General features: G+C 51.4%; 52 protein-coding genes, 1 tRNA gene and 3 pseudogenes (2 of these 56 cut by a window edge). 31 read left to right on the forward strand and 25 right to left on the reverse strand.

The window, feature by feature from the left end; translation table 11 throughout:
• Positions 1-623, reverse strand: partial view of a sulfite exporter TauE/SafE family protein gene (locus A6301_RS06050; RefSeq protein ID WP_234257348.1) — the 5' portion only. 184 nt of this gene lie to the left of the window's left edge; the window shows 623 of its 807 coding nt (coding positions 1-623); it begins with the start codon at positions 621-623; the stop codon falls past the left edge of the window.
• Positions 624-900: 277 nt separating this feature from the next.
• On the opposite strand from A6301_RS06050, the gene A6301_RS06055 reads away from it, so the two are divergent.
• Together A6301_RS06055 and A6301_RS06060 are read left to right on the forward strand one after the other, a co-directional pair.
• On the forward strand, positions 901-1,464 hold the full coding sequence (locus tag A6301_RS06055; protein ID WP_234257373.1) for a DNA-3-methyladenine glycosylase I: 564 nt from the start codon (positions 901-903) through the stop codon (positions 1,462-1,464).
• Positions 1,461-1,934 (forward strand): N-acetyltransferase, encoded by a 474-nt coding sequence (locus tag A6301_RS06060; RefSeq protein WP_107169308.1) that lies wholly within the window; start codon positions 1,461-1,463, stop codon positions 1,932-1,934. Before A6301_RS06055 ends, A6301_RS06060 begins: the two co-directional genes overlap by 4 nt.
• A 20-nt stretch (positions 1,935-1,954) precedes the next feature.
• Here the strand turns inward: A6301_RS06060 and A6301_RS06065 are convergent, their stop codons facing one another.
• Positions 1,955-3,916 carry a methyl-accepting chemotaxis protein gene (locus A6301_RS06065; protein ID WP_215482566.1) on the reverse strand — a complete coding sequence of 654 codons (1,962 nt, stop codon included), beginning with the start codon at positions 3,914-3,916 and terminating at the stop codon, positions 1,955-1,957.
• 362 nt (positions 3,917-4,278) lie between these two features.
• On the opposite strand from A6301_RS06065, the gene ghrB reads away from it, so the two are divergent.
• From ghrB to A6301_RS06085, 4 genes and pseudogenes are all read left to right on the forward strand, one after another.
• Positions 4,279-5,241: a glyoxylate/hydroxypyruvate reductase GhrB gene (gene ghrB / locus A6301_RS06070; protein ID WP_234257374.1), complete on the forward strand. Its 963-nt coding sequence runs from the start codon at positions 4,279-4,281 to the stop codon at positions 5,239-5,241.
• A 302-nt stretch (positions 5,242-5,543) separates the two neighbouring features.
• Positions 5,544-7,181: a TIGR04028 family ABC transporter substrate-binding protein gene (locus A6301_RS06075; protein ID WP_205540554.1), complete on the forward strand. Its 1,638-nt coding sequence runs from the start codon at positions 5,544-5,546 to the stop codon at positions 7,179-7,181.
• Positions 7,182-7,207: 26 nt separating this feature from the next.
• Positions 7,208-8,152, forward strand: coding sequence for an ABC transporter permease (locus A6301_RS06080; protein ID WP_205540555.1), 945 nt, complete (start codon positions 7,208-7,210; stop codon positions 8,150-8,152).
• Positions 8,149-8,679: pseudogene (locus A6301_RS06085) on the forward strand (ABC transporter permease); the annotation flags it as partial. The gene A6301_RS06080 and the pseudogene A6301_RS06085, both read left to right, overlap by 4 nt.
• A gap of 54 nt (positions 8,680-8,733) precedes the next feature.
• On the opposite strand, the pseudogene A6301_RS22460 reads toward A6301_RS06085, so the two are convergent.
• Positions 8,734-8,890: pseudogene (locus A6301_RS22460) on the reverse strand (Tn3 family transposase); the annotation flags it as partial.
• Between the two features lie 11 nt (positions 8,891-8,901).
• Between A6301_RS22460 and A6301_RS06090 the strand changes: the two are divergent.
• On the forward strand, positions 8,902-9,567 hold the full coding sequence (locus A6301_RS06090) for an aminotransferase class I/II-fold pyridoxal phosphate-dependent enzyme (RefSeq protein ID WP_228030188.1): 666 nt from the start codon (positions 8,902-8,904) through the stop codon (positions 9,565-9,567).
• A 185-nt stretch (positions 9,568-9,752) separates the two neighbouring features.
• Here the strand turns inward: A6301_RS06090 and A6301_RS06095 are convergent, their stop codons facing one another.
• The 3 genes from A6301_RS06095 to A6301_RS06105 all read right to left on the reverse strand — a co-directional run bounded on the left by A6301_RS06095 (position 9,753) and on the right by A6301_RS06105 (position 12,465).
• Positions 9,753-10,526 (reverse strand): SDR family NAD(P)-dependent oxidoreductase, encoded by a 774-nt coding sequence (locus A6301_RS06095; protein WP_004729618.1) that lies wholly within the window; start codon positions 10,524-10,526, stop codon positions 9,753-9,755.
• A 65-nt stretch (positions 10,527-10,591) separates the two neighbouring features.
• Complete coding sequence (locus A6301_RS06100; RefSeq protein WP_103825219.1) at positions 10,592-11,293, reverse strand: DsbA family oxidoreductase; 702 nt, start codon at positions 11,291-11,293, stop codon at positions 10,592-10,594.
• Positions 11,294-11,358: 65 nt separating this feature from the next.
• The gene (locus A6301_RS06105; protein WP_006687059.1) at positions 11,359-12,465 is read right to left on the reverse strand and encodes an alkene reductase; all 1,107 of its coding nucleotides are present in this window, start codon (positions 12,463-12,465) and stop codon (positions 11,359-11,361) included.
• 213 nt (positions 12,466-12,678) lie between these two features.
• On the opposite strand from A6301_RS06105, the gene A6301_RS06110 reads away from it, so the two are divergent.
• Positions 12,679-13,008, forward strand: a complete 330-nt coding sequence (locus tag A6301_RS06110; RefSeq protein ID WP_002431133.1) for a co-chaperone YbbN — start codon at positions 12,679-12,681, stop codon at positions 13,006-13,008.
• Between the two features lie 29 nt (positions 13,009-13,037).
• On the opposite strand, the gene A6301_RS06115 is transcribed toward A6301_RS06110, so the two are convergent.
• The 4 genes from A6301_RS06115 to A6301_RS06130 all read right to left on the reverse strand — a co-directional run bounded on the left by A6301_RS06115 (position 13,038) and on the right by A6301_RS06130 (position 15,432).
• On the reverse strand, positions 13,038-13,376 hold the full coding sequence (locus tag A6301_RS06115; RefSeq protein WP_000888080.1) for a carboxymuconolactone decarboxylase family protein: 339 nt from the start codon (positions 13,374-13,376) through the stop codon (positions 13,038-13,040).
• Positions 13,377-13,380: 4 nt separating this feature from the next.
• Positions 13,381-13,962 (reverse strand): TetR/AcrR family transcriptional regulator, encoded by a 582-nt coding sequence (locus A6301_RS06120; RefSeq protein ID WP_000210409.1) that lies wholly within the window; start codon positions 13,960-13,962, stop codon positions 13,381-13,383.
• Between the two features lie 141 nt (positions 13,963-14,103).
• Positions 14,104-14,661 carry an OsmC family protein gene (locus A6301_RS06125; protein WP_000108589.1) on the reverse strand — a complete coding sequence of 186 codons (558 nt, stop codon included), beginning with the start codon at positions 14,659-14,661 and terminating at the stop codon, positions 14,104-14,106.
• Between the two features lie 186 nt (positions 14,662-14,847).
• Positions 14,848-15,432 carry a recombinase family protein gene (locus tag A6301_RS06130; RefSeq protein WP_012695450.1) on the reverse strand — a complete coding sequence of 195 codons (585 nt, stop codon included), beginning with the start codon at positions 15,430-15,432 and terminating at the stop codon, positions 14,848-14,850.
• A 159-nt stretch (positions 15,433-15,591) separates the two neighbouring features.
• Between A6301_RS06130 and A6301_RS06135 the strand changes: the two genes are divergently transcribed.
• The 5 genes and pseudogenes from A6301_RS06135 (at position 15,592) to A6301_RS06155 (ending at position 22,804) form a co-directional block, all read left to right on the forward strand.
• Positions 15,592-18,576 carry a Tn3 family transposase gene (locus A6301_RS06135; protein WP_234257350.1) on the forward strand — a complete coding sequence of 995 codons (2,985 nt, stop codon included), beginning with the start codon at positions 15,592-15,594 and terminating at the stop codon, positions 18,574-18,576.
• A gap of 32 nt (positions 18,577-18,608) precedes the next feature.
• Positions 18,609-18,944, forward strand: a pseudogene (locus A6301_RS06140) (ABC transporter permease); the annotation flags it as partial.
• The gene (locus tag A6301_RS06145; protein ID WP_234257351.1) at positions 18,941-20,638 is read left to right on the forward strand and encodes an ABC transporter ATP-binding protein; all 1,698 of its coding nucleotides are present in this window, start codon (positions 18,941-18,943) and stop codon (positions 20,636-20,638) included. The pseudogene A6301_RS06140 and the gene A6301_RS06145, both read left to right, overlap by 4 nt.
• A gap of 1 nt (position 20,639) precedes the next feature.
• Positions 20,640-21,674, forward strand: a complete 1,035-nt coding sequence (locus A6301_RS06150) for a putative FMN-dependent luciferase-like monooxygenase (protein ID WP_107169315.1) — start codon at positions 20,640-20,642, stop codon at positions 21,672-21,674.
• Positions 21,671-22,804 (forward strand): alkylhydroperoxidase domain protein, encoded by a 1,134-nt coding sequence (locus A6301_RS06155; protein WP_205540558.1) that lies wholly within the window; start codon positions 21,671-21,673, stop codon positions 22,802-22,804. Before A6301_RS06150 ends, A6301_RS06155 begins: the two co-directional genes overlap by 4 nt.
• Positions 22,805-22,860: 56 nt before the next feature.
• Here the strand turns inward: A6301_RS06155 and A6301_RS06160 are convergent, their stop codons facing one another.
• Positions 22,861-23,370 carry a phenolic acid decarboxylase gene (locus A6301_RS06160; RefSeq protein WP_240352863.1) on the reverse strand — a complete coding sequence of 170 codons (510 nt, stop codon included), beginning with the start codon at positions 23,368-23,370 and terminating at the stop codon, positions 22,861-22,863.
• Positions 23,371-23,472: 102 nt separating this feature from the next.
• Between A6301_RS06160 and A6301_RS06165 the strand changes: the two genes are divergently transcribed.
• Entirely contained in the window at positions 23,473-24,345 is an 873-nt protein-coding gene (locus A6301_RS06165; protein WP_205540559.1) for a LysR family transcriptional regulator, read from the forward strand.
• Between the two features lie 43 nt (positions 24,346-24,388).
• On the opposite strand, the gene A6301_RS06170 is transcribed toward A6301_RS06165, so the two are convergent.
• Together A6301_RS06170 and A6301_RS06175 are read right to left on the reverse strand one after the other, a co-directional pair.
• Entirely contained in the window at positions 24,389-25,012 is a 624-nt protein-coding gene (locus A6301_RS06170) for a LysE family translocator (RefSeq protein ID WP_215482560.1), read from the reverse strand.
• 43 nt (positions 25,013-25,055) lie between these two features.
• Positions 25,056-25,595: a CbrC family protein gene (locus tag A6301_RS06175; RefSeq protein ID WP_205540560.1), complete on the reverse strand. Its 540-nt coding sequence runs from the start codon at positions 25,593-25,595 to the stop codon at positions 25,056-25,058.
• Positions 25,596-25,795: 200 nt separating this feature from the next.
• Here A6301_RS06175 and dsbG point away from each other — a divergent pair, with 200 nt between their 5' ends.
• On the forward strand, positions 25,796-26,551 hold the full coding sequence (dsbG, locus tag A6301_RS06180; protein ID WP_234257352.1) for a thiol:disulfide interchange protein DsbG: 756 nt from the start codon (positions 25,796-25,798) through the stop codon (positions 26,549-26,551).
• 34 nt (positions 26,552-26,585) lie between these two features.
• On the opposite strand, the gene A6301_RS06185 is transcribed toward dsbG, so the two are convergent.
• Positions 26,586-27,491 carry a siderophore-interacting protein gene (locus tag A6301_RS06185; protein ID WP_234257353.1) on the reverse strand — a complete coding sequence of 302 codons (906 nt, stop codon included), beginning with the start codon at positions 27,489-27,491 and terminating at the stop codon, positions 26,586-26,588.
• A 484-nt stretch (positions 27,492-27,975) separates the two neighbouring features.
• Here A6301_RS06185 and A6301_RS06190 point away from each other — a divergent pair, with 484 nt between their 5' ends.
• Positions 27,976-28,578, forward strand: a complete 603-nt coding sequence (locus tag A6301_RS06190) for a RhiA (RefSeq protein WP_107169326.1) — start codon at positions 27,976-27,978, stop codon at positions 28,576-28,578.
• Between the two features lie 68 nt (positions 28,579-28,646).
• A complete protein-coding gene (locus A6301_RS06195) occupies positions 28,647-29,006 on the forward strand; it encodes a hypothetical protein (RefSeq protein WP_107169327.1) in 360 nt (119 codons plus the stop codon).
• A 69-nt stretch (positions 29,007-29,075) separates the two neighbouring features.
• On the opposite strand, the gene A6301_RS06200 is transcribed toward A6301_RS06195, so the two are convergent.
• From A6301_RS06200 to A6301_RS06210, 3 genes are all read right to left on the reverse strand, one after another.
• Positions 29,076-29,465 (reverse strand): Mor transcription activator family protein, encoded by a 390-nt coding sequence (locus A6301_RS06200; protein WP_107169328.1) that lies wholly within the window; start codon positions 29,463-29,465, stop codon positions 29,076-29,078.
• A 473-nt stretch (positions 29,466-29,938) separates the two neighbouring features.
• Positions 29,939-31,291 carry a glutathione-disulfide reductase gene (gorA, locus tag A6301_RS06205; protein ID WP_234257354.1) on the reverse strand — a complete coding sequence of 451 codons (1,353 nt, stop codon included), beginning with the start codon at positions 31,289-31,291 and terminating at the stop codon, positions 29,939-29,941.
• Between the two features lie 128 nt (positions 31,292-31,419).
• Positions 31,420-32,262, reverse strand: a complete 843-nt coding sequence (locus A6301_RS06210; protein WP_107169330.1) for a 23S rRNA (adenine(2030)-N(6))-methyltransferase RlmJ — start codon at positions 32,260-32,262, stop codon at positions 31,420-31,422.
• 306 nt (positions 32,263-32,568) lie between these two features.
• On the opposite strand from A6301_RS06210, the gene A6301_RS06215 reads away from it, so the two are divergent.
• The 6 genes from A6301_RS06215 (at position 32,569) to A6301_RS06240 (ending at position 38,778) form a co-directional block, all read left to right on the forward strand.
• On the forward strand, positions 32,569-32,862 hold the full coding sequence (locus tag A6301_RS06215) for a DUF2623 domain-containing protein (protein WP_107169331.1): 294 nt from the start codon (positions 32,569-32,571) through the stop codon (positions 32,860-32,862).
• 193 nt (positions 32,863-33,055) lie between these two features.
• Positions 33,056-33,385 (forward strand): hypothetical protein, encoded by a 330-nt coding sequence (locus tag A6301_RS06220; protein WP_215482557.1) that lies wholly within the window; start codon positions 33,056-33,058, stop codon positions 33,383-33,385.
• Positions 33,386-33,414: 29 nt separating this feature from the next.
• Positions 33,415-33,738 carry a barstar family protein gene (locus tag A6301_RS06225; RefSeq protein WP_234257375.1) on the forward strand — a complete coding sequence of 108 codons (324 nt, stop codon included), beginning with the start codon at positions 33,415-33,417 and terminating at the stop codon, positions 33,736-33,738.
• A 206-nt stretch (positions 33,739-33,944) separates the two neighbouring features.
• Positions 33,945-35,987, forward strand: a complete 2,043-nt coding sequence (gene prlC, locus A6301_RS06230) for an oligopeptidase A (RefSeq protein ID WP_234257355.1) — start codon at positions 33,945-33,947, stop codon at positions 35,985-35,987.
• Positions 35,984-36,730, forward strand: coding sequence for a 16S rRNA (guanine(1516)-N(2))-methyltransferase RsmJ (gene rsmJ / locus A6301_RS06235; protein WP_215482555.1), 747 nt, complete (start codon positions 35,984-35,986; stop codon positions 36,728-36,730). Before prlC ends, rsmJ begins: the two co-directional genes overlap by 4 nt.
• 152 nt (positions 36,731-36,882) lie before the next feature.
• A complete protein-coding gene (locus A6301_RS06240) occupies positions 36,883-38,778 on the forward strand; it encodes a bifunctional UDP-sugar hydrolase/5'-nucleotidase (RefSeq protein ID WP_234257356.1) in 1,896 nt (631 codons plus the stop codon).
• A gap of 276 nt (positions 38,779-39,054) precedes the next feature.
• Here the strand turns inward: A6301_RS06240 and A6301_RS06245 are convergent, their stop codons facing one another.
• The 3 genes from A6301_RS06245 to uspA all read right to left on the reverse strand — a co-directional run bounded on the left by A6301_RS06245 (position 39,055) and on the right by uspA (position 42,658).
• Positions 39,055-40,368, reverse strand: a complete 1,314-nt coding sequence (locus tag A6301_RS06245; protein WP_205540570.1) for an FAD-binding oxidoreductase — start codon at positions 40,366-40,368, stop codon at positions 39,055-39,057.
• Positions 40,369-40,584: 216 nt separating this feature from the next.
• A complete protein-coding gene (gene gdhA, locus A6301_RS06250) occupies positions 40,585-41,928 on the reverse strand; it encodes an NADP-specific glutamate dehydrogenase (protein ID WP_039474396.1) in 1,344 nt (447 codons plus the stop codon).
• Between the two features lie 292 nt (positions 41,929-42,220).
• Complete coding sequence (gene uspA / locus A6301_RS06255) at positions 42,221-42,658, reverse strand: universal stress protein UspA (protein ID WP_005968210.1); 438 nt, start codon at positions 42,656-42,658, stop codon at positions 42,221-42,223.
• A gap of 559 nt (positions 42,659-43,217) precedes the next feature.
• Here uspA and uspB point away from each other — a divergent pair.
• Positions 43,218-43,553: a universal stress protein UspB gene (uspB, locus tag A6301_RS06260; protein ID WP_107169339.1), complete on the forward strand. Its 336-nt coding sequence runs from the start codon at positions 43,218-43,220 to the stop codon at positions 43,551-43,553.
• A gap of 108 nt (positions 43,554-43,661) precedes the next feature.
• Here uspB and pitA read toward each other — a convergent pair whose 3' ends face one another.
• Complete coding sequence (gene pitA / locus A6301_RS06265) at positions 43,662-45,167, reverse strand: inorganic phosphate transporter PitA (RefSeq protein WP_107169340.1); 1,506 nt, start codon at positions 45,165-45,167, stop codon at positions 43,662-43,664.
• Between the two features lie 268 nt (positions 45,168-45,435).
• Here pitA and A6301_RS06270 point away from each other — a divergent pair, with 268 nt between their 5' ends.
• Together A6301_RS06270 and A6301_RS06275 are read left to right on the forward strand one after the other, a co-directional pair.
• Positions 45,436-46,635 carry an NAD(P)/FAD-dependent oxidoreductase gene (locus A6301_RS06270; protein WP_234257357.1) on the forward strand — a complete coding sequence of 400 codons (1,200 nt, stop codon included), beginning with the start codon at positions 45,436-45,438 and terminating at the stop codon, positions 46,633-46,635.
• A 92-nt stretch (positions 46,636-46,727) separates the two neighbouring features.
• Positions 46,728-48,332 (forward strand): EAL domain-containing protein, encoded by a 1,605-nt coding sequence (locus A6301_RS06275; RefSeq protein ID WP_234257358.1) that lies wholly within the window; start codon positions 46,728-46,730, stop codon positions 48,330-48,332.
• 44 nt (positions 48,333-48,376) lie between these two features.
• On the opposite strand, the gene A6301_RS06280 is transcribed toward A6301_RS06275, so the two are convergent.
• From A6301_RS06280 to ligB, 4 genes are all read right to left on the reverse strand, one after another.
• A complete protein-coding gene (locus A6301_RS06280; protein ID WP_233671780.1) occupies positions 48,377-49,039 on the reverse strand; it encodes an Ail/Lom family outer membrane beta-barrel protein in 663 nt (220 codons plus the stop codon).
• A gap of 238 nt (positions 49,040-49,277) precedes the next feature.
• Positions 49,278-49,354 (reverse strand) — tRNA-Pro (locus A6301_RS06285).
• A gap of 132 nt (positions 49,355-49,486) precedes the next feature.
• Complete coding sequence (gene eptB / locus A6301_RS06290; protein ID WP_234257359.1) at positions 49,487-51,166, reverse strand: kdo(2)-lipid A phosphoethanolamine 7''-transferase; 1,680 nt, start codon at positions 51,164-51,166, stop codon at positions 49,487-49,489.
• A gap of 254 nt (positions 51,167-51,420) precedes the next feature.
• The gene (gene ligB, locus A6301_RS06295; protein WP_234257360.1) at positions 51,421-53,112 is read right to left on the reverse strand and encodes an NAD-dependent DNA ligase LigB; all 1,692 of its coding nucleotides are present in this window, start codon (positions 53,110-53,112) and stop codon (positions 51,421-51,423) included.
• 319 nt (positions 53,113-53,431) lie between these two features.
• Between ligB and gmk the strand changes: the two genes are divergently transcribed.
• The 5 genes in view from gmk to recG are tightly spaced (at most 53 nt apart) and all read left to right on the forward strand, a layout consistent with a single transcriptional unit that may run on beyond the window.
• On the forward strand, positions 53,432-54,055 hold the full coding sequence (gene gmk / locus A6301_RS06300; protein WP_215482550.1) for a guanylate kinase: 624 nt from the start codon (positions 53,432-53,434) through the stop codon (positions 54,053-54,055).
• A gap of 53 nt (positions 54,056-54,108) precedes the next feature.
• Positions 54,109-54,384, forward strand: a complete 276-nt coding sequence (gene rpoZ, locus A6301_RS06305) for a DNA-directed RNA polymerase subunit omega (protein WP_005968230.1) — start codon at positions 54,109-54,111, stop codon at positions 54,382-54,384.
• An 18-nt stretch (positions 54,385-54,402) separates the two neighbouring features.
• The gene (gene spoT / locus A6301_RS06310) at positions 54,403-56,502 is read left to right on the forward strand and encodes a bifunctional GTP diphosphokinase/guanosine-3',5'-bis pyrophosphate 3'-pyrophosphohydrolase (protein WP_137741149.1); all 2,100 of its coding nucleotides are present in this window, start codon (positions 54,403-54,405) and stop codon (positions 56,500-56,502) included.
• Between the two features lie 5 nt (positions 56,503-56,507).
• On the forward strand, positions 56,508-57,200 hold the full coding sequence (trmH, locus tag A6301_RS06315) for a tRNA (guanosine(18)-2'-O)-methyltransferase TrmH (RefSeq protein WP_107169348.1): 693 nt from the start codon (positions 56,508-56,510) through the stop codon (positions 57,198-57,200).
• On the forward strand, positions 57,200-57,671 hold the 5' portion of the coding sequence (recG, locus tag A6301_RS06320) for an ATP-dependent DNA helicase RecG (protein ID WP_234257361.1). The gene runs 1,610 nt beyond the window's last position; only the first 472 of its 2,082 coding nucleotides appear in the window; the start codon lies at positions 57,200-57,202; its stop codon lies beyond the right edge, outside the window. The genes trmH and recG overlap by 1 nt, the downstream gene beginning before the upstream one ends.

Here is a 57,671-nt window from a genome sequence, read left to right on the forward strand (position 1 = left end):
GGCAATCCGGTCGTCGACCAGCCGTTGATCAGGTAGCCCAGCGCACCGGAAACGGCAATCGGTAGCCCAACCGCCGCCGATGTCCCAATCGCCTGCTGAATACGGACGTTGCACCACGTCAGGAACGGCACCGTAAGCGACCCACCGCCAATAGCCACCAGCGCCGAGATGCTGCCGATCGTCAATCCCGCCAGCGAAATCCCTGCCGTACCGGGCAACTGACGCTGCGGTTTAGGCTTGATATTCAGCACCATTTGCAGAGAAACATAGGCCATAAAACAGGAGAAAAAGATCGCCAGCGTCCGCGTCGGCAACAGCGTCGCCAGCCAGGTCGCGGCGAATGTCCCGATCAGAATGGCGGGCGTAATTCTGATAACCACAGGCCAAAGCACCGCCTGATGCTGATGATGAGTACGTAGACTGGAAATCGCCGTGACGACAATCGCCGCCATTGACGTTCCCAACGCCAGGTGCACCAGATGCGTATTATCCACGCCCTGTGCGGCAAACAACGCCGTCAGCACTGGCACCATAATGCCGCCACCACCGATACCTAATAATCCCGCCATGAAACCCACCACGGCACCTAATGCCAGATAGGCTGCTACCCACTCCACTGCCATTCCCTGTACCCCTGTTTCTATTTACGTTTTTCTTATGATCGATAACAGCCTTGAGCGAATAAAATAGCCCTGAGCTGTCGGCAAAACATTATTCACGATTCCACGACGACTTTCCGCCCCATCCGCAAATGACTTTCCCTATCTGCGAGCACGCCCGCAAAATACTGGTTGCATATACAGCATCGTGAATGCCATGATCGCACCACATTGCGGCAGACTGCCTTACAATAAACTGTGCGTCCAAACACCAACGGCACAACCGAATCAGGAGAAAGGAATGCAACGCTGCGGCTGGGTTACACAAGACACCTTATATCAGGATTATCACGATAACGAGTGGGGGAAACCCTGTACTGATAGCCAGAAACTGTTTGAGTTACTGTGTCTGGAGGGCCAGCAGGCGGGTCTTTCCTGGATCACCGTCCTGAAAAAGCGCGAAAACTATCGCCGTTGCTTCCACCAGTTCAATCCTGAGCAGGTGGCGAAAATGACGCAGGATGACGTAGATCGATTAGTACAGGACAGCAGTATTATCCGCCATCGCGGGAAAATCGAGGCGATTATCACCAACGCAAAAGTATGGGTGGCGATGGAAAGCCAAGGAGAGAGCTTTGCGGACTTCATTTGGTCTTTTGTCGAACACCGGCCACACCTCAACCATCCCGCTTCACTCGCAGACGTTCCCGCCAAAACGGACGTTTCAGATGCCATGTCCAAAGCCCTGAAGAAACGCGGCTTCAAATTTATCGGTTCGACTATCTGCTATGCCTTCATGCAGGCGGGCGGATTGGTCAACGACCATGTCATTGACTGTTTTTGTCATCAGGAAAGCGCGTCATGATCCGCCCTTATCGCAGCCTCGATCTTGCGCCGTTGATGCAACTCTGGTTAAAGAGCACTATTCTGGCGCATCCCTTTATCCGTGAAGATTACTGGCGAGAAAGCGCCAGTGCGGTACGCGAGATCTATATTCCCCAGTCACAAACCTGGGTTTATGAAGAACAAGGAAGCCTTATTGGCTTTATCAGCGTACTAGAAGCACGGTTTATCGGCGCGCTGTTTGTGGAACAAGCCTATTATGGAAAGCAGATTGGCACCGCGCTGATCCAACATGTTCAGGCGCAGTACCCCTTACTCAGTCTGGAAGTGTATCAACAGAATACACGCGCTTGCCGGTTCTATCATAAGCAGGGGTTTGTCGCCGTTGAGGAAAACATCAATCAGGAGACACAAGCTACGGCGCTGATCATGCAGTGGGTGAACGAGGGGACAGCAAATGCCGTTCCCTCTAGTTCAATCGGCCACCTCTAAGTCATCGACTCAACGGGGTATCAGAACGTTGTCCAGTTATCGTTCCCATTATCCCGTGACGCGAGCGTCGGCAGGCGAGCCGTTGCTCTATTGCCCGAATTTCCATTGCCGGTGTTAGATCCTTGCAGTCTTGGTACCCCGGCAACATCCGCATCGGATATGCGGAAAACGGACATGAGTTTTGCCAGCTTCGAGGCCTGTTCCTGCAACGAGTTCGCCGCGACGGAGGATTCACTCACCATAGCGGCATTCTGCTGGATGGTGGTATCCATTTCAGCCACTGCACTGCCAATTTGCGCAATACCGCGACTCTGCTCATCCGATGCTGAAGATATTTCCCCCATGATGTCATTCACGCGGCTTACGGAAGCGACAATGTCATCCATCGTTGTTCCCGCTTGAGAAACCAGATCGGTTCCTGCATCCACACGAGAAACCGATTCTGAAATCAGGCTTTCGATCTCTTTTGCCGCCTGTGAACTGCGCTGAGCAAGGCTGCGAACCTCGCTAGCAACAACCGCAAAGCCACGGCCTTGCTCACCGGCCCGCGCCGCTTCCACTGCTGCATTCAATGCCAGAATATTAGTCTGGAAAGCGATACTATTAATGACACTCGTGATATCAGAGATCTTCTTCGAGCTACCGGAGATATCGCTCATGGTGTTAATCACGCGGTTAATAATATCCCCGCCTCGATTCGCATTGGTTGAGGCTTCCCCGGCAATCTGGCTGGCATGTCGGGCATTATCGGCGTTGTTCTTCACCGTAGCCGTTAACTCTTCCATACTGGCTGCCGTTTCTACAATCGCCGCCGATTGCTGCTCGGTGCGTGATGACAAATCATTATTGCCCGATGCAATGTCAGAGGAAGCGCTCTCAACGCTGTACACGCTTTGACGAATATCCGTCATTAAATGACGCAATTTCTCCGTCATCACCATCATGGCCGTCGTTAACTGCCCCAGTTCATCATGCCGTTCCACCGTGACGTTTGCAGAGAGATCGCCGCCTGCAATGCGCTCCGCCAGCTTCAGATTAGTAATAATGGGTCGGGTGATTTGCCGCGTAACGGACCATGCAATCAGCAATCCAAAGACGATGGCAATCGCCCCTAAAATCAGTGTTTGCAGTACAGAGCTATTGATAATGTCATCATTCCTCGCACCGAGCTTTTGCAGAATAGTACCGATATCGCTCGTCATTCTGTCTCCGGTTGCCCGGAATTTGACATCTGTGGTTTTTAACTGCCCCAGTTGTTTGTAATATTGCTCTGCCGTTTGATTATAATTTTCAAATGCTTGCCAAAAAGAATCCACGACGCGACGACGATCGTCACTGACCGATGCTGCCAGCGCAGCATAGGATGCTTTCGATTCGGCATAAGCCTGTTTCTGCACGTTAAACGCAGCTTCGCTGTTCTCTCTTTGTAAGATATAGGTGCTATTAACCAGTTTCAGAAACAGTAGTGAGAGGGTATCTTTCTGCGCCGCCAGCGCATTTTCATCCGCGCCGACCGGGAGATTGGTCATAAATGCCGTTAACGCATCGGAGGCATTCATCTGGCTGATTTTCTTTGCCGTATCAACCACCGCGTTCGCGGCGGCTTTCATGGTATTCAGATCGGTATCATAATCTGTAAAATCCTGGTCAAGTTTATTAAAATCAGATAGATAACCCTCTTCCCACGCTAGTGCTTTCGCTTTTTCCTTTTGCGCCCTAGCCTGCTCAATGTACTTATTCAGGTTTTTAATATGCTCATCTGCAAAGGTGAATGAATACTTGACTCTCGCCATTTTCGACTGATCGAGCTGATGATTCATTTCATTCAAAATAGTCGTTTTAACATACAGTTCATGAATGATAAAAAACCGTATGGCGCCAACACCAGACGCCATCATGACTAACAACAGGACAATACCAAACCCGCCATACAGCTTATGAGAAACCTTAAGATTGCTCATAATTCTGGTAAAAAAATGCATTTCCGCCCCCGTTAACAACATCGTGTCTAAATAACAGCATCATTTCTAAAACATCCCCGCAAATAGCGTTATCGGTTTTTTGCAGTAATGCTTTACAAGAAAATGATTAACAAAAATCACAGTGGAATAATTTTAATCAAACTGTAATAAATCTCATGCGGCCAGTACGTGATTCACGCTGTGAGCGTACTCTGGAGCGGAGGTCACACCATCACTCATGACATAAATCGTGCAAATCCCCCATGAATCACGGTTAACCTTGGGCAAATGCAGGGGCAGTATCACTTGCAGTCTCTTGCCAGCTACGCGATTATTCGATGAGCGATTTCTACGTTAACTTCCTTAATCTGCTGGAGTTTGTCATGAAACCTAGCGTTATCCTGTATAAAACCATTGCTGACGACTTACGCGCTCGTTTGGATCAACACTTCACCGTCACTGAACTTGACGCCTTTCCTTCACTCGATCATCCGGCTCTGGCAACGGCAGAAGGCATCATCGGTTCCGGCGGTAAAGTCGATAAAGATTTCCTGCAACACGCACCGCATTTACGCGCGGCTTCCACCATTTCTGTCGGTTACGACACTTTCAACGTCGATGCGCTAAATGAAAAAGGGGTCATTCTCATGCACACCCCGACCGTGCTGACGGAAACCGTGGCGGATACGGTTCTGGCACTGATACTCGCCAGCGCACGTCGGGTTGTAGAAGTGGCTGAGCGGGTCAAAGCGGGAGAGTGGAAAGGCGGTGTCGGCAGCGACTGGTTTGGCACTGACGTTCACCATAAAACCATCGGTATTCTGGGGATGGGGCGCATCGGTCTGGCCGTCGCGCAGCGTGCTCACTTTGGTTTCAGCATGCCGGTACTGTACAACGCCCGCCGCCATCACACTGAAGCGGAGCAGCGCTTTAATGCCCGTCACTGCGATCTCGATACGTTATTGGCTGAGTCGGATTTCCTCTGTATTACGCTGCCATTGACGGCGGAAACTCACCACCTCATTGGCCGTGAACAGCTGGCAAAAATGAAACCCAGCGCCATTTTGATTAATATCGGCCGTGGTGCCGTGGTGGATGAAGACGCGCTGACGGAAGCCTTGGTGAAAGGAACCATTCAGGGTGCAGGTTTGGACGTTTTTGTCAAAGAACCGCTGCCCGTCGATTCTCCGCTGCTGGATTTACCCAACGTCGTGGCACTACCGCATATCGGTTCCGCCACGCACGAAACGCGCTATGACATGGCCGCCTGCGCCGTCGACAACCTGATTGCCGCCCTAAGCGGTCAGGTGAAAGAAAACTGCGTGAATCCACAAGTATTGAAATAACACTCCGTCTACCTGAGCGCTGCGACGACGTTTTTGCAGCGCTGCTTTTCCCCACGAACCAACCCCATCATCACACGCGAAACGCGGCGATTTCTCGCAAAAACCATGCTTTTTCCTAACTAAAAACTGGATAACCAATACCGGTATTGTTCTTTGCTGTTTCCTACTGCCTATGGAAGTATCGGCTGTAACGAGCGGTTAACGTCTTCTGCTGTATTCCCCGTTTCAGGACGTAATCGATACGCGTATTCACCTGATAAAAACAAATTTAATAAAAACCATCACATGTAGGGACAATCATCGTGGCGACTTTTTTGCATCCTCATCAAAAACTCACTATCTTTGCCTCGCTACTCCTTCTAGGCGGTTCGCTGGGAGCACAGGCAGCGAACGACACACCGAAAATCGGCGGCACGCTGGTTTATCTGGAGCAGCAGGCACACACCAATCTCTATACACCCGCAGGCGGTTTTTATCCGAACGGCGGCATTCTCAACCAGATTACCGATAAACTGACCTACCAGAACCCGGAAACGCTGGAGATTGAACCGTGGGTTGCCGAATCCTGGACCATCAACGCGGATAACACGGAATACACATTCAAGATCCGCCCCGGTATCAGCTTCTCTGACGGCACCCCGCTGGACGCCAACGCCGTGGCGAAAAACCTTGATACGTATGGCTTAGGAAACACCGCTCTTAACCAACCGGTTTCGGAAGTCATCAACAATTACCTGCGCAGTGAAGTCATCGACCCGCTGACGGTGAAATTTTACTTTAAGAAGCCCTCACCCGGTTTTCTACAAGGTACCTCAGCCATCGGTTCCGGCTTGGTTTCTCTCAGCACACTTGAACGTAATTTCAATCAGTTAGGTAATGCCAAAAACATCATTGGCTCCGGCCCATTCGTGGTCAGCAGTGAGAAGCTGGGACGCGAACTGAAACTGACCGCCCGTAAGGATTACAACTGGGCACCCGTTAAATCGAAGCATCAAGGGCGCGCCTATCTGGATGGCATTACCTATCTGGTCACTCCAGAAGACAGCGTGCGTATCGGCGCGTTGGTCTCCGGTCAGGCAGATTTCATTCGTCAGATCCAAGCCTATGATGAAAAGCGAGTGCAAAGTCAGGGCTTCAACCTTTATGCCCCGCCTACGCGCGGCGTCAATAACAGCGTGGTTTTCCGTCCAGATAATCCGCTGGTAGCGGATATCCGCGTACGTAAAGCACTGCTGCACGCTACGAATACCAAAGAAATCATCGATACGCTGTTCTCTGAAAACTACCCACAGGCCACGTCACCGCTGGCGAAAACTGCCGCGGGCTATGTTGATCTCTCCAGCAAACTGACATTCGATCCCGCCCAGGCCAGCAAACTGTTAGATGACGCAGGCTGGAAAACCGGTTCTCAGGGGTTACGACAGAAAGATGGCAAAACGCTGGAACTGACCGCTTATGAATCGCTACCACAACCGCAGAACAAAGAAACCTTACAGTTGGTTTCGCAACAGTGGGCAAAAGTCGGCGTGAAGCTGAATGTGTTAGCGGGCGACGCGGGCAGTAAAACCGTGGATAGCCTCGATCCGCTGAAAACCGGCGTTGCGCCAGCGATGGTAGGCCGTGCCGATCCAGATGTGCTGAAAAGCCAGTACTACCCAACGGTACGTAACGTCCTGCTGCAAAAAGGTGGCTCAAGCGACAAGGTGAAGGACTTTGTTGATCCCCATCTGAATACGCTGCTGGATGGCATCGCCGCAGAAACTGACCGCAGCAAGCGGCTAGCGCTGGTAGGAGAAGTACAGAGCTATCTGATCGATCAGGCTTACGTCATTCCCATCTTTGAAGAACCACAGGTATTTGCGGGTGCCGCCACCACAAAAGGCATCGCGTTTGAAGCTGTTGGTCGCCCCAGTTTTTACAACACCTGGCTGGATAAGTAACACAGCAGCAAAGGGAGGAGATCATCATGAACCGATATCTGGCACTGCGCATCGGTCAGGCACTGCTCGTGCTGTGGGCTGCATTCACCCTGTCTTTTATCCTGCTTCAGGCGATGCCGGGTGATGCCGTACTGATCAAATTTCAGAACCCAGAGCTCGGCCTAAGTGCCGAGCAAATTGCGCAATTGCGGTTATCCTACGGCGCCGATACACCGGTAATCACGCAGTATTTTCATGCGATAGCTCAGATACTGCGTGGCGATCTTGGCCTGTCTATTCAGGCTGGCGTACCGGTCACCGAGCTTATCGCCGCGAATCTACCACCCACGCTGCTGCTCGCAGTACTGGGCTTCATCGCTGCCGGGCTGTTAGCGTTTGCCCTCGCGTTCTTATCGACGCTGACGCCGTTTCAGTGGTTGCGAACCACGCTGCAATCCCTGCCGTCGCTGTTTATTTCCGTACCAACATTCTGGCTCGGCATCGTTCTGATTCAGATCTTCTCTTTCCGTTTGGGGCTGATTCCCGTGATTAACCCCGGCGAATGGGAGGGGCTCATTTTGCCCGTTCTCACACTGGCACTGCCGATCTCCGCCCCGCTGGCTCAGGTGCTGATGCGCAGCATCGATCAGGTACAAACCCAGCCGTTTGTCGCTGTCGCCCGCGCGAAAGGGGCGAGCCGCAGCGGTGTGCTCTGGCGGCATATCGCCCGTAACGCCATGCTGCCCACGCTGACCATCGCCGGTTTATTGCTGGGTGAGCTGATTGCAGGCGCGCTGATTACCGAAACCGTGTTTGGCCGCAACGGGCTCGGCCAACTGACGCAGGAAGCCGTGAACTATCAGGACAGCAGCGTGCTACAGGCCATCGTGCTGATTTCTGCCGCCGCCTTTGTCGTCGTCAATCTGGCCGTCGACCTACTCTATCCTCTGCTCGATCCGCGCCTGAAAAGAACGCCAGGAGCCACGTTATGACTACCGTACCGTTGGAAAAAATTACGTTTCCCCTTCTGCGCAAGCGACCGTTTCTGCGTCGCCACGCCTTTCAACCTGGGCTACTGCTGGCGTGGCTGGTCATATTAACTGTCGCACTCTGGGCGCTGTTTCCAGGCTGGTTCACCAGCTATAGCCCGACAGAAGGCATCGCAGGTGCACAGCGACTGGCACCCGACGCAGACTACTGGCTCGGCACCGACCAGCTTGGGCGCGATCTCTACGCACGCATCGTTTATGGCGCGGTGCACTCGCTGTCAGGCGCATTTATCGCCGTCGGGCTGGGTTTGGTGCTCGGTAGCCTGTTCGGTTTATTAGCCGGTGCCGTTGGCGGCTGGCTGGATAGCGTCGTCATGCGCAGCATTGATGTGTTACTGGCCATTCCCGGTCTGCTACTGGCGCTGAGCGTCATCATTCTGCTGGGTTTCGGCACGGTCAACGCCGCGATTGCCGTGGGTGTTACTTCCGTCGCCAGCTTTACCCGACTGGTGCGCTCAGAGGTGTTACGTGGGGTCCGCTTGGAAAACGGAAATTATCCCACGCTAAGACTATATTGTGTACAGCAGTGGAGAAGGATGAGAGACCAGCAGTTCATTAACAGGGACTCCTTTTTGCTTAAGCGGCTCAATGGTTCTTTCTATATAAACCGTATTCCAGAGTGTTATCGCCGCCGTATGTAGTGTCAGCGCCGGTGGCGTGGTAACGCTGATCCTCCCACCCCCAGATCCCTGATCCCGACCGGACGAGTCTGGCGGCCTGATGAACTTAAGCGGATTATTGAAATTTGCCTGGCCAATGACATCTGGGTGATATCTGACGAAATTCACTGCGACCTGTCCCGAAGCGGTATCGGTCATACACCGGCCGCCTCTCTTTTCCCTGATTCTACACGCATTATTACCTGCATGTCCTCGAGTAAAACATTCAATCTGGCCGGGAATTTGTTGGCAAATATCATTATTCCGGATCCCGGTGTCAGAAGCGAGTGGCGTCTCAGACACGACGAGTTCATCTCTCCACTGAGCCTGGCAGCAAACAAAGCGGCGTGGAGTGAATGTGATGACTGGCTTGTCCATCTGAGGGAATATATTGACGGCAATTTCCAGTACCTGCACGACTATCTCAAAAGCTATTTACCCGAAACCAGGTTCTCGATCCCCGAAGGGACATATCTGGCCTGGATAGATATTAGCCGCTACCTGCCCGACACCGCAGGTGAGGATTTATCGCTGTATTTTGCCCGGGAGTCAGGGGTCCTTCTTGAAGGGGGCTTGCTGTTTGTCGACAATGGGGACGGATATATCCGGTTAAATCTGGCCTGCCCACGGAGTATGCTGACAGCAGGGATGAAAAGAATTTCACAGGTACTGCGGATACCGGCTCCTCATCGTGTATAACCCCTTTCTCTCTGGCCGTTTTGTCCTGTCAGGATGTCGTCAGAACCCGGCATAACACCCTGTGCCGGGAACACAAAAGGCACGGATGAACAGGTCGTGAATATTCTTAGTGAAGCCTGCTGATGACATGTCTGGCGACAAAAAAATGCCGCCCTTAAGGGGCGGCTTATGCCAGCGTCACGGGGTTATCGTCTGACCGCCATGATGCCCGCATCGACATCCCAGATAGCGCCCGTCACCCATGAGGTTTTGTCAGACAACAGGAAGAGAATAGTGTTTGCCACATCTTCGGCAGTTCCGACGCGTCCCAGCGGGTGGAAATCGTTCAGCGACTTCATAGCATCTGCGATATCCGCTTTGTCCATGAAGCCTTCGTATATCGGCGTATGAACAATCCCGGGAGACACCGCGTTGACACGAATACCCGCGCTGGCCAGCTCAATCGCCAGATTACGCGTCAGGGCATGCAGACCCGCTTTTGCCATTGAATAGGCCGAGGCCGGCGAGTCACCCAGTGCAGCCTGAGCACCAATCGAACCGACGTTGACGATAGACCCTTCGAGCTTCGCGGCGAGCATGTTTTTCACGACATCCTGTGTAATAAAGAACGTGGCTCGGTTCAGCGAAAGATACATGTCATAATCGGCAAAGCTGTGCTCGGTAAATCCTTTGGGCATGAAGATACCGGCGGCATTCACCATCAGGCTGATATCGCGATGGTGAGCATTAATTTCCTGACGGATAGTTTCCATACCTTCTTCGGTCATCAGGTTCGCCGCGATGACCGCAACCGGTCCCAGAGGGCTCAGTTCTTTTTGCACCGCTTCGGCTTTGTCTTTTTTATTCCCGGTCAGCACGACACTGCCGCCCGCTTCCAGTACCATGCGTGCCACGGCCAGGCCCATGCCGCTGGTACCGCCGACGACGAGCAGTTTTTTACCTTTGAAAAAAGTGTTCATTTTCTGACTCCATTACTGGTGGGTAAGACGTTGCCGGCAGCGTGAAACTGCCGGCGGTTGACGGATTAAATACTGCAGCCATCCGTTCCGCAGGTCTGACCCGCAGTGGCTGAAAATTCGGTTTGCTGTTCATCCCAGACCTGACGCAGGGCATTCAAAAAGTTATCTGCTGCCTGAGCCCCGCTGATGGCATATTTTTCGTTCATCACAAAAACCGGAACGCCGCTGAGGCCAATAGACTGTGCGTGGGCTTCATTGTCGGAAACGGTGGCGCGAAAATCGTCATTTTCCAGGGCGGCTTCAGCGTCAGCTTTCGGCATACCGGCTTCTACGGCCATGGCAACGAGCTGCTGACGGTCAAAGAGAGAGCGACCTTCGGTGATACTGCCATGATAAAAACGTTCTTCCACCGCGTCCGCAATTCCGGCCTTACGCGCGGCAACCAGCAGGGTGTGTGCATCTTCTGTATCACCAAACATCATGCCGTCGAAGTTGTAGATCAGACCTTCAGATTTACCGGCGGTGCCCACCTGATTCATCATCAGCTCCGCTGAATGCTGACTGCCCAGCTTTTTAACGATGGCATCCTTAAAAGGCATCGCGGGAGTACCACCGGCCAGACGGTAGCTGTGATGGCGGATCACCACCTGGTCGCGAAATTCAAAGCGATTCAGACCCTGTTCAAATCTTTTTTTAGCAATCCAGCACCACGGGCAGACCAAATCTGACCAGATATCGATGGTAAGGGTGGGTTTCAGCGTTTGCATAATGATTCCTCAAAGACGTTGGGCGGTCGGATCTCACTTATCAGAGAACCGCGACCGTATGGGATTTATTGCGCCTGCCAGACCGGGTAATCGGTATAGCCTTTTTCCGGGGAACCACTGACGCCGTAGTAGGTGGCGCGGTCACTTTCTGCCAGTGGCCAGCCGTTTTGCATTCTTTCAACCAGATCCGGGTTAGCGATGTAGGGCACACCAAATGCCACCAGATCCAGCTCATCATCTTCCAGAGCCTGCTCTGCGATATCACGGGTAAAACCGCCGGCAGCGATGATGGTGCCTTTAAACGTGTTGCGAAAACGGCGGCGGAAGCCTTCCGGAAGTGGCGCTTTGGTGTACACCGGCTGATAGTAAAGGTGTACGTAGGCCAGTTCCCGCTGACCGAGCGCGTCGGTGATGGCTGACCAGGTTTGCTCTTCACCTTCATACGGCGCGAGGTCATAAATGCGGCCGAACGGTGACAGGCGCACGGCAACGTGGCTGTTACCCACGGCTTCCGCCACGGCGTCAATGGTCTCCAGCAGGAAACGCTGACGATTTTCCACCGAGCCGCCGTATTCGTCGGTGCGGGTGTTCAGTTCGCTACTGAGGAACTGGTCAAAGATGAATCCGTTTGCCGCCATGATTTCCACGCCGTCAAAGCCGGCTTCCATCGCCAGGCGTGCGGAGTGCACGAAGTCTGCAGTGATGCGTTTAACTTCATGCGTTTCCAGCGCGCGTGGCTGGCTTGGTACAACCGGGCCCGGTTCTCCGGATTCGGTCAGCGCAAAAACGGTGGTATTGACCGCCTGAACGGTGCCCGCTGAAACCGGCGCTATGTGGCCTGGCTGAAGAGAGACGTGAGACATACGGCCGACGTGCCAGAGCTGCGCGAAAATACGGCCACCTTTGGCGTGAACCGCTTGTGTCACCTTACGCCAGCCCTGGACGTGTTCGTCGTTGTAGATACCAGGGGTATAAAGGTAACCCCGGCCTTCTTCTGAAACCGGCATCCCTTCGGTGATGAGCAGGCCAGCAGAAGCACGCTGTGCATAGTACAAAGCCACGACCTCATCCGGCACGTCATTCATGGTGCGGGTGCGGGTCATCGGTGCCATGACTACACGGTTTTTTAACGCCAGGCCAGACAGATTGTAGGGGGTGAAAAGCTTACTCATCGTATACCTCACAAAAAACAAAAAGGAGTATCCCGGCAGGGATTTGCACAGCCCGGCAGTATCATCGACTGGACGTCGCGCACTGGAGTTGCATAAACATCTGATGGGTGGCAATATACCAACCATCTAGTAGGTAGGTCAATGGCTGTGTCGTATTTTTTTGTCATAACGCAGCCATTTCTGAATTGTCACTCATTTTGCGAGGTCATCACCATGCGTACATTAACAGCTTATAACGAAGATAATTTCCGCCAGATAGAGCAGTACAAAGGAATATCGGTGGTACGTTTCTCTGCACCCTGGTGTCCGCCCTGTCAGGCCAGCGAAGAAATGTTCAGTCAGTTTGCAGACCGGCTCGATAGAGATATTCAGGTGGGGAAAGTCAATGTAGATCAGGCGCCGGTGCTGACAACCAAATACGAGATCTGGGGGCTGCCGTCTGTGCTGATATTTCATGAAGGGCAATTAGTTAAACGCATACCGGGTGTGAAACCTGCATCGGTATATGCTCAGGCTATTGCGGACATAAAAAAAGGGCAGTAATGCCCTTTTAACGTGGAATTTATTAATGCTTAACCGCGTGCCTGACCGACGGCATCCAGAGTGCGGGCTGAATAAATGACCGCCGCGCCAGCGTTGAGGTTAATCGCCACGCCCAGCGCTTCAGCAATTTCAGCGTCGGTTGCACCGGCTTTCACAGCGGCGTCGGCGTGAAAAGCAATACAGCCGTCGCAGCGGGTTGTGACTGCGCACGCCAGGGCAATGAGTTCACGCACTTTTGCGCCCAAAAGGTCAGTTTTGTTACCTGCGTTGCCCAGGGCAACCACGCCTTTCATGGTCTCGGGGGTCAGTTTGCCCAACTCGCCTAAACGTTGCATTAACTCTGAGCGATAGTTGTTCCAGTCCAGCATAGTGTCATTCTCCTGAATGAGGGGTATTAAGAAGCAGTTTTATATACTTAAGGCTGTTGGCGAAGACTTCGGGTCTGGCCGTTGCATGCGCCACTACGCTTGAGCCTTCACAGACATTAATGATCATCAAAGCAATATCTGATGGTTCGGCATGGGATGAAAACTCACCTGACTCCATGCCCGCCCTGACGACTTTTGTGAGCCACTCGATTTGCATATCGAAATAAAGTGATGTCTGTACAGTAATTGCCTGAGGCAGATTGGCGGTCTCTGCTGACAACGCACAACACAGTGGCAGTAGCGAAGCTTTATGGCTTTGCGCGAAGATATCGATGTAAGCCGCAATTCTTCTCTCCGCGCTTTTCTCAGTCGCCTCTATCTGCTCAAATACGCGTTGTGTATCAGAGAACGCCTGTATTACCACCTGCTCACCCAGAATATCTTTGGTCGGGAAATGGTGATGAATACTGGCCTTGGTGATACCCACTATTTTTGATAAATCAGCATAGCTGAATGCTGAATACCCTTTTTCGCGCATCAGGTGTTCTGCTTCGCTGAGCAGCCGTTCCCGTGTCATGGTTGTCATAATTACTCCATATAATCTACTAGTTGATAGATTATATTGTTGCTATTTTTCCGTAGCAAGTTGTATCACTGACTCAGTATCGTGCAGAGCTGAACGTCACTGCCATCCTGCATTCTGAATGGCAGCATTACATCTCTGACATCACGCCAGGCGTGTAATCATTTCAACCGGATTAGCCAGAGTATCGTGGATTGGCGAATTCTTTTGCATTTCGCTGACCAGCGCTTCTAACTCCTCGCGACTGGCGGTCTTGCTCGTAAGGTGAACATCGACGCGAATAGATTTCGCACCTTTACGCACGTTGCTGTCCAGCCCAAGGAAGCCGTTGAGGTTGATATCGAAATTAAGATCCAGCTCGATACCGTCCAGGTCGATCCCTTTTTCAGCAGCCATCATGGTAAGGGTGGCGGTATAACAGCCAGCCAGCGCCTGCATGATGTATTCAGTCGGGCTCATGCCGGTATCGGTGCCGAGTAAACCTGCGGGTTCATCACCGATATTAGAAAATTTCCCCACACGGCTGGTATCGATAACGCCGTTCTGGATTGTGGCGCCGGTCTCTGTGCGAACGGTTAATCCGCCGCTGGAACGGGCTTTCATCTGGAAAGTCAGGTTACCCAGGCCAGGCTGGCTGCGAACTGCTTCACGGGTATTGTGGATCGCAGCTGCGTCTGCAGAAGGTTTAACGGTAGTAGACATAATGGCTCCTGTAATTTCTTGATAAAAGGTATAGCTGGTGTAATCAGTACCAACCATCTAGTTGGTAGATTAATATCGCGAACCTCTTTTGTCTACTCTTTTATAAAAAATAGGGGGAAAAGAACCCAGCAGGCTGTTTTATTTCATAATAACCATTTGATTTTTTTTTATAATCTTCCCAGCCGCTCACTCTTGCAGCAATCCAGCCTTTACCCGAAGGATAGTCTGGCGGGTGGTATTAAATTCCCGGGCAATAGCACTGATACTGATGCCAGCATTTAGGCGCTCTGTCACTGTTTGCTTTTGTTCCTCGCTCAGGATGGGGGGGCGACCGAAGCGTTTTCCAGCCGCTTTTGCCCTCGCAATACCTGAATACGTTCGCTCAAGCAGCAAATCCCGCTCAAACTCCGCTACAGCAGAAATTACCTGCATAGTCATTTTTCCGGCCGGACTGGTCAAGTCAACGCCTCCGAGTGCGAGACAATGAACGCGAATATCTAAAGCCGCCAGTTGCTCTACTGTTTTTCGGATATCCATCGCATTACGACCCAGACGGTCAAGTTTGGTGACAATCAGTACATCCCCATTTTCCATGCGATCTAGCAACCGGATAAATCCGGGGCGTTCGCTGGCAGCAACCGAGCCACTGATATGCTCCTCAATAAGTCGTTGGGATCTGATGGCAAAACCCGCCGCTTCAATTTCACGACGCTGGTTTTCTGTGGTCTGTTCCAGAGTTGAGACCCTGCAGTAGGCAAAAACACGTGACATGGGAAACTTTCCGTACGAAATGGATGTCCGAATTATAACGTGTGTCCGAAATTAATTTCACTAAGTTTCGGACATGTGCTGTAAGTGGTGTACGAAACCGACCGGTTTCGGTCACAGCGAACAAATAACAGATGAAAACTATACGCGAGGGAGGCATTTATGCCACGGCGACAGATACTGAGCAGCGAAGAGCAGGAACGCTTACTGGTTATACCAGATGATGAAATTATTCTGACCCGAATGTGTTTTCTGAACGAACCGGATATTGCGCTCATTAATAAGCACCGAAGGCCAGCGAATCGCCTGGGCTTTGCTGTATTACTCTGTTATCTGCGTGGACCTGGATTTATTCCGGACAAAAGCAGTGCTCCTCACAATGGCGTTGTATCCAGGGTTGCTTCCCGACTGAAACTTCAGCCTGATTTATGGCCGGAATATGCATCCAGAGAGCAAACCCGCTGGGAACATCTGACCGAACTTTATCGCTACCTGGAACTATCCCCGTTCAGCCGGTCAATGCAAAAAGACTGTATCCATCATCTGCACCCCTATGCCATGCGAACTGACAAAGGATTTATGCTGGCGGAAGAAATGCTCAGCTGGCTACATAACAATAATGTTATTTTCCCTTCTGTTGAAGTGATCGAACGGACGCTTGCCGAAGTCGTCACGCTCGCTAACAGATCGGTATTTTCGACACTTACCGCGCAACTGGAAAAGCAGCATAAATCAGCACTCGACAGCCTGCTCATATCAGAGGGTGAACAACCTTCCCGTCTGGCATGGCTGCTACAGCCTCCGGGTAAAATAAACGGTAAAAATGTGCTGCAACATATCGACCGGCTTAATTCCATCGCTGCGCTGGGGTTGCCTGATGGTATTGCACTTTCCGTTCACCAGAACAGGTTGCTTAAACTGGCGCGTGAGGGCCGGAAAATGAGCAGCAGGGACCTAGCAAAATTCACCGATGTCAGACGTTACGCTACGCTGGTTTGTATAATAACAGAGGCCAGGGCCACCCTGACTGACGAAGTGATTGATCTGCACGAGCGTATCCTGGGTAGTCTGTTCAGCAGGGCAAAACGCACGCAGGCCGAACGGCTCCAGCAAACGGGAAAGCTTATTCAGAGCAAGCTGAAGCAGTACGTTACCGTCGGGCAGGCGTTACTTAACGCCAGAGAATCCGGGGAAGATCCCTGGACTGCAATAGAAGATGTCCTTCCCTGGCAGGAATTCATCAACAGTGTGGAAGAAACGCGGTTTCTTTCCCGTAAGGGCAATTTCGACGCGCTTCATCTGATCACCGAAAAATACAGTACGTTGCGTAAATATGCCCCGCGTATGCTGTCAGCATTGCAGTTCATGGCGACACCTGCGGCGCAGGCGCTCAGCGATGCGCTGGACACCATAACGGAAATGTACCGTAAACAACTTCGTAAAGTGCCGCCATCAGCGCCAACAGGGTTTATCCCTGAAAGCTGGCGAAAACTGGTGCTCACGCCTTCAGGCATCGACCGCAAGTACTACGAGTTTTGCGTACTGAATGAACTCAAGGGTGCATTACGTTCCGGTGATATCTGGGTAAAAGGATCGCGCCGCTACAAAAATTTTGATGATTATCTCATCCCGACTGCTGAGTTTGAGAAATCCCGACATAATGACCAGTTACAGTTGGCCGTTCAGACCGATAGCCAGGCATACCTTCAGGCCCGTATGACTCTTCTTGCATCTCGGCTGGAAGAAGTTAACGCGATGGCGCTTGCCGGTGATTTGCCCGATGTAGATATCTCAGATAAAGGCGTAAAAATCACTCCACTGGAGAACAGCGTTCCTTCAGGTGTTTCGCCCTTTGCAGATTTGGTTTATGGCATGCTTCCCCATCCGAAAATTACGGAGATACTGGAAGAAGTTGATAGCTGGACGGGATTTACGCGTCACTTCGCGCACCTCAAAAATAATAACGTCAGACCAAAAGACGGAAGACTGTTGCTGACCACCATTCTGGCTGACGGCATCAACCTTGGGCTGACAAAAATGGCGGAATCCTGCCCTGGGGCCACAAGATCGTCACTCGAAGGTATTCAGGCATGGTACATCAGGGATGAAACTTATTCAGCGGCACTGGCCGAGCTGGTCAACGCACAGAAAGAGCGGCCTCTGGCCGCATTCTGGGGCGACGGGACAACATCGTCGTCAGACGGGCAGAACTTTCGGGTAGGCAGTCACGGACGTTATGCCGGTCAGGTCAATCTTAAATATGGTCAGGAGCCGGGCGTGCAGATTTATACGCATATCTCAGACCAATACAGCCCGTTCTACGCCAAAGTGATCAGCCGGGTGCGCGACTCAACCCACGTGCTTGATGGCCTGCTGTACCATGAAAGCGATCTGGAAATTACCGAGCATTACACCGATACCGCAGGCTTCACTGAACATGTTTTCGCCCTGATGCACCTGCTGGGATTCGCTTTTGCGCCAAGGATCCGTGATCTTCATGACAAGCGGCTGTTTATTCATGGAAAGGCCGAGCGCTATCCGGGGCTTCAGTCTGTCATATCAACAACCTGCCTGAATATCAAAGACATTGAGTCGCACTGGGATGAGGTATTGCGCCTGGCAACCTCGATTAAGCAGGGGACAGTCACCGCATCACTGATGATGAAAAAGTTAGCCAGTTACCCAAAACAGAATGGACTTGCCAAAGCGCTGAGAGAGATTGGCCGCATCGAACGGACACTATTTATGCTGGACTGGTTCCGTGATCCCGGTCTGCGCCGACGCGTGCAGGCGGGGCTGAATAAGGGTGAGGCCCGTAATGCCCTTGCGCGAGCGGTCTTTTTGCACCGTCTGGGTGAAATAAGGGATCGTGGGCTGGAGAATCAGAGTTATCGCGCCAGCGGGCTGACATTACTGACAGCAGCGATCACGTTGTGGAACACGGTATATATAGAAAGAGCTATTGAGTCACTAAAACGAAAGGGTATCCCGATAAATGAGCAACTGGTCTCTCATCTTTCTCCCCTGGGCTGGGAACATATCAATCTGAGTGGAGATTACGTCTGGCGTAATAATCTTAAGCTGGGATCCGGAAAATACCGCTCATTACGTACAGTCGATACCGCTTTGTACAAAAAACAGTCTTAGCGTGGGATAATTTCCGTTTTCCAAGCGGACCCCTACGTGTACGCCATAGCGACTACGTTGAAGCCGCCTATGGCAGCGGCGGCAGCTTTTTCAGCGTGCTGTGGCGACACATCCTGCCAAATTCACTCACCACCGTTTTTGCTTTCGCCGCCCTACAATTCGGCAGCGCGATTCTGGCGATTTCCACGCTGAGTTTTCTCGGCTACGGCGCACCACCGCCCACGCCAGAATGGGGGCTACTCATCGCCGAAGGCCGCAATTACATCGCAACCGCCTGGTGGCTGACCACCTTCCCCGGCCTGATTGTCGTACTTGTTGTGCTGTCCGCTAACCGCATCAGCCAGTCGATCAGGAGGACGGAACGATGAGTCTGCCAGCCAGCTTACAAACCAGCGCAGCAGTCCCCGTATTGGCTCTGGAAAATGTCACTATCGCCTACCGCAGTGACGACCGCGAGCAAACCGTCGTGGAAGGCGTCTCTTTCCATATTCAGCCCGGTGAAGTCGTCGCGCTGGTAGGAGAATCCGGTTCAGGCAAGACCACCACCGCACAAGCTGTCATCGGCTTGCTCGCCGAGAACGGCAGGCTCACGCGCGGCGCTATTCGGCTAAACGGCGTAGATATCAGCGGCTGGTCACAGAAGCGGTTGGACAGCGTGCGCGGCGCGCAGATCAGCCTGATCCCCCAAGATCCCACCAGTTCCCTTAATCCAGTACAAACCATCGGCGAGCAGGTGGATGAGATTCTGCGTATTCATCAACGGGAAGATCGCCAGACTATCCGCCAGAAAACGCTGGCGCTGCTGGAACGTGTTGGCCTGAATCAGCCGGAACTACGAGCGAAGCAGTATCCACACGAGCTATCTGGCGGTATGAAACAGCGCGTGTTGATAGCCATTGCGATTGCACTGAAACCCGCGCTGATTATTGCCGATGAACCCACCAGCGCGCTGGATGTCACGGTGCAGAAGCGTATTCTCGATCTGCTCGATGAGTTACGGCGCGAGAATGGCACGTCGGTGCTGTTCGTCACTCACGATCTGGGCGTAGCGGCCGAACGTGCCGATCGTCTGCTGGTTTTCCAGAACGGCTACATTCAGGAACAGGGGCCAACGCTTGACGTACTCAGCGCGCCATCAAGCCACTATGCCCGCACGCTGCTGGCGAATGTCCCGTCACTCAACCCCATACCACGTCCACCGCGCAACCATGCCTCCGAGATTATTGTCTCGGTCGAAAATCTGGTGCAAACCTTTCCTCTGTCAGGTCGCAAAGGCGAGCATTTTCGCGCTGTAGATGACGTCTCTTTCAGCGTAGTGCGCGGCACAACGCATGCCATTGTTGGCGAATCCGGCTCGGGTAAAACCACCACGGCACGCAGCTTGCTCGGGTTCCATCATCCCAGCGCCGGACGTATTCTGATCGACGGCACGGATATCTCTCATCTGAAAGGTGAAGCGCTGCGCCAGTTCCGGCAGAAAATTCAGCTGGTGTATCAAAACCCCTTTGGCTCGCTCGATCCGTCACAGCGGTTGTACGACATCGTCGAGGAGCCGCTACGCAATTTTAATCGCCATACTGCCGCACAGCGGGAGCGAAAAATTCATGAGATGTTCGAACGCGTCTCCTTACCGGTAGCGCTATTGTCGCGTAAACCGCGTGAACTGTCCGGCGGCCAGCGTCAACGCGTCGCCATCGCCCGAGCACTGGTGCTGGAACCGCAGGTATTGGTATTGGACGAAGCCGTTTCCGCACTGGATGTCACCGTGCAGGCGCAGATTCTACGTTTGTTGGCTGAATTACAGGAATCACTGGGGTTGACGTACGTGTTCATCTCGCACGATTTGGCAGTAGTACGCCAGATCGCCGATACCGTTTCCGTGCTGTACCACGGCAAGCAGCTTGAATCCGGCCCTGTGGAGCGCATCTTCGCTCAGCCTGAGCATCGCTATACCCGTGAACTTATCGAAGCTATCCCCGGGCAGCATCACCCGGCGTTTGCCCGTTCACACCAATCCCCAATTCATACTGAAACCACATTCGCACTAAACCAAGGACTGTAAAATGGCAACGAAACGTCTGGGATTTTTCACACGGTTGCTGGATGACGTTTCCGCCCAGCAGCGCTACCGACTGGCAACGGAACAGATCGTCAAAGCAGAACAGCTAGGATTCGACAGCGCGTGGGTCGCACAGCACCACTTCCACGCAGATGAAGGCGGGTTACCATCACCGCTGGTGTTTCTGGCGCTGGTCGCCGCACGGACTCAGCGCATCCAGCTCGGTACTGGCGTGATTACCCTGCCAATGGAAGAACCGCTGCGTGTGGCGGAAGACACCGCCGTGCTCGATTTACTCAGCAATGGTCGGCTGGAAGTCGGCGTGGGTTCCGGCGGCACGCCGTCCTCATTTGCCGCATTCGGTCACGACAGTGCACAGCGCGGGCAGATTCTTGGACGCTATCTGGAGAAACTGCGCGCCGCCTGGCGGGGCGAGGCACTGAGCGAAGACGGTAATCAACTTTATCCTGCCGCCCCACATTTAGATAAGCGCGTCTGGCAGGCCACATTTTCCATCGAGGGTGCAGAACGGGCGGGCAAAGCGGGCGATGGCCTGATGCTCTCTCGTACCCAGCCACGCCCGGAGCATTTCCCAGACGCCACGCTCGCTGACTTGCAAAACCCGATGATCGACGCCTATCTGGCTGCGCTGCCCGCTGGCGTCACTCCGCGTATCCTCAGCTCACGCAGCGTTTTCGTCGCTGACGATCGCCAATTGGCGCTGAGTCTGGCCGAGAAAGGGCTTAATCGTTCTGCCGCCCGTTCAGGAACGTTCCGCGCAATTCCTCACGACTCGGTCGAGGCACTTATCGCCTCCTTCGATAGCCATGTCGGCACGGCACAGGATGTGATTGCATCGCTTCGGGCGGACAGTTCGCTGGAGCGGGCGACAGATGTAACCTTCCAGGTACATTCTATCGATCCGCCACATGCGCTGATCCTGCGCTCGCTTGAATTAATTGCCACTCAGGTGGCACCCGCTTTGGGCTGGAAGCCCGCCGTCAAACAGAAAAGCCCACTCGGGCAGGAGATTGCATGACGCACGCTAACACCTTACACACGCCTGACGTATTGGATACGCTGGCCGACATCAGCCCGAACTCCGCCCTTGCAGAAGCGAGAAAAATCCGTGAAGCGGCAACCCGCCATACCCAAGGCAGTTACGACGCGCTGTTTAGCGCCGCTGCACATGATGACGTGACATTACCGTTATCGCTGCGCTTCTGGTTTGCAACAAAGATCAGCGGCTGGCAGCAGGATGAGCAGCTACAACGTTTTTATGCCGAGCGACTGGCGGACTTCCCAGAACCTACCCTGACACCCGCGCTACAGCTGGCGTTGGATCACGCTGAGCGCCTGACGAAGACCCCCGTGCAGGCCGCCCCATCCCATGTCAACGCGCTGGAGCGAGCGGGCTGGTCAGTAGACGACATCGTAACGCTGTCGCAGCTCATCGCGTTTGTGAATTTTCAAAGTCGCTTGCTGCGCGGCTATCGCCTGATTGCGGGTCACCGCGTCGGCCAGCCGCATTCGCAGGCCGCCGTTGCAGGCCAGTGGCATACCCAGCCGCAGGCGCACAGCGGCAAGTCCGCACCACAGGCGTTCACTCAGGCGGAACTGGATTGGGAACCGTGGATTGCCCCCAAACCGCTGGCAGCATTCAATGCCGACGAGCAGGCGATTCTGGCGCGCTTCGGCCACACCAATTCCGACTATTTCCGCCTGCTAGGCCGCAACCTTCCGGTGCTGGAACAGCGCACGCTAACAGATAAAGGGATTTTCTATACCTCTGGCGGCCTGCCGCGCAAAGAACGTGAACTGATCGCCGCTGTTACCAGTAAGGTTAACGGCTGCATCTATTGCGCTTCGGTGCACGCCCGTAAAGCCAGTCAGCTATCCAAGCAGGACAGCGATGTGCAGCGGTTACTGGATGTCGTCCCCGGTGGCGATTTGAGTATCGGCCAAAGCCCGCGCTGGCAGGCGATTATCGATTTTTCGGCACGCCTTTCTGCCACGCCCGCACAGGTCAACGCAAACGACGTGAAACAGCTGCAAGAACAGGGATTAGATACGCTGGAGATTGTCGATGTGGTGCAGTCGGCCGCCTTCTTCTCGTGGGCCAACCGACTGATGCTCACGCTAGGCGAGCCTTTCTGGCCAGAGAGTTAATCGGCCTTATGGGATAGCGAATCAGGCGGCACAACCTTTGTGACGCCTATTGCTGCTTATTTTTTCAGGTAAGCAGGAAAACCCGCAGGCAATTCGCTGGCAGGGCAGTTGATGACCTCGTTGTTGTTTTCCCCACAGTCGCGTATGAACGTGATGGTGGCGAATTCATCAATGACTTCGGTGGGGTACGCGGGGCCCGCTTCACGATACGCTTCCATTTCAGCAATATGTTCGTTCTGGAAACATACCGTTTTTTCTGGATTATTAATGATCCAACGTGGGAAGAAGATGGTGCCGTGGAAAATCTTATCGGCTATGTTAACAATCAGACTGACATCCGTTCCCGTTGGTTCTGTCCATGAAATTTTATACACATCGCGAGCGACCTGCACGATATACACCTGCTGATCTTTGACCCAACGGTTACCCACAATGCCACTGTGAATACGATAGTCTATTGTATTGGCGTTTTTGACATACAGCTCGTAATTCCAGCCATTATCGTAGGTATATACCAGATGTTTCCCTACAAAATGGCTCAGGTCGTGTTGATTGAATGAAAGCATGATCGTTCTCCTGAAATGTGTAAATTCACTCTAGAGCTTTATTAATTCGATGAATAACGCTATTTTTCAGGTAAAACCATTCAATATTTAGATATATTAAAGATGCTAGCAAAGACGACGCTGGAACAGTGGGAAATTCTTCAAGCGGTTATTGATTTGGGCGGCTATACGCAGGCGGCGAATGCGCTTCACCGCAGCCAATCTTCCGTCAGCTACCAACTTTCGCTGTTGCAAGAGCGGCTGGGTGTCGAACTACTCACAATACACGGGCGTAAAGCCGAACTAACACCAGAGGGGGAATGCTTACTCGCACAGGTGCGACCCGTAATACGTTCGTTTCATGCGCTGGAAGCTCGTGCCCACTCGCTGAAAATGGGCGAGCAAACCAGCATCAACCTGGTGGTTGACAGCACATTCCCCAAAGATCGCCTATTCCACTTGCTCAGCACCTTTCAGAAACGGCATCCGGCTACGCGTATCCACCTGACCGAGGTGCTGCGTAATGAAACGTCTGCGCAGTTGAAAGCGCGCGATGCGGATATTTATGTCATCACGCCGCGTGAACTCGACGGCGTCGCAGGGCAATGGCTAATGAACGTTGATTTCGTCGCTGTCGCACACTGCCACCATCCGCTTTTCACACTCCCCACACCGTTAAGCCATGAGGCTCTGTCTCGCTATCCTTGCGTAGAGATTGTGACGCGCACGACGCCACATTCGCAGCTGGCATCCGCCGAGAGCTGGACATTCACAACGTTTGAAGCGGCAACGCAGGCCGTTTTGCATCAGGTCGGTTACGGCTGGCTACCGGAAGCGCGGATTTCAGAGCACATCACACAAGGTGAATTGCAAATATTGCCATTACAGCAAGGGGAACGGCGCACCACCCCACTCTATCTGCTAGCCGAAGAGAAAGGGCAACCGCTCAGCAAAGAGATCCTCACGCTCATCGCGCTATTGTTCGGCAGACTCTGATGTGTGAGAGGCATTTATCGATAATTTCGATGCTAATGCCACCTTACCGCCGGGAAAATGCCAGACGTGCAGCAAACGCTAAAAAAACAACGCCCGTTGTTCGATCCATCCATTTAACCACCGAGCCACGACGTAGAAAGCGCGCCAGCGGGCGTGTCGCAGCGATCAGCGTAGACGACCACAGCGTGCCAATAAAGACATGAATCAGTACGAGCAGATAAGTCCACAGCACCACCGAATGGCCGGCAGGGATAAACTGCGGCAGGAATGAAACGTAGAACACACCGATTTTCGGATTGAGTATGTTGCCCAGCATACCACGGAGAAACCAGTTTTGATTCTTCGGTACGTCTTGTGACGCCGTCATCACCAGCTCGGTTCTGGGCTTCAGGAGCATTTGCAGACCCAGCCAGCAGAGATACGCCGCACCGCACCACTTCAAGATGTTATAGGCCAGCTCCGACGCAGCAATCAGCGTTCCCAGACCAAACGCCACCATCGCGCCCCAAATCAGGCAGCCGACTTGAATACCAAACGCGGCATGGAAGGCTTTCTTACTGCCTTCAACAGTAGCGGTACGTAAAATCAACGCCGTATCCAAACCCGGCGTCAGAGTCAGAAGCGTCGCGGCAAACGTAAAAGCAATCAGCGATTCGGTCAGGTTCACGGTAATTCATCACTCCAGCAGGGAAAACCACAAAAGGCCATAGTCAGGCGAAATCAATGCCGTAATGCACCTTCTGACAGTGCAGACACTCAAAACGGTAAAGCGCGGTTTCGCCGCCGGGCTGATAGAACTCAACGAGATTCTCCCAGGCTTCCAACGGCCATGAGAAATCCGTAAATTGCGCCGATAATGCCCCTGCCCCCAATGCAATGAGCTCTTCGTGACTGGCATCCCCCGCAAATGCACAGGCATCGTCGCAGCATGAAAGCCAATGCTCCTGCTGCCAGGAAACATAACCCGGCGTCCGCTCGCACACTTCATCAACGATCTCCCTCGCCACACCTGCGCAAAGCAGAGGGTGGCTGTCCGCAAAATGCATGTCGTAGCGTACCGCCGCGCTGCCATCTGCAATACACCAGGGGCAAAATGTCTCTTCGGGCAAATCATGTGCGGTATAGCATGAAGCGGTATAAACATAGCCACGCGCCTGATTGCAGCATGGGCAGACATCATCAGCCACTTTGATGCTCCCCGTCGATAACGGATTAGGGTGATAACGGAAATGGGGGAAAGGTGTATTCATGAAAGAAGCGCTCCACGCAGCAAGTAAGCCATCCTAATTAAGCCCTGCGTAATATACGCCAGAGAATGATCCTACCCAACCCATCTCTTCAACCAGACAAAATCTGTCTCTGATTCAGAAAGTGTAAATACACTCTCCCGATAGATGGCCTTACGCTACGCTATCCAGCAGACCATGATTTACGATACAGGTGCAACACCATGATAAAACGCGTCTTCCTCACGCTCTCCTTATTGATGTTTTCCGCGTCTTCATTGGCGCAAGATGCCCTGCCGGACGCGGTGAAGAGCATCCAAAAACAGGGAATTACGATCATTAAGCCGTTCACTGCACCCGGCGGCATACAAGGCTGGCTGGGCAGCTATCAGGGAGTGGGAGTGACCATCTACTTAACTCCTGACGGTAAACATGCCATTTCGGGCTATATGTATGATGAACACGGCAACAACCTCAGCGAAGCGCTGATTCAGCAGGAAGTGTATGCTCCTGCCGGTCGAGAGATGTGGCAGAAATTGCAGCAAGCATCATTTATCACTGAGGGTTCGCAGGATGCGCCACGTAAAATTATCGTCTTCGCCGACCCGTTCTGTCCGTACTGCAAACAGTTCTGGCAGCAGGCACAGCCGTGGGTAAAAGCAGGAAAAGTGCAACTGCAAACGCTGTTGGTCGGTGTGATAAAACCGGAGAGTGGACGTTATGCCGCGGCGATTCTTGCCGCCAGCGATCCGGCCAAAGCCTGGCATGAATATGAGCTATCGAATGGCAAAACGGTGCCCCCGTTCCCCGAAAGCTCTTCACGCGACATCTGGAATAACATTCAGCATAATCAGCGGTTAATGGATGAATTAGGCGCAAACGTCACACCGGCCATCTATTACCTGAATGATAAGAATGAACTACAGCAGGTGGTTGGGCTGCCAAATGAACAGCAGATGGCGGAGATGATGGGGAAATAACCTCAGGAGAGAATATCCCTCCTGAGGTTTTCTCTTAGCGATGCGACCAGTAAGCCATAAAGTTGATCGTTTCTTTATCGAGGTGGCGCTCGTCGAGCAGATAGCGGCGCAGCCGTTTGATGGCAGAAGACTCTCCCGCAGCCCATGCGTAAAAGGGACGGTGCGCCGTTGCCCGCTCCCACAGTAGCTCGTCTTCCGGCGTCTCTTGTGCGATTTCATCGCGGTTGGTACAGGCGCTGGCGGGAATTTTCACGTCCTGTTGCACCGCAGCCAGTAGGCGTTCACCCCATACTGTGCTATCGGTTTCCTCACGCGGTAACCAGTGAATCTGTGCAAACGGGAAATTGCCCGACGTCACGCAGTCGGCCGCTTTCGGCACTTCAAAAAAAGCCTGCACCAACGGCGGAGAAGGCTGAGTAGCCAATTGCTCAAGAATTCCCATTGCCGCTGGCAGCGCCGTTTCATCTGCAATCAGCAGCACCTGCTCAACGCCATCGTGCGGTGCCCATTCATAACCGCCGCTGTCGCCATCGGCCTCCGCGTTGGGCGCGACGATCTGTAGCGCATCGCCCGGCTTAGCGTGATTCGCCCAGCTTGAAGCTGGCCCGGTATCGCCGTGCAGCACAAAATCGATCGCCGCTTGCTGTGATTCATGGGAGACAGACCGCAGCGTATAGGTGCGTAAAATAGGGCGACGCTCACGCGGCAGTGCCAGATAATCCTGATACCACGTGTCGCTCACGGCCATCGGCGTCAGTTCCCCGCTTTCACTAGCGAGCAGCAGTTTGATGCGCTGATCCGGCGCGTCCAGTTTCATCTGGCGCACTTCAGGGCCGGTAAACACACAGCGAACAAGCGAGGGCGAGAGCAGCGTCTTGCTCTCTAAGCGTAAGTTGAACAGCCGATAGGCGGAAGACGTTGTACGGGTAGCTAAAGACATAGTGAGGAAGCCGGTATGTTTTGTAAGGGAAAAGTCAGCAGCAGGATAAAACCCACTCGTCGCAACTTATCACAAACAAAACACTAACGATAATCATTATCACTCTGCCATCCCAAAATACTGCAACACATACACATTATAGAAAAATAGGAAACCCAAGACAGGCAAAGTGTTGCTCCCTGTCGTGCCAATCTGACATCACCCTATAAATTCTTTTTTTGACTCTACGATGCACTGTGCCCAAGAAGGCGAAAGAATTAACATTAGGCTAAATTATTCACAATAAATATCTGTGCTATAAAATTGTTAATTTTCTCCCACTGGAATTACTGAGCCATCTAACTATATCAATAAATAATTACTTACAGACTCTAAAAACCATAATAATAATTAACAGGACTTACTTCCCTATTATTTTTAATATAGGCCTATGGATAATAGTGCTTGAACCTAATATTGGGTTCCTAATAAAGAGGAATACACTATGTCTAATCAATACAGCGTTGAGTTTATCAACAAATCAAGTAATTCAGGCAATGTAGCAATCTTTCAAAAAGCACCGGACCAGAAGGCACGGAATATTTTCTCACTGGCATGGTTTAGCAAGTTCGTGAATCCGAACGTGCATGAAACCTTCCGCTGGAACATTGATTACTCTTTCGTCTGGTCAGATACCGGGGAAGTTAAACCTGGTGTCATTTTTGAAGGGGGGGAAGAAATTCCTGCCGACCTTCAGTCAGCAAATACCATCACATTGGACTACAATGGAGGGTATCTCTTTGGCCCGACATCATTCACTGGCCAAGCGGGTTCACTCTATATTGATGAAAGCGGCAACGTTCCACTTAAGCAGGCTGCTGTCGGCATCGGAATGAGCAATGCAGGAACTTTCGTACAGGCGGCACAGCCAAATTTACATATTGAGTTTATCCCACACCCTTCTTACTGGATTGTATTCGGTAACTATGAAGAAGGTGAAATTCTGGATATTGAGCAAATCAGCGATGCCGTTGAATTAGTGTTCGAACCAAACATTTACAGCGTTGTCGCTACACTGCAACAAAACAATACCTGGACGGTTTCCTGATCCAGCAATCGGAAGGCAGGAGGGTTCCTGCCTTCCTCATCCCCTGTATTTTCTTTTGGAGAAATAATATGTCTGATATTTATATCATTGATCAAGGTGTACAAAGCGGTCCTTTCAACCAAATGCAGGCAGAAAATGAATTAGCAGGCTACCTTGAGAAAAATCGCCATGCCAACATGAAACAAGCAATGAATGATGTTACATCTGGAAGAGGAAAAGCGACAGGCAGCTACACCTATGATGGCCACACCGTGCTACATGCTTCTTCTGGTAATAGTCAAAAAAGCGTGAGTATCTTTTTCTACCATACCGAAACACATGATTACCTGATCGCAATGGGAGAACATATAACGCCAACAACCTACCGATTAACCGACTTTGGACAAAAATCTGGAGATTTCAAACTCGGTAAAACCATTTCACTTTAAAAAACAAACAAATAAAAAGCATCCACGTTATCTTGGATGCTTTTTATTTATCAATGCTATTCATAATCTTTATTTATACACAGTCTTCTTAATATTAGCCACTTGCCTTACTCCGAGGTTATATATTTTAGCAACTTCCGTACGCGACTTCCCCCTATCTAATAAATTGATTATTTCACGATTACGTAACTGCCTGTCAATATTTTTAGCGTGGGGAACATCGATACTTAAACCACCAAATTCCTGGCATAATCGTGCTACAGAATCCCCATTGATATCTGAGCAAAAACACTTCGGTGATTTAGGAATATATTTACATTGCCCACCAAATAATTTTGAAAAAATATAGGCATCCTCCAACCCCATGATATTAATTAACTCCTGAAATTGATCAGGTAATTTATTTATATCAAGCCCATAGAAAAAATCATTATGTGCCGCACTTTCTTTATAGCTCATAGAACCATTCCTTGTGTTGTTCCTGTAATTTCGATGACATCACATTTACAACGCTCAAACGATAGGGAAACAATTCATGCTATAGATTATTTTCAGATTTAAGACAAGCAACCTATCCATAGACTCCATTAGTAGGGGAAAGGATAAGGCATCATATTTTCGTAGAGGAAAAAGAATACAATAGGCATTGTAAGATAGACACTTTAATTAGCACTGAATTAAATTATTCAATAAATGATTATTTATACATTTATTTGTCATCTATCCAACTACTTTCAAAACGATTCACTCTCTATTTATTGGCGAAAAATCGAGGATTGGATCGGCTCACTACGCCAACGGAGCACGACCATTTGAAAAAATCAGTTAGGCCAGGTCATTACCCTCATAAAAAATGCCGGCCAAATAGTTCACTATTCAGCCAGCATGTTTTCGTCTTCCCGAAAAGCAGTTAAGCCCGCTTCCCTACACCATTACCGCATCGTCACAAACTCTTCCGATGCCGTTGGGTGGATGGCAACGGTGTTGTCAAAATCTTTCTTGGTTGCACCCATTTTGACGGCAACCGCGAAGCCTTGCAGCATTTCATCCATACCAAAGCCGATACCGTGGATACCGACGATTTTTTCTTCTTTGCCCACGCAAACCAGCTTCATGCGGCACGGCTGGCGGTGCTGCGTAACGGCAGTGTACATTGCGGTGAAGGCGGACTTATACACTTTCACCTGCTCGTCGCCGTATTGCTCGCGCGCCTGCGGTTCGGTCAGCCCGACGGTACCAATCGGTGGGTGACTGAAGACGACGGTCGGGATATTGCTGTAATCCAGATGCTCGTCCGGTTTATTGTTAAACAGACGCTCGGACAAACGACGCCCCGCCGCAACAGCAACCGGCGTTAGCTCGACGGCACCGGTATTATCGCCAACAGCGTAAATGCCAGAAACGTTAGTGTTCTGGAATTTATCGACATTGATGTAGCCTTTGTCGTTCAGCGCCACACCGGTGACGCTCAGGTTCAGGTTATCCGTCGCCGGTTCACGACCAATCGCCCAAATCAGGCAATCGACGGTTTGTGACTGACCATTTTCCAGCTCCAGCGTCAGGCTGCCATCAGCATTTTTCACAATCGCTTTCGGGATCGACTCGGTATGCAGCGTCGGTCCTTCGGTGTTCATCACTTCCACCAGCGTATCGACAATCAGCGGATCAAAACTGCGCAGTGGTGCATGTTTACGCACAAACAGATGGGTTTCAGAACCCAATCCATTCAGCACGCCAGCAATCTCCACGGCGATATAGCCTGCACCGACAATAGCGGTGCGCTTCGGCAGTGCATTCAGTTCAAAGAAGCCATCAGAATCGATACCGTACTCCGCACCGGGAATATCAGGGTGAACCGGGCGACCGCCCGTCGCAATCAGGATATGGTCAGCCGTGATTTTCTCGCCGTTCACCTCCACCGTGTGCGCATCGACAAAACGAGCGAAACCGTGGATGACATCGACCTTATTCTTACCCAACACGTTATCGTACGACTGGTGGATACGATCGATGTAGGCACTACGATTCTTGACCAACGTACCCCAGTTAAACTGGTTCACCGTGGTATCGAATCCGTAATCTGGGCCGTACTGATGGATCGCTTCGGCAATCTGCGCCGCATGCCACATCACTTTCTTCGGCACACAGCCGACGTTGACGCAGGTGCCGCCCAGGTATTTTGCTTCGATCAACGCACATTTTTGTCCATACATCGCCGCACGGTTGATAGACGCGATACCGCCGCTGCCGCCGCCAATAGCAAGATAGTCATAGTGTTTGGTCATCAGTGTATCCATGCTTAAGTGAATAAAATTTGCCTAGAGTGTAACGCCAGAGCCACATGTCCAATAAAGGTTATGCCTATGGTTGCAATAGGAAAAACCGACCGCATCGCCCACAGTAATCGCACGCATTATTCCGGTACGATTTGCTCTACAAGAGTATGTCCGGTGCCTTCCGGTACCAGCACGTTATGCAGCCACGGCAGCACGCTTTTCATCTGCGCCGCCAGCTTCCACGGCGGATTAATCACAATCATGCCGGACGCCGTCATGCCATAGCGATCGCTGTCGGGCAGCACTGCTAACTCAATTTGCAGAATGTTGCGTATGCCCGTGGCTTCCAGCTCTTTCAGCATGCGTTTGATATGCTGACGCAACACAACCGGATACCACAGTGCAAATACGCCCGTGCCAAAGCGTTTATGTCCTTCCTTAATGCCTTTGACCACGGCCTGATAGTCCGTCTTCAGTTCATAAGGTGGATCGATCAGCACAAACCCACGACGAGAAAGCGGCGGCAGCTGTGATTTCAACTGCTGATAGCCATCATCACGCGACACTTTGGTTCGTGCATCTTTCTGGAATTCATTACGCAGCAGCGGGAAATCGCTAGGGTGCAGCTCGGTCAAATGAAGTTTGTCCTGCTCACGCAGCAACTGACGCGCTATCAGCGGGGAACCAGGGTAATAGCGCAACTGCCCGTTGTGGTTATAGGTGCGCACCGCCTGCATGTAAGGTTCGAGTTCAGCCGGAATATCGTCACGCTGCCAGATTTTCGCAATACCATCCAGATATTCACCTGTGCGCTCAGCGTGTTCACCGCTGAGCTGGTAGCGGCCAGCACCCGCATGGGTATCCAGATACAGGAAAGGTTTTTCTTTCTCTTTCAGGGCGGTGATGATTAGGCTCTGAACAGTGTGTTTCAGCACGTCGGCGTGATTGCCGGCATGGAAACTGTGGCGGTAACTTAGCATGCTTGCTTTCCGGTGAAGTTTTTATAAATAACGTCGATTAACCGACAGTATAACCGTCTGAGGCGAAAAATATCCCGTCAAACGCTTCATGTCGCGAACACCCCCGCAAACCAGCAATTTTTGTCGTCTTAAATCAGTAAATTGTGAAACATCCCCATTTTCCGTTCGATTAGATGCTATCGATATTCAAGCGGAAGAAGTACGTGCATACGCCAGGGGATTCAGGAATATTTTCCAACAGATCTGGTGAGTGATAAATAAGCGTTATATCATAAAATATATAACGATCATTCACGGAGCATTATCATGGGAAACCATTTTGAGCGAGGCGTCCTCGCGGGGCTGAGATCGGCCAATCCAAAATCCAGCAACGACATTAACCCATACTGCTACGATTATCGACGCGGCTATATCTGTGGTTATGCTCACAATCTGGCGGAAACCAAAGGCGACCGCCAGCAGGCTGCCTTCGAGGCAGGGTTGTTATCGCGCCGCTACGGACTAGAACGGGAGAGAGTCGCAGAGTTCTTTACCGAACAAGGCAATCCCTACGCCATTCGGTTTTTTTATGCTGGCTATGATGCGCACACACCGCGCTAGATGATGCCAGCTAGCGGCGTGCTTCGCGCAAATCGAAGCTAATCGGGATGGTGATGGTGAGTAACATTTCGCTCACCATTTCCCCCGCAGTGCCACGCATTCAATAGGTTGATAATCTAGTCTCAACCAGAGATAGTAGACCTTCAGGCCATTTCTGAATATGGTTACGATAAAAAGCGATATGGCCCGTTGAATGATGAACAATGAACCACGTTTATGTGATGAAGAGGACTATCTGGCGCAACTGCGGCATGAACGCCACCTGTTTCGCTGGTGCTTAATCACGTATGCCGCCATCCCCGCTGACGCAGCCACCGCAAAAGCCGCTGACCTTTATGATTATCAACCTCTGGGTACGCCGAACCGCGGCCTAATCCTGCATGATGACGCCTGGCACTGGGCCATGCTGGATATGTTCGGTGAACAATACTGGCTGAATAAACCGGAGTACCTTACGCCCTCACCGCGCTATATCGAGGAGAGCCATGCTTTCACGCTCAACAACTCCCGTTCTTTTTCATAGCAAAGCATAAATAGGAACAGATCGTGACGATGACGCATATCAGTATCGACGGCTGTCAAATAACAGACTGGCCTTCTTTTTATCAGGTATTTTCCGATGCCTTTGGTTTTCCGGCATTTTTTGGACACAACATGGATGCCTGGATTGATTGCATGACCAACCTTGATGAAGAATTCAGCCAGGTTCAGGTTGAGCCGGGTGAGTTGGTGTGCATTAACGTTGAACAGGCCGCGGTTTTTAAAGCAAAAAGTCCTAAGCAATATCAGGAATTGATTGAATGTACCGCCTTTGTTAACTGGCGCAGGCTGGAAATTGGCGAGCCACCGATACTGATCTTAGCGTTTAATGCCTAGGCTAAACTGCTTGCTGATATCTTCTGGGGCGACGCATTAACCACTGAGATTTCCTTTTGTTATGAGTGCGTAAGCCACCATTGATTTTCGCGGCACTTGACCTCATCTTAGTAATTAATCCGCAATAGATATGCGCTTTGCCGGTCTCTCTTCAACAGACTCCATTTATCGGCAACGAGATCACCCACACTTATCAGGACGGCACCATGACGAATCCATTACTGACCTCATTTACCCTGCCCCCGTTCTCCAGCATTAAAACAGAAGATATTGTCCCAGCAGTGAAAGATGCGCTGGATGAATGCCGTAAGACGGTAGAGCGGGTGGTCGCTCAAGCGGGGCCGTTTACGTGGGATAATCTGTGTCAGACGCTGGCAGACAGCGACGATCGTCTTAGCCGCATCTTTTCCCCCATTAGCCATCTGAATGCGGTAAAAAACAGCCCAGAGCTGCGCGGTGCGTATGAACAATGTCTACCGCTGTTATCCGAGCACAGCACCTGGGTTGGTCAACATGCCGGGCTGTATCAGGCCTATCGCAGCCTGCGTGACGGCGAACACTACACCACGCTGAGCGTGGCGCAGAAGAAATCCGTTGATAACGCGCTGCGTGATTTTGAACTGTCCGGTATTGGCCTGTCGCCGGAAAAACAGAAACGCTACGGCGAAATTTCCGCTCGTCTGTCTGAGCTCGGCTCGCAGTACAGCAACAACGTACTGGATGCCACGATGGGCTGGAGCAAACTGATTACCGACGTCACTGAGCTGGATGGCATGCCGGAAAGCGCACTGGCGGCAGCTAAAGCGCAGGCAGAAGCCAAGGAGCAAGAGGGCTGGCTGCTGACGCTGGATATCCCGAGCTATCTACCCGTGATGACCTACTGCACCAATCAGGCACTACGTGAAGAGATGTACTGCGCCTTTGGCACGCGAGCTTCCGATCAGGGGCCAAACGCTGGCAAATGGGACAACAGCGAAATTATGGCGGAAGCGCTGGCACTGCGTCACGAACTGGCACAACTGCTGGGCTTCGATAGCTACGCGCACAAATCGCTAGCGACCAAAATGGCGGAAAACCCGCAGCAGGTACTCGATTTCCTGACCGATCTGGCGAAGCGCGCCCGTCCACAGGCGGAAGAAGAACTCGCTCAGTTGCGCGCCTTTGCCAAAGAACACTACGGCGTAGATGAGTTGCAGGCCTGGGATATTACCTACTATAGCGAGCAGCAGAAGCAGCATCTGTATTCCATCAGTGATGAGCAGCTTCGCCCATACTTCCCGGAAAACCGCGCGGTAAACGGCCTGTTTGAAGTGGTTAAACGTATCTACGGCATTACAGCGAAAGAGCGTAAAGACGTCGATGTGTGGCACCCGGATGTTCGCTTTTTCGATCTGTTCGATGAAAGCGGTGAACTACGCGGCAGTTTTTATCTCGATTTATACGCCCGTGAACACAAACGCGGCGGAGCCTGGATGGACGACTGCGCGGGTAAACTACGCAAAGGCAACGGCGAGCTGCAAAAACCGGTCGCCTATCTGGTCTGTAACTTCAACCGCCCGGTCAACGGCAAACCTGCGCTGTTCACCCACGATGAAGTCACTACCCTGTTCCACGAATTCGGCCACGGCCTGCACCACATGCTGACCCAGATCGATACCGCCGGTGTCGCTGGCATCAACGGCGTACCATGGGATGCGGTCGAACTGCCGAGCCAGTTCATGGAAAACTGGTGCTGGGAGCCGGAAGCGTTGGCCTTTATCTCCGGCCACCACGAAACCGGTGAACCGCTACCGCAGGAACTGCTGGATAAAATGCTGGCGGCGAAAAACTATCAGGCCGCGCTGTTCATTCTGCGTCAGTTGGAGTTCGGTCTGTTCGATTTCCGCCTGCATGCCGAGTTTGATCCTGCGAAAGGCGCACAGATTCTGCCGACGCTGGCCGAAATCAAAGCGCAGGTGGCCGTGGTGCCGAGCCCAAGCTGGGGCCGCTTCCCGCACGCGTTCAGCCACATTTTCGCGGGCGGCTATGCCGCAGGCTATTACAGCTATCTGTGGGCCGACGTGCTAGCAGCCGATGCCTATTCCCGCTTCGAGCAAGAAGGCATCTTCAACCGAGAAACCGGTCAGTCATTCCTGGATAACATCCTGACCCGCGGCGGTTCCGAAGAGCCAATGGAGCTGTTCAAACGCTTCCGTGGCCGTGAACCGCAGTTGGATGCCATGCTCGCGCATTACGGCATCAAAGGATGAGCATCTGCTTAATCGCAGAAGAAGGCGCCGATAGTGGCGCCTTATCTTCTCTGGCCACACGCTGGGGACTGGTTTCCGATCCCGATGCGGTGATGGCGCTGGTGCTAACCGCAGAACGCCTGGAGCTGCGTAAGCAGGACGAACCGAAGCTTGGCGCTATTTTCGTGGATTTCGTTGGTGGGGCGATGGCACACCGTCGCCGCTTTGGCGGCGGACGCGGTGAGGCCGTCGCTAAAGCCGTCGGTATCAAAAAAGATTACCTGCCGGATGTCGTGGATGCGACGGCCGGGCTGGGGCGCGATGCCTTCGTGCTGGCGGCATTAGGTTGTCGAGTACGCATGGTTGAGCGCAATCCGGTGGTTGCGGCACTGCTGGACGACGGGTTGCAGCGTGGCTATAGAGACGCAGAAATTGGCCCATGGCTACAAGCGCGACTGACGCTGCTGCACGCATCGAGTATGACCGCGCTACGCGATATCACACCGCCGCCGGATGTGGTTTATCTCGATCCGATGTTCCCGCACAAACAAAAGAGCGCGCTAGTGAAGAAAGAGATGCGCGTGTTTCAGTCGCTGGTGGGTGCGGATGACGATGCCGATGCGCTGCTGGAACCCGCCCGCGCGCTGGCGAAAAAACGCGTCGTGGTGAAGCGACCAGACTATGCGCCGCCGCTGGCTGGCGTACCGGCACAGTCTATGCTGGAAACCAAAAGTCACCGCTTCGATTTCTATCTTCCCGCCTGAAAAATCTCATCGCCGTGACGCTACGCGTATCGGCGACTAAAAACTTAGCCTGCTTCGCATTTCCTACGCTGCTTTTGCAAAGTCTGTGGCACTAATGAGAAGCAAATCGCATAATTCCGCGTTATCACCTTTTATGACACTAAGATGACATAATGAAAAAAACGCTTCTGTCACTTCTGCTTTGTTTGAGTACTTCTGCTATGGCCGCTCAAGAGCCCGTCAATATTACAATTCTGGGGACATCCGATCTGCATGGCACCTTTGTTCCCTGGGATTACGCCACCGACACCGCCAACATGGCTGGCAGCCTGAGCCAGATCGCCACGCAGGTGCATAAAGTTCGCGCACAGCAACCGAATGTCATTCTGGTTGATGCGGGCGATACCATTCAGGGTAACTTTGTCGAAACCTTCAAAAATGACAAAACCAGCCCGATGATCCTCGGTTTTAATGCCCTGAATTATGACGTCTGGGTGCCGGGCAACCACGAGTTCGATTTCGGCCTGAACGTGCTTTCCACCTCGCTTGACCAGTTCAAAGGCACCGCGCTGGCAGGCAACATTTTTTGGGAAAGCGGTAAACCTTACCTACCCGCTTATAAAATTGTCGAACGGCAAGGCGTGAAGATTGGCATTATCGGTATGGATACGCCGATGACCGCGGAATTCGCCAAAGGCACTGACCGCGTGAAAGGGCTGAACTTTACCGATCCCGTCGGGGCGGTCAAAACCGTTATCCAGCAAATCCACGGCAACGTAGATGCCATCGTGCTGGTCGCCCATATGGGAATCGATAACGAAAACCAGCGACCGGGCACTGGCGTCGGTGATATTGCCCGCGCGAATCCTGAATTAGCCGCCATCGTCGCAGGCCATATGCACGTAAAAGTGGACAAAGAGGTGATTAATGGCGTGATCGTCACCGAACCGGACAGATATGGCCGTGCGCTGTCGCGCATCGATTTGCAGTTTGAGCAGCAAAACGGCAAGTACGTGCTGATCAACAAAGACAGCTATACCTATTCGATCAAGGACGTAGATTCTGACCGTAAGATGGAAGACATCTACGAGCCTTACCACAATACGCTGCGTGCCAACGCTAATCGCCCGATTGCACAACTTCTTGGGCACGATCTGGTGCCGCAAGATACCGTGAAAGGCATTCCTCAGGTACACGTGCAGGACACGGGCATCAGCGCCCTGTTCCAGGAAGCCAGCCGCCATTACGCCCCTAAAGCGCAGGTCATCGCACTGCAAATTGATAACGATCGTCCCAAACTGAACGTCGGCACCATCGCCGCAAAGGACATCGCCTTTAACTATCAATATGCTGGCGGTGAAATCACGGTTTATCAGCTAACCGGAAAAGAACTGAAGAAATACATGGAATGGTCAGCGGGTTACTTCAACCAGTTGCAGGACGGCGATGTGACTTACAGTTTCAATCCACAGCGCCGCGCGTCCAAGTATTCCACCAATGATTTCTTCGACGGCGTGACGTACACCATCGACCTGACGAAACCCGCTGGGCAGCGCATCACCGACCTGAAAATGAATAACGGCATGCCAGTTACCGACGACATGCCGATTCGTCTGGGTATGAACAGTTACCGCATGGGCCACCTGACGCAGAAAGGCGGCGTGCTGGAAGGCATGCAGTTCCCAGTGCTATCGGATACCAAAGTAGAATATGGCGAAGAGGCCGGCACGATTCGTAACCTGACCATCCGCTATCTGACCGAGGTGAAAAAAGGCCAATACGAGGGTACAGTGCCGCAGCGCTGGAAGTTGGCAGGATTGCAGGGCTATGAGCGCGAACGCAAAATTGTCGAATCACTGCTCAACGGCGGAAAAATCAGCGTACCAACCTCAGACGATAGCCGCTACAGCAATGTGCAATCTATCAACGTGAAGTCGTTGCTGCTGCCAGATGCCGCACAAAGAGAAAAACGCGTGGCGGAATTGACGCAACAGCGCGACAGCACCACCAATGCGTTGACCAAACAGCGGCTGAACGATCAACTGACGATTATCGCAGCGATTAACTAACCGACGCCTTACGGAAACCCAAGATTCCTAACAAAGTGCATCGCGCGATGATAATGGATAGATCGTAAAGACGCTGCAAGTACGTCCCCGTAAGCTCGAGCCGCGCAGATAGGAATCTCATCCCTGAGATTCCCCCTTTCAGGGCCGTCGCAAGCGACGTTCAAAAACGTTCCTAACGTTTTTGTCCATGGCGCGGACGCTTTACTCTTCTATTCCATTATCATTCTACGAAGAGGTTTTCTAACGGTCTTCAAGGCCTGCCGTCGGTAGGCCTTATTATCGCTCGCTGCGGGCTTTCCAACGTTCGCTCGTCAGGTAGCCATTCACGCCAACATCCAGAAAAGGGCGTGGCGGCAGGTAGTTTGCCTGACCGAGCGATTGCATATCACCAATCAACGGATTGTCTTCACCTAACGCCAGATCCGCCAAAATATGCCCGGCAGCAGTTTGCTTCGATAGCCCCGCCCCGTTACAGCCTGCGGACGCGTAAACATTATCGCTTAACTGTCCCCAAATTGGCGCACCGTTGCGCGTGACGCTAATCAGCCCTGACCAGGTATGTGCCATCTTCACATCACTCAACTGCGGGAACATGCGGGCAAAAATAGCACCATGACGACGTGCGTGGCGTCCGGTTTCTACCGCGCTGTTGACGAGTTCCGGCGTAAATTTCACATGTTCTCGAATCAGGAAACGGCGATCGCGCGTATAGCGCAGCGTCGCACTGGCCAACGCATTAACCGGCGTCAATCCCCAATCCGGCATGTCACCAATCCGCGCTATCTGTTCCGCATTCAGCGGCTCTGTCAGTGTCGCAAAGGTCGCCACGGCAAAAACCCGCCCCTTAAACAGCGGCAGGCCGCGCGCCGCGCCGTTAATCGCCATCATCAGCTTCTCTGCCTGAATCTCGCCATAGGGCGTTTCCACGCGAATGCGCGATCCAGTTTCGATATTCAGCGCGGGTGAATGGGCGTAAACCGTCACGTTCTTAGGCAGATTAGCCACCAGCCCGATCACCAGTGCCGCTGGGTTTAACAGAATACAATTGGGGGTATACACAGCACGATGGTAGAAAGACGTGCCGAGGCGGCGGGAAAGTTCATCTTTTTCGACTACCTGATAAGATTCGCCAAGGTCGTCCAATTCACGGACATAGGTATCGATCAGACCATTAAACGTCGAACTGACAGCACAGTGATATTTCCCTGCCACACTCCAGTCACACGCGATAGCGTGGCGATCCACCTTCTCTTTCAGATGCGCGACGCCGGACTGCAACAGACGGCGATAAGCCGCTGCTTTTTCCAGTTCAGCCGTCGAACTGCCGATATTGTGCGGCAAATCGATAACGAAACCGGAGTTACGCCCAGAGGCATTGTCGCCAATCTCGCCCGCATCCAGCAGGATAATGTGTTTATCCGGGCGTTGTTCAGCCAAACGGTGTGCAAAAGCAATCCCCGCATAGCCTGCGCCGATCACCAGCCAGTCCGCCGTTGTTTTCCCCCGCTGCTGCGGGTAAATAGGTTTATCGGCGAGATCTGCCGACCAACCATTACGATTCTGATCGAAAGGAAGATGTTTGATTTTCACAATGGTGTAAGCCTTGAAGAGGACAGGTTGTACCGGAAGGCAGAAACACAATACCGACGATACGCAATACGGATTAAGATAAAGAAAGGCAGGAAGCGGTGTCCAGCAAGAAATGTCGCTAAAACATAGATAAATAAGTGAAAAGTCAAAGCACCTGCGAATACAGGCGCTTTGACTACATTATGCGTTACACCATTACCGTTGAACCATCATCCGTTAAACAACGCCCTGTGCCAGCATCGCGTCGGCTACTTTTACAAAGCCCGCCACGTTGGCTCCGCGTACGTAGTTCGTCTGGCTATCTTCACCACCGTACTGCACGCATGCATTGTGAATATCTAACATGATGTGGTGCAGACGCGCGTCTACCTTCTCGGCTTTCCAGCCTAAACGTGCCGCGTTCTGCGCCATTTCCAGCCCGGATGTTGCCACACCGCCTGCGTTTGCTGCTTTGCCCGGTGCAAACAGCACGCCCGCATCCAGAAACGCATCAGTCGCTGGGATGGTGGTTGGCATATTGGCGCCTTCCGCCACGGCTTTCACACCGTTAGCAATCAGCGTCTGCGCCGCTGGCAGATCTAACTCATTCTGCGTCGCACAAGGCAGCGCGATGTCTACCGGCACTTCCCACGGCGTCTTGCCTGCCAGATAGGTCAGCTTCGCTTCACGTGCGTAATCTTCCACGCGGCCATAGCGTTTGTTCTTAATCTCTTCCAGCAGCGCCAGTTTCTCTGGGGTAAACCCGTTTTCATCCACCACGGTACCGTTGGAATCTGATGCCGTGACCACGCGTGCACCCAGTTCCATCGCTTTTTCAATCGCGTACTGCGCCACATTACCGGAACCGGACACCGCAACTCGCATACCTTCAAAGCCCAAACCATGGCGCTTCAACATTGCTTCCGTGAAGTAAATCAGACCGTAGCCCGTCGCTTCAGGACGAATCAAACTACCGCCGAACGACAACCCTTTGCCGGTGAAGACACACGCGGTGTTGTTGGTCAGTTTCTTCATCATGCCGGTCATGAAGCCAACTTCGCGGCCACCCACGCCGATGTCACCCGCCGGAACGTCCGTATCCGCGCCCAGATGACGATACAGTTCCGTCATCAGTGCCTGACAGAAACGCATGACTTCACCCTGACTTTTCCCTTTCGGATTAAAGTCTGAACCCCCTTTACCACCGCCCATTGGCAGCGTCGTCAGCGCATTCTTGAACGTCTGCTCGAATCCAAGGAATTTCAGAATCGACAGGTTAACGGACGGGTGGAAGCGCATACCACCTTTGTACGGCCCGATCGCAGAGCTGAACTGGACACGCCAGGCGCGGTTTACTTGTACCTGACCTTTGTCATCCGTCCACGCCACGCGAAACTGAATCACACGTTCCGGTTCCACTAATCGTTCCAGCAGGCTGTAATCCGCATAGTGAGGGTTCTGCTCCAGAAAAGGCCACAGCGTGGAAAGGACTTCATTAACGGCCTGTAGAAATTCAGGCTGATGCGGATCGCGTTGTTGAACAGAATCAAGAAAACTTGCCAGAGATACGATTTGTGCCATGAACAGCTCCTGATTGAACGAATAAGCTCCCGTCTGCTTCTTTAATTTTTAGACACGCAGAAGCTTGTGGGATCGGTGAAAATGAGGTTGTGTCCTCTGGACTATAACACTGGCGATGGATATTTAAGCAAGCGTTTTCTTTTCAGATAAACGTTACAATCCAATGAGATAGGAAGGGTTTTTGGGCGGTTTTGAGAAGGAAATTAGACATAAGTTTTTGTTATATAACAAAAGGCACAGCTAAGAAGCCGTGCCTTTCGTCACTGAAAAAAAATGCAAAAAAAGCTAATTTTTATTCGTCTTCTTCATCACGCAACGGCACGATGAGCATATCAACATGGACGGTATTAATCAGCTGACGTGCAGAAGACATCAGTTTGCTCCAGAAGTCCTGATGGTGCCCGCACAGCACAAGGTCAGCGTCGTATTTCTTGATTGCATCCACCAGCACTTGCCCTAAATCACCGCTGCCGCTCAGCGTTTCACTGATGGGGTAGCCGGCATTTTGGGACAGCTCGGTCAACGCATTCTGGGTTTCTTCGGAGATACGCTGTTGCATGTCACCCAGATTGACGTCGATCAGCCCCGTGTAGAGATCGGAGTAATTCACATCAACATGGATTAACGAGACTTTCGCATTGTACGGTCTTGCCATTGATACCGCTTTTTCCACTAACACTTTGCTTTCTGGAGAAAGGTCAACCGCAATAAGGATGTGTTTGTAAGCCATAATGAGACTCCTTCCGTAAAGACTAATTAAGGGTTAGCAGCTATTTCTCCTGCCAATCTGATACTTAACGGCGGATTATAGGATAGCACTCGCCCGCGCTATCGGACTGTTCAGTCGATCACAACCCGTTTTCAAATCTGTTAATTCTATTGATAAGTGTAGTAGAAACCGCTCCTTTTCACAGTTAAATCGCGTAGCTTCTCCTTTCAGAAAACGCATTATCTCGTCGAAAATCATCCTTCATGCCGATTGCGTCTGCCTCTCTGGCACAAACGAACATTCTTCTTCTACACTACAAGTAGGGGGCAGTAAGACTATCCACTGCGCTCTGGGATGGAAAACAAGAATGGGGCTAGCCGTGACGCTGTTGGCTATCCACAATGACAATAAAATCGTGCGCAAGCGCGTGGCATAACTATTCGTCGTTGAAAGACGCTCGTCGTAGAAAAACATCGTAGATAAGCGTCGCAAGTAATCGTAACGCTTGTCATCGGCCACAGGTGGGCAACGGGAATGTGTGGCCATCGTATCTGACGAATAGAACGACCGGGAGGGAAGCATGATTAGTACATTTGCGCTTTTCTGGGCTTTATGTATCGTCTGCATCATTAATATGGCGAGGTACTACTCTTCATTACGCGTGTTACTGCTGATTTTGCGTGACTGTGATCCACTGCTTTACCAATACGTTGATGGAGGAGGTTTTTTCACATCGCACGGGCAGCCAAGCAAACAAATCCGGCTGGTAGGATACATCTACGCACAGCGCTATCTTGATCATCACGACCCTGAGTTTATTCGCCGCTGTGAGCGGGTACGAGGGCAATTTCTGCTCACGACCGCCTTGTGTGGCCTCATCGTCATCAGCCTGATTGCCATGATGATGTGGTATTAACACATTGTACTTATACAATTATTGGTATTAACAGCATGAACGTCGATAAAAAGTAAAAAGGCGATTCCCCACAGAATCGCCTTTTTTATGATTAACTCGTTACCAAAATCAAATCAGCTTCAGAGCCAACCAGTACAGCGCACCAGACATCAGCATTGAGACAGGCAGCGTCAATACCCAAGCCAGCAGAATGCTTCTTATCGTTTTGCCCTGTACGCCCCCACCATCAGCAATCATCGTCCCAGCAACCGCCGAGGATAATACGTGCGTGGTGGAAACCGGCATACCGGTGTAACTGGCAACGCCAATCGACAAGGCCGCCGTCACCTGTGCCGAAACACCCTGTGCGTAGGTCATACCTTTCTTGCCAATCTTCTCGCCGATGGTGACAGCAACGCGTTTCCAGCCCACCATGGTGCCCAGAGACAGCGCCAGTGCGACAGCAACGATAATCCAAAGAGGCGCATACTCAACCGTCTGCAGCATGTCTTTACGCAGGTTGCTCAGGTAGCGTTTATCTTCGCCCGACGTTTCTGGTAGTTTGATCACCCGATCCATCGTATCCGAGATGCACATCAGCAAGCGACGCACTCTGCTTCGATCGTCAGGGTTCAGTTGGTCATAGCTTTTCAGGTTATTCAGCAAGCCCTGTGTGCGCTCAATCGCAATCATTACGCGTGAACTGTCACAGTGGAACTCTTTCTGACCATTGCCGGGAATCGTGCTTTCTGGCGTAGGAATCACTGGCGGAGACAGGTCGATGACGTGCGTCAACGCGTCGCCGTGCTGCTTGTAGTATTCCTGTAAATTAACAACGGCATCACGCGTCCGGCTGATGTCATAACCAGACGCGTTCATGTTGACAATAAACCCGGCAGGCGCAACACCAATCAGCACCAGCATAATCAGGCCGATACCTTTCTGACCGTCGTTTGCACCGTGAGAGAAGCTCACCCCAATCGCCGATAGAATCAGCGCGGTACGCGTCCAGAATGGCGGCTTACGTTTGCCATCCTGCTTTTCGCGATCGACGGGCGTCAGATGCACGCGTTTGCGTTTTTTACTGTTGTTCCAGAACCGACGCAGTACCAGCAGCATCAGACCTGCGACTACCATCCCCACAATTGGCGATAGCAGCAGTGACAGGAAAATGCTGATCATTTTCGGCACGTTCAACGCATCCACGATGGAGGTATCCGTCAGCAGTGCGTTGGTCAAACCAATACCGATGATGGAGCCAATCAACGTGTGAGAGCTGGAGGCAGGAATACCAAAATACCAGGTACCCAGATTCCAGATAATGGCAGCCAGCAGCATGGAAAAGACCATCGCCAGACCATGCGCCGAACTCACATTCAGCAATAAATCCGTGGGGAGAAGGTGAACAATCGCATAGGCCACACTCAGGCCGCCCAGCAGTACACCGAAGAAATTAAAGACACCCGCCATAACAACGGCAAACTCTGCACGCATGGCTCGGGTATAAATAACGGTGGCAACGGCATTCGCAGTATCGTGAAAACCGTTAATGGCTTCGTACATCAATACAAACAACAAAGCCAATATCAACATCAGGCCGGTGTAGTAATCCAGTCCGGCAAATAAATGTAGCATAAACGTTAGGCCATTTAGTGGTCATGAACGCGGCGCATTATCGGCGACAAGCAGGGGTGGGGAAAAGGAAAATATGACATTTTTTTGACTTAAAATGTGACGAGCATCGACAAGAAAACCACTTAATCAATATAAATCAATTAATTATATATTTTTACTAAAACATGCAAATTGTTACGCTGGTATCGAACAAAAACCAACACTACAATTTGCCGCCCCAATGGCCCATTTGCCTGCGGTAATCAATCACTCATCGGAGAAATGCATTGTGGAACAGTTTGACGTTGTCATCATCGGTGCTGGTGCAGCAGGCATGTTTTGTGCCGCACAGGCGGGACAGCGTGGGCTGCGTGTTCTACTGCTCGATAACGGCAAGAAGGCGGGGCGTAAAATATTGATGTCCGGCGGCGGACGCTGCAACTTTACCAATATGTATGCGGAGCCGGCCGCGTATCTGTCCCACAATCCTCACTTCTGTAAATCGGCACTGGCACGTTATACCCAATGGGATTTCATTAGTTTGATCAACAGCCACCGCATCGCTTACCACGAGAAAACACTTGGCCAGCTATTTTGCGATGACTCCGCACAGCAAATTGTGGATATGCTGGTAACAGAATGCGAGCAGGCTAACGTCACCCTTCGTCTGCGCAGTGAAGTCACCTCAGTGGCGAAATCAGACGATCTGTTCACCATCCACCTCAGCAACGGTACATCATTCCAAAGCGTATCACTGGTCGTTGCCTGCGGCGGCTTGTCGATGCCCGGTCTAGGCGCAACGCCGTTCGGTTACCAGCTTGCCGCGCAGTTTGGTCTTAACGTACTCCCAACCCGCGCCGCGCTAGTCCCCTTTACGCTGCACAAACCACTACTCGAACAGTTGCAAACGCTCTCCGGCGTTTCTGTACCTACCGTCATCACCGCAGAAAATGGCGTGACGTTCCGTGAAAACATCCTGTTCACACATCGTGGGCTCTCTGGCCCCGCTATTTTGCAAATTTCCAGCTACTGGCAAGCGGGTGAATTCGTCACCATTAACTTACTACCCGGACACAATCTCGCCCAGCTCATCAATGATGAACGTAGTGCCCATCCAAACCAAAGCCTGAAAAATACGTTGGCACAGTGGCTACCTAAACGACTGGTTGAATGCCTGCAAACACTAGGACAACTGCCAGATGTAACGTTGAAACAGCTCAACAGCGCACAGCAGCTACAAATTGAACAAAGCCTGCAACAGTGGCGCGTACAGCCGAATGGTACGGAAGGCTACCGTACCGCAGAAGTGACCATCGGCGGTGTTGACACCCGCGCGCTGTCTTCCAAAACCATGGAAGCTAATTCAGTGCCAGGGCTGTATTTCATCGGTGAAGTGGTCGACGTAACTGGCTGGCTGGGCGGCTATAATTTCCAATGGGCGTGGAGTTCGGCATGGGCCTGCGCACAAGCGCTGCCTTTTAGCAAATAGGCACTATAATAACCTCTATTCAGCGCTCTCCTTTAGTTAATGGAGAAAGGGACGTCTCTACATAGGCCTCTGCTGCCAGAAAGGAGATGTGAATGAGCCCCAGACGTAGTGAACGTAAAATCAACATGTTGCAGTTACTGACAGCAGGTATGCTGCCACTGCTGCTGGGATTACTGTTCACTTTTGTAGAATCCAGGTTAATGGTAAAACGCGATTTGGAAGCCACAGCGCAAATCGCAATGAATCATGCTGAGAATATTTCCACGCAGGCGTGGAAGATGGTGGATCGCCTCCAGCACTTTCATGGTCAGTCCTGTGATGCCATCAGTGATGCGCTGCAACGTCTTGGCTCGATTTTTCCTTACTTTCGCGCGATCGGCGTCACCCATAATACCGATGTCTACTGCTCTTCAACGTTTGGCAACGCACTGACACCAATAAGTCGCGTCATTCAACAGCCGCTGCCGGATACCTATTCTGAACGCTGGAGCCTGTCAATTGCAGGCTCAGACAACGTGAGAACACGCCCTGCAATCATCTTCGTGCAGATGCCCCTCACGGGTTATGGCGCTTACACCATGGTTGACGCGCAGTACCTGATCGATCTTATGACGGCGATCAGCCAAACCCGCGGCTATCAACTTACACTGAAGATCGGCAACGGCTACCCCATTCAAATTGGCCCGATCATTACGCTCAACTCAGGCTTATTTTCTACCTCAGCTCTTGAAATAAAATCGAGCGCTTTCCCGATAGCCCTCACGGTTACCGCACCAACTTCTCAATCTGTCGCAAACTGGAAGCAGGCGTTCTTCACGTTCTTGCCGCTGGCAATGATTCTCTCCCTGCTCTTCTTCGCGATGATGTGGTACTGGCAAAAACGTAAATTATTATTCCGCGACGAGCTCCGTAAAGGCATCGCCAAAGGCGAATTTTCCGTATATTACCAGCCCATCTATGATGCAGAATCGCAATCCTGCATCGGCGTTGAGACATTACTGCGCTGGCGGCGCAGTAATGGACAGTGGATCAGACCCGATATATTTATCTCTGCCGCCGAAGCAGAAAGCATGATTATCCCCATCACCCGACATTTATTTGATCTGGTCGCAGCCGATATCGCCAGTTGGCAGGTAAAACCCGGATTTCATCTGAGCCTTAACGTGGCAGCCGAGCATCTACATCACCCAAATTTCGTTTCAGACGTACATCGGTTCGCAGAAAAAGTTGCCTCTCATTCATTAAGCATTACGCTGGAACTGACAGAACGTAACCTCATTAGCAACGGCCCTGAAGTCATACAGCGCCTGCATCAACTACGTGAAGATGGCTTTATGATCGCCATCGATGACTTCGGCACCGGCCACTGTTCACTCTCTTATCTGCAAAATTTCCCACTGGATTGCCTGAAAATCGATCAGGGATTCGTCAGTGCCATTTCATCACCGGATGAAGAAGCCCCCATTCTTGATGCCATTATTAATTTGAGTCATCGCATCAAACTTCAATCGATAGCAGAAGGCGTGGAAACCACGCAACAACTCATGTATTTACAACAGCACGGCGTCAAATATATACAGGGATTTCTTTATGCGAAGCCGATGAACAATGAATCGTTGCTAGTATGGCTGCACTATCATAGTAATAAATCGATAGAGAGCTTTATGAATAAAAAAGAAGAGAGGGAAAAGAAGTAATAACCGGCAGAAGCTTGTCCACCGGTTTTCTATATTCAGACAAATTAGAAACGATAGCCGACGCCAATATTAAAGCTATCTACACGCGTTTCGTAGATTTTCGTGCCTTCGTAGCCAATATCAATTGCCCAGTTTGCTACCGGTGTGATTTGGATACCAGCGCCGTAAGCAAAGCGGGTTTCTTTCTCGCTGCCTGAATCAGCAAAAGTGCCGTAATCGTATTTCCAATCCACTTTTCCATGACCAACACCTGCAAGGCCATAAACACTAACGACATCGTTAAAACGATAGGATGGCCCAGCCATCAAGGAATAATATTTAAGTTTAGTCGTATCGTAGGAATTGAAGTCACGATCATAATACTCTTCTTTTGCCCCCAGATAAGTGAAGGAAGCAATAATTCCTAGAGCGGAATCACCCTGATAGTGATATTTTGCCGTAATCCCTTTTGGATCTTTAAAGTCATCAACTTTCGCCTGGGCATAACCCAATGATACCGTTTGTGTCGCCTGAGCAGCAGACATTCCCATGGCACAAGCAATCAGAGTGGAAAGCAGCAGTGTTGTTTTTTTCATGATAGAAACATCTTCCATGTTTGAATAAAAAGACGGCTTCAACAAAGCGAATAGGTAAGTATCGCGAATGTTGACCGCACATAAACTTACATTTAAATACGGCGAGGTAAAGCCTGTATTATTTTCAAACACCTGAGGGAATTCTTGTTTTTAATCATTAAAAAACAAAAAGATACATATTATCCAGGAAGATTAACGCATGCTTTTCCGCTCTATTTTTGGGAACATTCCGAACTAAAAACAAAGGAAATAGAGCAATTCCCAACGCCAAGTAACGTTGATATAAGAATCTTTTTTTACAAAGGAATAAGGTAAAATCAGAGAGTATCGGAAAATAAAAGAAGAGGGGATTATCTATTGAGAAATAAAGTGGTCGGCGAGAGAGGATTCGAACCTCCGACCCACTGGTCCCAAACCAGTTGCGCTACCAAGCTGCGCTACTCGCCGAATGCGGGCGCATATTACTGCTACCTCATTGAAGCGTCAATCCCTTTTTCACAAAAGGATTCCGGCTGCCGTTAAAGTATCCATCCCTTGTATTTACAAGCCTGAAATCGACGTCCTTGTCCGTGATTCATGTCAATCAGCAGGTTTCTGACACCAATTATTCTTAGGATTAATACCGCCGTCAGGCGACGTGTATCCCAAACATCCAAGAATCGTATCAAACAGCTCTTCATGGCGATGTGTTTTGCCAACGCGCTGCTGAGCCTTTAACTGCTCAAATGCATGTAAATTATCGGCGTCAGCCAGAAACTTATCCGATGTCCACACCATCATCGGTGAACGGAACTGCTCAGGTGGTGCCATCTGACGCGGCGTGCCGTGCAAATGGTAGTTATCATCAATAGACTCACCGTGATCGGAGGCATAAAACACGATCGCTTTCTTGTCCCGCACCTGATCGATCACGCTATCAATAAAGCTATCGGTATAGAGCACGCTATTGTCAAAAGCATTAATCAACTGCTCACGCGAACAGGAGGCATCAACGCCCATACATTCTGGCTGATAGCGCGCATAGCTGCGGGGATATCGCATAGAATACAGATAGTGAGAGCCTTTGGTATGCAACACTATCAGGTGCTTACCTTGAGGGTAGCGTGCCAGCGACTCCTTGACCTCATCAACTAGCAACATATCCTGCACCGATTTGCCGTCATTCTGTTTCTCTGACGCGATCATTTCTCGGAAGGAATAGTTGTTCGCCTCAATGCTATTGTAAAACCACACCTCACTTTGCATCGCAAACAGTTCGGAGGTAAAGCCCAGCTCTTTCATTACGGCAAAGACGTTCTGTTCTTTTAGCGTTCGCTGCGGGTTGTCTTCCGTACCGCCTTCTCGCACAAACATACAGCGCATGGAAAGTTTGGTCGAGGTATCACACGATTGGCCACGGAATGCGACCAGATTTTTTTCTTTTGATAACTTCGGCGTCGTATCTCGCTCGTAGCCTAACAGCCCCATATGATCCCAACGGGTTGTTTCACCAATAATGAAAACCACGTAAGTATCATCAATACCTTTCGGCGGGACATAGGTAAAATGCTGAGCGGGGTCAAAAAGATTGGAGGAATCCTGACTCTCGTCATACTTGGTGTATGCAAATAACCCTAATGCGGATAACCAGTTAGAAGGCAAATAAGAATGAGCCACAACGCCGCCATAGCTAGGTAAATCCACATTGGATTCTCGTTCAGACACCGACTGAGCCTTGTCCATATAGCGAAGTGGCATCCACACGAGTGCAACGACAGCGACAAGAACCAAAAGAGGAATCAAACGCTTCCCTGGCGATTTAAGTTGTTCGATCAACGTATCACGCAGTGAGTTCTTCCAGATCAAAAATAATGGCAACGCACTCACCACTAGCATCCATAGGAAAAAACGAAAGCCGATAACTTCTTTAGAAAGATCAATATCCGTGGTCATGACTGCTGCAACAATCCCATAGCCAATCACGACATTGAAAAACGTCATGTAATAACTAGCGGAAACAGAAATCAGCACTAAAAGAGAAGCGATAATCCGATAAAAACGGCGTCCCCCAAGTGAAATAATTCTCATCAGGAAAAAGGTGAATAAGATACTTGCTGTCAATTCGACAAGAGCGGGAATAAGCGTTGGAATCTGGCTGCCAGCAGCGAGTGAAAAATAATCAAATCGGCGGTAATACACTGAGATATTGAGAAAAAGACCAATATAGATTGCCAGGACAAACGATAACTTGGGTTGCGAAAAAGATGCTACAAACTTCATTATGACAAGTGCTCCAACAAACCTTTCTTATTATCTGAAGATATACGACAACATCCCTATGCCTGAGTTCAACGAAAATAATCAGACGCTCAGGCTTTTTTATATCGCAAAACAGCAAATAGGCTTAGACCGTTAATGAGTAAATATTACTTATAATGAAGTGAAGGAAACAGGAAAAAACTGTTCTTTTATGTGAATGAATCCACGAAAAAATAAACTGCGTGACCCAACATGTTCTAAGAAAACACGACCAATTATTGAGGTATACCCTCGCGATGCAATCGGGCAATGAGTTCCACAACGATGGGGTGATTCAGGAACGCCATAATTTCTTCTGCACGCCGTTCTCCAATACCCGAAAACTGTCGCCACTGCTGTATCGTCCGTTGCTGTAACGCCAGCCAATCCACATGATCCAATGCACTCATCGCTGAGCGGGGAACAGGAATACCCAATGCAAGTAGCCAGCGAGATAGCGGCTTCTGTCGTGCCGACTGCAAGCTCGTGTAAATATCCCGCGCCCGCTTATCACCCATACCATTGACGGCATTAAGCTGTGCTTCGGTCAGAGATAACCACGCCAGTACATCCCCCAGTAAATTATGTTGCATCAAGCGCAACCACATCCCGTCACGCATGCCCGCCAGATTTAAACCGTGTTCCCCACTTAGCCAAACTAAGCGCGCCAGAAATTGCTGCTGACACACCGCGCTATAGCGAAAACAGCTAAAATCATGGAAATCATGTTCACTGGGTGGGGTGATAGCTGGCCGCGCAGTCCCACGCCATACCACATTATCCAGACGCGGAATCCCCTGTCCCGCCAGGCTGACACTTACCCGATCGCCAGGCAACACATCCCATTGCTTCCAACGAGACAGCGAGCCCACATTCACCCGATTGACCGATTTATCATCCAATTTCATAGGACTAAGCTTCAACACCACGGCGATCTTACCCGTACGCCCGACAGAAAATGCCACATCGGTGACTTCCGCAACCTGATGAACAGGCGGATATTTCCATGCGATCGCCCAGTCGGCCGACGTGTTACGCCAATAACGGCCTTGCGGTTCTTTAGTCTGGCGGATAACCACGCCATCCGTCACGAAGGGCAAAGGACTGCTATACCAGTAGTGACGCCATTTCTCCGCGTCGGCGAATGACCCAATGGCATGGGTATACTCCGCTACCATAGCAAATCCCATTTCCTGCAATTTTTTCAGACGTTCGGGCATCGTCTTTGGGCCATCCGGCCATTCCCAGACAAACAGGCCAATCTGCGACAACACGGGAGATGGCTGATGACGACGCATTTCACCCGCCACGACTGAGCGTGCATTAACACCACCCTGAGTACGCTGTCGATGATCGGTCATCTTTAGGAAAAGCTCTCCTTGTAATACTAACGAGGAAGGTGCATCGGCTAGTAAATGAGGGATTCCCGGAATCAGACGAACTTTTTCAGTCCAGTCTTCGCCTTGAAGGCCATTACCTCGGCTAACCGCGGACACGAGCTTGCCGTGCTGGTAGACCAGTGTGACGGCCACACCATCAACTTTTGGCTGAACCCATAAATCCTTACGCTGTGCGATCCAGTGCACCAATTGCTCGCGTTCAGACAATTTTTTCAACCCCGTATGTGCAACAGGATGGAGCTGCTTGCCATGATCGGGTAGGCGGACAGGAAACACGTTTTGAGGCTGAAAGCAGCCAACCCACTGGTTTAACTGCTCCCTCAGTTGATCATAAACATCATCTGCTACAGGGCTTTTCCCTTCGGTGTAATACACGTCATCCCACCGTTCTAACTGCTGACGCAATGCAGTAATTTCTTTGTTCGAACGCGTGTTATCCCAATCGGGGCAGATTTCGGCCGCAGCCGAAAAACCACTGATGCCCCCAACAACGCAGATGATCAAAAAAGTGTAAATCCTGAGCCACATAGTCCCTCCAGCCATCCAGTCGCGAATGGGCGCAGTACATAGCAACAAAGGGGAAAAGACGAGGCAAAAAAAGGAGGAATGCCAAGCGCGCCGCAAGATGATTTATCGTTTACAACACCGGTAAAAAAGACAGGAACGCGCGTCGCAATCTCAAAAAGACACGTTGGCAAAAGATTTGCCCAATGGCATAACGGAAAAACAATCCGCGGAGAATTTATCACAGCGCGACTGATGACATATTGGCGTGTATAATGCGGGGATATGCACATGTTCCTGCTGCATATCAACATCCACCATCGTAACGTAAATAAACTTCATTATGGCTCAAGGCACGTTATATATCGTTTCTGCTCCCAGTGGAGCCGGGAAATCCAGCCTGATTCAGGCATTATTAAAAACTCAGCCGCTTTACGACACCCAGGTCTCAATTTCGCATACCACACGAGCGAAACGACCGGGAGAAAACCACGGCGAACACTATTTTTTCGTCGAAGTCGATGAATTCAAGCGTATGATTCAGGATAGTGAGTTTCTGGAACATGCTGAAGTCTTCGGTAATTACTACGGTACATCCCGACCTGCAATTGAACAGGTATTAGCGACAGGTGTTGATGTTTTCCTGGACATCGATTGGCAAGGTGCCAAGCAAATTCGCGCCCAAATGCCGCACGCACGCAGTATTTTCATCCTGCCACCGTCAAAAGAAGAGCTGGCTCGCCGTCTGCGTGGCCGTGGACAAGACAGTGATGAGGTTATTGCCCGCCGTATGTCTCAGGCTGTGGCTGAAATGACGCACTACGGCGAGTATGATTACCTGATTGTGAATGATGATTTCGATCTGGCACTGCTCGATCTGAAAACCATCATTCGCGCCGAACGTCTGCGTTTGAGCAGACAACAGGTTCGGCATGATGCATTAATCACCAAACTATTGGCAGACTGACGCCTCTTTCAGTATGATGCCCAGTCATTTTATTTCCTGTGGAGTAGCACATTATGGCACGCGTAACTGTTCAAGACGCTGTAGAGAAAATTGGTAACCGTTTTGACCTGGTGTTGGTCGCTGCTCGTCGCGCCCGTCAAATCCAGACTGGCGGCAAAGATCCGTTGGTTCCTGAAGAAAACGATAAGTACACCGTGATCGCACTGCGTGAGATCGAAGAAGGTCTGATCAACAACCAAATTCTGGATGTTCGTGACCGTCAGGAACAGCAAGAGCAGGAAGCCGCAGAGATTCAAGCGGTCACCGCAATTGCTGAAGGCCGCCGTTAATCACACCACGAGTCGCCCTTGTACATTTTTGAAAGCCTTAATCTGCTGATTCAACGTTATCTTCCCGAAGATCAGATCAAACGTTTACAGCAGGCTTACTTAGTTGCACGTGATGCTCACGAGGGGCAGACTCGCTCCAGCGGTGAACCCTATATCACACACCCTGTTGCCGTCGCCTGCATTCTGGCGGAGATGCGTCTCGATTACGAAACGCTGATGGCAGCACTGCTGCATGATGTCATAGAGGACACCCCCGCCACCTATCAGGACATGGAACAGCTTTTTGGTAAAAGCGTTGCTGAACTGGTAGAGGGCGTATCCAAGCTGGACAAACTGAAGTTCCGCGATAAGAAAGAAGCGCAGGCTGAAAACTTTCGCAAAATGATCATGGCGATGGTGCAGGACATTCGCGTCATCCTGATCAAACTTGCAGACCGTACCCATAACATGCGCACGCTGGGTTCATTACGCCCAGACAAACGTCGCCGCATTGCCCGTGAAACGCTGGAAATATACAGCCCACTGGCACACCGACTGGGTATTCATCACCTCAAAACCGAGCTGGAAGAACTGGGTTTTGAGGCGCTGTATCCGAACCGCTATCGCGTCATTAAAGAGGTCGTTAAGGCCGCACGCGGTAACCGCAAGGAAATGATTCAGAAAATCCTATCGGAAATCGAGGGTCGTTTGACAGAAGCAGGGATTGCCTGCCGCGTCAGCGGTCGCGAAAAGCACCTGTACTCCATCTACTGCAAAATGCACCTGAAAGAGCAGCGTTTTCACTCCATCATGGATATCTACGCGTTTCGGGTCATCGTCAAAGAATTGGATACTTGCTATCGCGTGCTCGGTCAGGTTCACAGCCTGTATAAACCGCGCCCAGGCCGGGTGAAAGATTATATCGCCATTCCCAAAGCCAACGGCTATCAGTCGCTGCACACGTCTCTGATTGGTCCGCACGGCGTACCGGTCGAAGTACAGATTCGTACCGACGACATGGATCAAATGGCGGAAATGGGGGTTGCCGCGCACTGGGCCTATAAAGAAGGCGAGAGCAGCACTACCGCACAGGTACGCGCTCAACGCTGGATGCAAAGCCTGCTGGAACTCCAACAAAGTGCTGGCAGCTCGTTTGAATTTATCGAAAGCGTTAAGTCCGATCTCTTCCCTGACGAGATGTACGTCTTTACGCCGGAAGGCCGCATTGTGGAACTCCCCGCTGGCGCGACGCCTGTCGATTTCGCCTACGCGGTGCACACTGATATCGGCCACGCCTGCGTCGGTGCACGCGTTGACCGTCAGCCTTACCCGCTGTCACAGTCGCTCACCAGCGGTCAAACCGTTGAAATCATTACCGCACCGGGTGCCAGACCAAATGCCGCATGGCTTAACTTTGTGGTTAGCTCCAGAGCGCGTTCCAAAATCCGCCAGATGCTGAAAAACCTCAAACGTGATGATTCCGTGAGTCTCGGACGTCGTTTACTGAACCACGCATTAGGCAACGGCCGCAAACTCTCCGATATCCCTGAAAAATCGATTCAGCTTGAGCTTGAGCGCATGAAGCTCGCGACGCTGGACGATCTGATGGCGGAAATTGGTATGGGTAATGCCATGAGCGTCGTCGTAGCGAAAAATCTGCTGAATGAGCAATCTGAGCTGGGAACCACCGGGTTGCGCAAATTGCCAATCAAAGGTGCAGATGGCGTCATGATCTCATTTGCCAAATGCTGCCGCCCCATCCCAGGCGATCCAATTATTGCCCATGTTAGCCCCGGTAAAGGGCTAGTGATCCACCATGAATCCTGCCGCAACATTCGCGGCTATCAGAAAGAACCTGAGAAATTCATGGCTGTAGAGTGGGATAAGGTGACAGAACAAGAGTTCATCGCTGAAATCAAAGTGGATATGTTCAACCATCAGGGCGCGCTAGCGAATCTGACGGCAGCGATTAACGCCGCGAACTCCAATATTCAGAGCATCAATACGGAAGAGAGGGACGGCCGCGTATACAGCGCCTTTATCCGCCTCACTACCCTTGATCGCGTTCATTTGGCTAATATTATGCGTAAAATTCGCGTAATGCCGGATGTCATCAAAGTTAACCGTAACCGAAATTAGCTGTCATGACTCCTCAACGTTATGCACGCATAAAAGAAATGCTGAACGGCCGTCAGCCCGATCTGACGATTTGCATGGAGCAGGTGCATAAACCGCATAATATTTCTGCCGTGATCCGCACTGCGGATGCTGTCGGCGTACATCAGGTTCATGCCATTTGGCCCACCAGCCGAATGAAAACGCTGGTTTCCTCCGCTGCGGGCAGTAATAGCTGGGTAGAAGTTAAAACCCATCGCACCATACATGATGCGGTCGGCCATCTGAAGGATGAGGGGATGCAGGTTCTGGCGACCAATTTGTCTGAACACGCGGTCGATTTTCGGGAAATTGATTACACCCTACCGACCTGTATTCTGCTCGGACAAGAAAAAACCGGAATTACTGCCGAAGCGCTCAAACTGGCCGATCGGGATATTATCATTCCGATGACCGGCATGGTGCAGTCGCTGAATGTCTCCGTGGCCTCAGCATTGATCCTGTATGAAGCACAGCGCCAGCGCCAGATCGCTGGCATGTATCAGCGTGAAGACAGCCCGTTGAATGAAGAAGAGCAGCAGCGCCTGCTGTTTGAAGGGGGTTATCCGGTACTGGCGCGCGTCGCAAAACGTAAAGGACTACCTCGCCCTTATATTGACCATCAGGGTCAGATTGTAGCGGATACCCCGTGGTGGGCCGCGATGCAATCGTCGGAGTGCTGATGAAAGGCCGCCTGCTAAACACCCAACCGCTAAGCACACTTGCCGGCGTGGGTGCCAGTCAGGCAGCAAAACTCGCCCGACTCGGGCTAGAAACCGTGCAGGATTTATTGCTGCATTTGCCCCTGCGCTACGAAGACCGCACGCACCTTTACCCGATTGGTGACCTCCTTCCCGGCATGTATGCCACCGTGGAAGGTGAAATCCTACGCAACGACATCACCTTTGGCAGCCGCCGTATGCTGACCTGCCAAATCAGCGACGGCAGCGGCATGCTGACCATGCGTTTCTTTAATTTCAGCGCAGCGATGAAAAACAGCCTCGCGCCGGGGCAACGTGTTACCGCTTATGGCGAAATCAAGCGCGGTAAAATCGGCGCAGAAATCATCCATCCTGAATACCGTGTTCAGGGGGATAATACCCAAGTTGAGCTACAGGAATCGCTGACGCCTGTTTACCCCTCCACAGAGGGCA

Source organism: Pectobacterium sp. IFB5596 (genome assembly GCF_021432585.1).
Classification (GTDB): Bacteria; Pseudomonadota; Gammaproteobacteria; order Enterobacterales; family Enterobacteriaceae; genus Pectobacterium; species Pectobacterium punjabense.

Coding starts and splice junctions, on each gene's coding strand:
- A6301_RS06055 (WP_234257373.1), top strand. CDS start 901: ATGCAACGCTGCGGCTGGGTTACACAAGACACCTTATATCAGGATTAT.
- A6301_RS06060 (WP_107169308.1), top strand. CDS start 1,461: ATGATCCGCCCTTATCGCAGCCTCGATCTTGCGCCGTTGATGCAACTC.
- A6301_RS06065 (WP_215482566.1), bottom strand. CDS start 3,916: ATGCATTTTTTTACCAGAATTATGAGCAATCTTAAGGTTTCTCATAAG.
- ghrB (WP_234257374.1), top strand. CDS start 4,279: ATGAAACCTAGCGTTATCCTGTATAAAACCATTGCTGACGACTTACGC.
- A6301_RS06080 (WP_205540555.1), top strand. CDS start 7,208: ATGAACCGATATCTGGCACTGCGCATCGGTCAGGCACTGCTCGTGCTG.
- A6301_RS06095 (WP_004729618.1), bottom strand. CDS start 10,526: ATGAACACTTTTTTCAAAGGTAAAAAACTGCTCGTCGTCGGCGGTACC.
- A6301_RS06100 (WP_103825219.1), bottom strand. CDS start 11,293: ATGCAAACGCTGAAACCCACCCTTACCATCGATATCTGGTCAGATTTG.
- A6301_RS06105 (WP_006687059.1), bottom strand. CDS start 12,465: ATGAGTAAGCTTTTCACCCCCTACAATCTGTCTGGCCTGGCGTTAAAA.
- A6301_RS06110 (WP_002431133.1), top strand. CDS start 12,679: ATGCGTACATTAACAGCTTATAACGAAGATAATTTCCGCCAGATAGAG.
- A6301_RS06115 (WP_000888080.1), bottom strand. CDS start 13,376: ATGCTGGACTGGAACAACTATCGCTCAGAGTTAATGCAACGTTTAGGC.
- A6301_RS06120 (WP_000210409.1), bottom strand. CDS start 13,962: ATGACAACCATGACACGGGAACGGCTGCTCAGCGAAGCAGAACACCTG.
- A6301_RS06125 (WP_000108589.1), bottom strand. CDS start 14,661: ATGTCTACTACCGTTAAACCTTCTGCAGACGCAGCTGCGATCCACAAT.
- A6301_RS06130 (WP_012695450.1), bottom strand. CDS start 15,432: ATGTCACGTGTTTTTGCCTACTGCAGGGTCTCAACTCTGGAACAGACC.
- A6301_RS06135 (WP_234257350.1), top strand. CDS start 15,592: ATGCCACGGCGACAGATACTGAGCAGCGAAGAGCAGGAACGCTTACTG.
- A6301_RS06145 (WP_234257351.1), top strand. CDS start 18,941: ATGAGTCTGCCAGCCAGCTTACAAACCAGCGCAGCAGTCCCCGTATTG.
- A6301_RS06150 (WP_107169315.1), top strand. CDS start 20,640: ATGGCAACGAAACGTCTGGGATTTTTCACACGGTTGCTGGATGACGTT.
- A6301_RS06155 (WP_205540558.1), top strand. CDS start 21,671: ATGACGCACGCTAACACCTTACACACGCCTGACGTATTGGATACGCTG.
- A6301_RS06160 (WP_240352863.1), bottom strand. CDS start 23,370: ATGCTTTCATTCAATCAACACGACCTGAGCCATTTTGTAGGGAAACAT.
- A6301_RS06165 (WP_205540559.1), top strand. CDS start 23,473: ATGCTAGCAAAGACGACGCTGGAACAGTGGGAAATTCTTCAAGCGGTT.
- A6301_RS06175 (WP_205540560.1), bottom strand. CDS start 25,595: ATGAATACACCTTTCCCCCATTTCCGTTATCACCCTAATCCGTTATCG.
- dsbG (WP_234257352.1), top strand. CDS start 25,796: ATGATAAAACGCGTCTTCCTCACGCTCTCCTTATTGATGTTTTCCGCG.
- A6301_RS06185 (WP_234257353.1), bottom strand. CDS start 27,491: ATGTCTTTAGCTACCCGTACAACGTCTTCCGCCTATCGGCTGTTCAAC.
- A6301_RS06190 (WP_107169326.1), top strand. CDS start 27,976: ATGTCTAATCAATACAGCGTTGAGTTTATCAACAAATCAAGTAATTCA.
- A6301_RS06195 (WP_107169327.1), top strand. CDS start 28,647: ATGTCTGATATTTATATCATTGATCAAGGTGTACAAAGCGGTCCTTTC.
- A6301_RS06200 (WP_107169328.1), bottom strand. CDS start 29,465: ATGAGCTATAAAGAAAGTGCGGCACATAATGATTTTTTCTATGGGCTT.
- gorA (WP_234257354.1), bottom strand. CDS start 31,291: ATGACCAAACACTATGACTATCTTGCTATTGGCGGCGGCAGCGGCGGT.
- A6301_RS06210 (WP_107169330.1), bottom strand. CDS start 32,262: ATGCTAAGTTACCGCCACAGTTTCCATGCCGGCAATCACGCCGACGTG.
- A6301_RS06215 (WP_107169331.1), top strand. CDS start 32,569: ATGGGAAACCATTTTGAGCGAGGCGTCCTCGCGGGGCTGAGATCGGCC.
- A6301_RS06220 (WP_215482557.1), top strand. CDS start 33,056: ATGATGAACAATGAACCACGTTTATGTGATGAAGAGGACTATCTGGCG.
- A6301_RS06225 (WP_234257375.1), top strand. CDS start 33,415: ATGACGCATATCAGTATCGACGGCTGTCAAATAACAGACTGGCCTTCT.
- prlC (WP_234257355.1), top strand. CDS start 33,945: ATGACGAATCCATTACTGACCTCATTTACCCTGCCCCCGTTCTCCAGC.
- rsmJ (WP_215482555.1), top strand. CDS start 35,984: ATGAGCATCTGCTTAATCGCAGAAGAAGGCGCCGATAGTGGCGCCTTA.
- A6301_RS06240 (WP_234257356.1), top strand. CDS start 36,883: ATGAAAAAAACGCTTCTGTCACTTCTGCTTTGTTTGAGTACTTCTGCT.
- gdhA (WP_039474396.1), bottom strand. CDS start 41,928: ATGGCACAAATCGTATCTCTGGCAAGTTTTCTTGATTCTGTTCAACAA.
- uspA (WP_005968210.1), bottom strand. CDS start 42,658: ATGGCTTACAAACACATCCTTATTGCGGTTGACCTTTCTCCAGAAAGC.
- uspB (WP_107169339.1), top strand. CDS start 43,218: ATGATTAGTACATTTGCGCTTTTCTGGGCTTTATGTATCGTCTGCATC.
- pitA (WP_107169340.1), bottom strand. CDS start 45,167: ATGCTACATTTATTTGCCGGACTGGATTACTACACCGGCCTGATGTTG.
- A6301_RS06275 (WP_234257358.1), top strand. CDS start 46,728: ATGAGCCCCAGACGTAGTGAACGTAAAATCAACATGTTGCAGTTACTG.
- eptB (WP_234257359.1), bottom strand. CDS start 51,166: ATGAAGTTTGTAGCATCTTTTTCGCAACCCAAGTTATCGTTTGTCCTG.
- ligB (WP_234257360.1), bottom strand. CDS start 53,112: ATGTGGCTCAGGATTTACACTTTTTTGATCATCTGCGTTGTTGGGGGC.
- gmk (WP_215482550.1), top strand. CDS start 53,432: ATGGCTCAAGGCACGTTATATATCGTTTCTGCTCCCAGTGGAGCCGGG.
- rpoZ (WP_005968230.1), top strand. CDS start 54,109: ATGGCACGCGTAACTGTTCAAGACGCTGTAGAGAAAATTGGTAACCGT.
- trmH (WP_107169348.1), top strand. CDS start 56,508: ATGACTCCTCAACGTTATGCACGCATAAAAGAAATGCTGAACGGCCGT.